Origin of the sequence: Arthrobacter sp. 3Tela_A, from assembly GCF_049311025.1 — a bacterium.
GTDB lineage: Bacteria > Actinomycetota > Actinomycetes > Actinomycetales > Micrococcaceae > Arthrobacter_B.
Genome location: NZ_JAXIOM010000024.1, coordinates 1 through 49,175, shown reverse-complemented (window position 1 = coordinate 49,175; position 49,175 = coordinate 1). Strand labels below are relative to the sequence as shown.

Annotated in this window: 46 protein-coding genes and 1 tRNA gene; 22 read left to right on the top strand and 25 right to left on the bottom strand. The window is 66.6% G+C overall.

Annotated features, from left to right (window positions below):
• Positions 1–53 precede the first annotated feature (53 nt).
• Genes TVC13_RS09085 through TVC13_RS09075 form a run of 3 tightly spaced genes read left to right on the top strand, consistent with a single transcriptional unit; the run spans position 54 to position 2,889 of the window.
• Positions 54–971, top strand: a complete 918-nt coding sequence (locus tag TVC13_RS09085; protein WP_422400893.1) for an ABC transporter permease — start codon at positions 54–56, stop codon at positions 969–971.
• Positions 968–1,771 (top strand): ABC transporter permease, encoded by an 804-nt coding sequence (locus TVC13_RS09080; protein ID WP_422400892.1) that lies wholly within the window; start codon positions 968–970, stop codon positions 1,769–1,771. The genes TVC13_RS09085 and TVC13_RS09080 overlap by 4 nt, the downstream gene beginning before the upstream one ends.
• Positions 1,771–2,889 carry an ABC transporter ATP-binding protein gene (locus TVC13_RS09075; RefSeq protein WP_422400891.1) on the top strand — a complete coding sequence of 373 codons (1,119 nt, stop codon included), beginning with the start codon at positions 1,771–1,773 and terminating at the stop codon, positions 2,887–2,889. Before TVC13_RS09080 ends, TVC13_RS09075 begins: the two co-directional genes overlap by 1 nt.
• Before the next feature lie 93 nt (positions 2,890–2,982).
• Here the strand turns inward: TVC13_RS09075 and TVC13_RS09070 are convergent, their stop codons facing one another.
• Positions 2,983–3,456 carry an Lrp/AsnC family transcriptional regulator gene (locus tag TVC13_RS09070; RefSeq protein ID WP_422400890.1) on the bottom strand — a complete coding sequence of 158 codons (474 nt, stop codon included), beginning with the start codon at positions 3,454–3,456 and terminating at the stop codon, positions 2,983–2,985.
• A 111-nt stretch (positions 3,457–3,567) separates the two neighbouring features.
• Positions 3,568–5,136, bottom strand: coding sequence for a serine hydrolase (locus TVC13_RS09065; protein ID WP_422400889.1), 1,569 nt, complete (start codon positions 5,134–5,136; stop codon positions 3,568–3,570).
• Positions 5,137–5,503: 367 nt separating this feature from the next.
• On the opposite strand from TVC13_RS09065, the gene TVC13_RS09060 reads away from it, so the two are divergent.
• Positions 5,504–7,153 (top strand): sensor histidine kinase, encoded by a 1,650-nt coding sequence (locus tag TVC13_RS09060; protein WP_422400888.1) that lies wholly within the window; start codon positions 5,504–5,506, stop codon positions 7,151–7,153.
• A gap of 67 nt (positions 7,154–7,220) precedes the next feature.
• The gene (locus TVC13_RS09055) at positions 7,221–7,916 is read left to right on the top strand and encodes a response regulator (RefSeq protein ID WP_422400895.1); all 696 of its coding nucleotides are present in this window, start codon (positions 7,221–7,223) and stop codon (positions 7,914–7,916) included.
• A gap of 1,981 nt (positions 7,917–9,897) precedes the next feature.
• Here the strand turns inward: TVC13_RS09055 and TVC13_RS09050 are convergent.
• Both TVC13_RS09050 and TVC13_RS09045 read right to left on the bottom strand, forming a co-directional pair.
• On the bottom strand, positions 9,898–10,542 hold the full coding sequence (locus TVC13_RS09050; RefSeq protein ID WP_422400887.1) for a response regulator: 645 nt from the start codon (positions 10,540–10,542) through the stop codon (positions 9,898–9,900).
• The gene (locus tag TVC13_RS09045; protein ID WP_422400886.1) at positions 10,530–11,801 is read right to left on the bottom strand and encodes a histidine kinase; all 1,272 of its coding nucleotides are present in this window, start codon (positions 11,799–11,801) and stop codon (positions 10,530–10,532) included. The genes TVC13_RS09050 and TVC13_RS09045 overlap by 13 nt, the downstream gene beginning before the upstream one ends.
• 143 nt (positions 11,802–11,944) lie before the next feature.
• Here TVC13_RS09045 and TVC13_RS09040 point away from each other — a divergent pair, with 143 nt between their 5' ends.
• Both TVC13_RS09040 and TVC13_RS09035 read left to right on the top strand, forming a co-directional pair.
• Complete coding sequence (locus TVC13_RS09040) at positions 11,945–12,700, top strand: ABC transporter ATP-binding protein (RefSeq protein WP_422400885.1); 756 nt, start codon at positions 11,945–11,947, stop codon at positions 12,698–12,700.
• Position 12,701: 1 nt separating this feature from the next.
• Positions 12,702–15,170: an FtsX-like permease family protein gene (locus TVC13_RS09035; RefSeq protein WP_422400884.1), complete on the top strand. Its 2,469-nt coding sequence runs from the start codon at positions 12,702–12,704 to the stop codon at positions 15,168–15,170.
• Between the two features lie 68 nt (positions 15,171–15,238).
• Here TVC13_RS09035 and TVC13_RS09030 read toward each other — a convergent pair.
• From TVC13_RS09030 to TVC13_RS09000, 7 genes are all read right to left on the bottom strand, one after another.
• Positions 15,239–15,326, bottom strand: a tRNA-Ser gene (locus TVC13_RS09030).
• A gap of 66 nt (positions 15,327–15,392) precedes the next feature.
• Positions 15,393–16,043, bottom strand: a complete 651-nt coding sequence (locus TVC13_RS09025; RefSeq protein ID WP_422400883.1) for a TMEM175 family protein — start codon at positions 16,041–16,043, stop codon at positions 15,393–15,395.
• Positions 16,044–16,128: 85 nt separating this feature from the next.
• Complete coding sequence (locus tag TVC13_RS09020) at positions 16,129–16,911, bottom strand: cytochrome b/b6 domain-containing protein (protein WP_422400882.1); 783 nt, start codon at positions 16,909–16,911, stop codon at positions 16,129–16,131.
• A 543-nt stretch (positions 16,912–17,454) separates the two neighbouring features.
• Positions 17,455–18,441, bottom strand: coding sequence for an electron transfer flavoprotein subunit alpha/FixB family protein (locus TVC13_RS09015; RefSeq protein ID WP_422400881.1), 987 nt, complete (start codon positions 18,439–18,441; stop codon positions 17,455–17,457).
• Complete coding sequence (locus TVC13_RS09010) at positions 18,441–19,229, bottom strand: electron transfer flavoprotein subunit beta/FixA family protein (protein ID WP_422400880.1); 789 nt, start codon at positions 19,227–19,229, stop codon at positions 18,441–18,443. The genes TVC13_RS09015 and TVC13_RS09010 overlap by 1 nt, the downstream gene beginning before the upstream one ends.
• Positions 19,230–19,274: 45 nt before the next feature.
• Entirely contained in the window at positions 19,275–20,078 is an 804-nt protein-coding gene (locus TVC13_RS09005; RefSeq protein ID WP_422400879.1) for a MaoC/PaaZ C-terminal domain-containing protein, read from the bottom strand.
• The gene (locus TVC13_RS09000; RefSeq protein ID WP_422400878.1) at positions 20,075–20,980 is read right to left on the bottom strand and encodes an SDR family oxidoreductase; all 906 of its coding nucleotides are present in this window, start codon (positions 20,978–20,980) and stop codon (positions 20,075–20,077) included. Before TVC13_RS09000 ends, TVC13_RS09005 begins: the two co-directional genes overlap by 4 nt.
• 94 nt (positions 20,981–21,074) lie before the next feature.
• Between TVC13_RS09000 and TVC13_RS08995 the strand changes: the two genes are divergently transcribed.
• Genes TVC13_RS08995 through TVC13_RS08980 form a run of 4 tightly spaced genes read left to right on the top strand, consistent with a single transcriptional unit; the run spans position 21,075 to position 24,473 of the window.
• On the top strand, positions 21,075–21,833 hold the full coding sequence (locus TVC13_RS08995; RefSeq protein ID WP_422400877.1) for an enoyl-CoA hydratase family protein: 759 nt from the start codon (positions 21,075–21,077) through the stop codon (positions 21,831–21,833).
• Positions 21,830–22,651 (top strand): CoA transferase subunit A, encoded by an 822-nt coding sequence (locus tag TVC13_RS08990; protein WP_422400876.1) that lies wholly within the window; start codon positions 21,830–21,832, stop codon positions 22,649–22,651. Before TVC13_RS08995 ends, TVC13_RS08990 begins: the two co-directional genes overlap by 4 nt.
• On the top strand, positions 22,648–23,400 hold the full coding sequence (locus tag TVC13_RS08985; RefSeq protein WP_422400875.1) for a CoA-transferase subunit beta: 753 nt from the start codon (positions 22,648–22,650) through the stop codon (positions 23,398–23,400). Before TVC13_RS08990 ends, TVC13_RS08985 begins: the two co-directional genes overlap by 4 nt.
• The gene (locus tag TVC13_RS08980; protein ID WP_422400874.1) at positions 23,397–24,473 is read left to right on the top strand and encodes an NAD(P)H-dependent flavin oxidoreductase; all 1,077 of its coding nucleotides are present in this window, start codon (positions 23,397–23,399) and stop codon (positions 24,471–24,473) included. Before TVC13_RS08985 ends, TVC13_RS08980 begins: the two co-directional genes overlap by 4 nt.
• Positions 24,474–24,574: 101 nt before the next feature.
• Here TVC13_RS08980 and TVC13_RS08975 read toward each other — a convergent pair whose 3' ends face one another.
• The 3 genes from TVC13_RS08975 to TVC13_RS08965 are packed head-to-tail and all read right to left on the bottom strand — an operon-like array spanning position 24,575 to position 27,706.
• Complete coding sequence (locus TVC13_RS08975; protein WP_422400873.1) at positions 24,575–25,726, bottom strand: acetyl-CoA C-acetyltransferase; 1,152 nt, start codon at positions 25,724–25,726, stop codon at positions 24,575–24,577.
• A gap of 10 nt (positions 25,727–25,736) precedes the next feature.
• Positions 25,737–26,540 carry an SDR family oxidoreductase gene (locus tag TVC13_RS08970; protein WP_422400872.1) on the bottom strand — a complete coding sequence of 268 codons (804 nt, stop codon included), beginning with the start codon at positions 26,538–26,540 and terminating at the stop codon, positions 25,737–25,739.
• The gene (locus TVC13_RS08965) at positions 26,537–27,706 is read right to left on the bottom strand and encodes an acyl-CoA dehydrogenase family protein (protein ID WP_422400871.1); all 1,170 of its coding nucleotides are present in this window, start codon (positions 27,704–27,706) and stop codon (positions 26,537–26,539) included. Before TVC13_RS08965 ends, TVC13_RS08970 begins: the two co-directional genes overlap by 4 nt.
• A gap of 114 nt (positions 27,707–27,820) precedes the next feature.
• Between TVC13_RS08965 and TVC13_RS08960 the strand changes: the two genes are divergently transcribed.
• From TVC13_RS08960 to TVC13_RS08940, 5 genes are read left to right on the top strand one after another with little or no spacing between them, the layout of a single operon-like run.
• The gene (locus tag TVC13_RS08960) at positions 27,821–28,678 is read left to right on the top strand and encodes an enoyl-CoA hydratase (RefSeq protein WP_422400870.1); all 858 of its coding nucleotides are present in this window, start codon (positions 27,821–27,823) and stop codon (positions 28,676–28,678) included.
• Positions 28,675–29,853, top strand: a complete 1,179-nt coding sequence (locus tag TVC13_RS08955) for an acyl-CoA dehydrogenase family protein (protein ID WP_422400869.1) — start codon at positions 28,675–28,677, stop codon at positions 29,851–29,853. The genes TVC13_RS08960 and TVC13_RS08955 overlap by 4 nt, the downstream gene beginning before the upstream one ends.
• The gene (locus TVC13_RS08950; protein WP_422400868.1) at positions 29,850–30,311 is read left to right on the top strand and encodes an acyl-CoA dehydrogenase family protein; all 462 of its coding nucleotides are present in this window, start codon (positions 29,850–29,852) and stop codon (positions 30,309–30,311) included. The genes TVC13_RS08955 and TVC13_RS08950 overlap by 4 nt, the downstream gene beginning before the upstream one ends.
• A 43-nt stretch (positions 30,312–30,354) precedes the next feature.
• A complete protein-coding gene (locus tag TVC13_RS08945; RefSeq protein WP_422400867.1) occupies positions 30,355–30,819 on the top strand; it encodes an acyl-CoA dehydrogenase family protein in 465 nt (154 codons plus the stop codon).
• Between the two features lie 7 nt (positions 30,820–30,826).
• Positions 30,827–31,936 carry an acyl-CoA dehydrogenase family protein gene (locus TVC13_RS08940; protein WP_422400866.1) on the top strand — a complete coding sequence of 370 codons (1,110 nt, stop codon included), beginning with the start codon at positions 30,827–30,829 and terminating at the stop codon, positions 31,934–31,936.
• 74 nt (positions 31,937–32,010) lie between these two features.
• Here TVC13_RS08940 and TVC13_RS08935 read toward each other — a convergent pair whose 3' ends face one another.
• The gene (locus TVC13_RS08935; protein WP_422400865.1) at positions 32,011–32,757 is read right to left on the bottom strand and encodes an SDR family NAD(P)-dependent oxidoreductase; all 747 of its coding nucleotides are present in this window, start codon (positions 32,755–32,757) and stop codon (positions 32,011–32,013) included.
• Complete coding sequence (locus tag TVC13_RS08930) at positions 32,754–33,482, bottom strand: SDR family NAD(P)-dependent oxidoreductase (protein ID WP_422400864.1); 729 nt, start codon at positions 33,480–33,482, stop codon at positions 32,754–32,756. Before TVC13_RS08930 ends, TVC13_RS08935 begins: the two co-directional genes overlap by 4 nt.
• Before the next feature lie 133 nt (positions 33,483–33,615).
• Here TVC13_RS08930 and TVC13_RS08925 point away from each other — a divergent pair, with 133 nt between their 5' ends.
• The gene (locus TVC13_RS08925; RefSeq protein WP_422400863.1) at positions 33,616–34,482 is read left to right on the top strand and encodes a CoA transferase subunit A; all 867 of its coding nucleotides are present in this window, start codon (positions 33,616–33,618) and stop codon (positions 34,480–34,482) included.
• On the top strand, positions 34,482–35,240 hold the full coding sequence (locus TVC13_RS08920; RefSeq protein ID WP_422400862.1) for a CoA-transferase subunit beta: 759 nt from the start codon (positions 34,482–34,484) through the stop codon (positions 35,238–35,240). The genes TVC13_RS08925 and TVC13_RS08920 overlap by 1 nt, the downstream gene beginning before the upstream one ends.
• Positions 35,241–35,244: 4 nt before the next feature.
• Here the strand turns inward: TVC13_RS08920 and TVC13_RS08915 are convergent, their stop codons facing one another.
• The gene (locus TVC13_RS08915; RefSeq protein WP_422400861.1) at positions 35,245–35,862 is read right to left on the bottom strand and encodes a TetR/AcrR family transcriptional regulator; all 618 of its coding nucleotides are present in this window, start codon (positions 35,860–35,862) and stop codon (positions 35,245–35,247) included.
• Between the two features lie 128 nt (positions 35,863–35,990).
• Between TVC13_RS08915 and TVC13_RS08910 the strand changes: the two genes are divergently transcribed.
• Positions 35,991–37,601 carry an AMP-binding protein gene (locus TVC13_RS08910; protein WP_422400860.1) on the top strand — a complete coding sequence of 537 codons (1,611 nt, stop codon included), beginning with the start codon at positions 35,991–35,993 and terminating at the stop codon, positions 37,599–37,601.
• 111 nt (positions 37,602–37,712) lie between these two features.
• Here the strand turns inward: TVC13_RS08910 and TVC13_RS08905 are convergent, their stop codons facing one another.
• From TVC13_RS08905 to TVC13_RS08880, 6 genes are all read right to left on the bottom strand, one after another.
• On the bottom strand, positions 37,713–38,933 hold the full coding sequence (locus TVC13_RS08905; RefSeq protein WP_422400859.1) for an acetyl-CoA C-acetyltransferase: 1,221 nt from the start codon (positions 38,931–38,933) through the stop codon (positions 37,713–37,715).
• Positions 38,933–39,736, bottom strand: a complete 804-nt coding sequence (locus tag TVC13_RS08900) for an SDR family oxidoreductase (RefSeq protein ID WP_422400858.1) — start codon at positions 39,734–39,736, stop codon at positions 38,933–38,935. Before TVC13_RS08900 ends, TVC13_RS08905 begins: the two co-directional genes overlap by 1 nt.
• Before the next feature lie 175 nt (positions 39,737–39,911).
• Complete coding sequence (locus TVC13_RS08895; RefSeq protein WP_422400857.1) at positions 39,912–40,667, bottom strand: ABC transporter ATP-binding protein; 756 nt, start codon at positions 40,665–40,667, stop codon at positions 39,912–39,914.
• Positions 40,664–42,487, bottom strand: a complete 1,824-nt coding sequence (locus TVC13_RS08890) for an ABC transporter permease subunit (RefSeq protein WP_422400856.1) — start codon at positions 42,485–42,487, stop codon at positions 40,664–40,666. Before TVC13_RS08890 ends, TVC13_RS08895 begins: the two co-directional genes overlap by 4 nt.
• 2 nt (positions 42,488–42,489) lie before the next feature.
• Positions 42,490–43,347, bottom strand: a complete 858-nt coding sequence (locus tag TVC13_RS08885; protein ID WP_422400855.1) for a branched-chain amino acid ABC transporter permease — start codon at positions 43,345–43,347, stop codon at positions 42,490–42,492.
• Between the two features lie 180 nt (positions 43,348–43,527).
• Positions 43,528–44,757 carry an ABC transporter substrate-binding protein gene (locus tag TVC13_RS08880; RefSeq protein WP_422400854.1) on the bottom strand — a complete coding sequence of 410 codons (1,230 nt, stop codon included), beginning with the start codon at positions 44,755–44,757 and terminating at the stop codon, positions 43,528–43,530.
• A 153-nt stretch (positions 44,758–44,910) separates the two neighbouring features.
• On the opposite strand from TVC13_RS08880, the gene TVC13_RS08875 reads away from it, so the two are divergent.
• A complete protein-coding gene (locus TVC13_RS08875) occupies positions 44,911–45,705 on the top strand; it encodes an SDR family oxidoreductase (RefSeq protein WP_422400853.1) in 795 nt (264 codons plus the stop codon).
• Between the two features lie 2 nt (positions 45,706–45,707).
• Here the strand turns inward: TVC13_RS08875 and TVC13_RS08870 are convergent, their stop codons facing one another.
• Positions 45,708–46,451: an SDR family NAD(P)-dependent oxidoreductase gene (locus TVC13_RS08870; protein WP_422400852.1), complete on the bottom strand. Its 744-nt coding sequence runs from the start codon at positions 46,449–46,451 to the stop codon at positions 45,708–45,710.
• Between the two features lie 112 nt (positions 46,452–46,563).
• Between TVC13_RS08870 and TVC13_RS08865 the strand changes: the two genes are divergently transcribed.
• On the top strand, positions 46,564–47,034 hold the full coding sequence (locus TVC13_RS08865) for an acyl-CoA thioesterase (RefSeq protein WP_422400851.1): 471 nt from the start codon (positions 46,564–46,566) through the stop codon (positions 47,032–47,034).
• A gap of 7 nt (positions 47,035–47,041) precedes the next feature.
• Here the strand turns inward: TVC13_RS08865 and TVC13_RS08860 are convergent, their stop codons facing one another.
• Positions 47,042–47,821, bottom strand: coding sequence for an enoyl-CoA hydratase/isomerase family protein (locus TVC13_RS08860; protein WP_422400894.1), 780 nt, complete (start codon positions 47,819–47,821; stop codon positions 47,042–47,044).
• A gap of 76 nt (positions 47,822–47,897) precedes the next feature.
• Here TVC13_RS08860 and TVC13_RS08855 point away from each other — a divergent pair, with 76 nt between their 5' ends.
• Positions 47,898–49,103, top strand: a complete 1,206-nt coding sequence (locus TVC13_RS08855; protein ID WP_422400850.1) for an NADH:flavin oxidoreductase/NADH oxidase — start codon at positions 47,898–47,900, stop codon at positions 49,101–49,103.
• The last annotated feature ends 72 nt before the right edge of the window (positions 49,104–49,175 follow it).

Genomic DNA, 49,175 nt, shown 5'->3' with positions numbered 1-49,175 from the left:
GGACAGCAAGCGCCGAACGCGCCGGCTGTCCCGCCCTTCTCTCAGGGATACTCATGACACAACAGACCACGGAGGCACCCGCACGCAGCGCGGCGGGCGATGCCCCATCACCTACCCGGGCAGGCTCCTGGCGGCTCGAAATGAGCGCGGTCAACGGCTTCCTGCTCTCCTTCCCGCTGATCCTGATGCTGGCACTCTTTGTGGTGTACCCGCTGATCCGGATCTTCATCGAGGCCTCCTCGGACGGGGACACGTTCGGCCGGTACGCTGCCGTCTTCACCAATCCGGTCAGCCGGCGCGCCCTGACCACCACTCTCGTGGACTCCGTGGTGGTCACCCTGGTGGCCACCATCATCTCCCTGACCATCGCCTGGACCATCCACGCCACGAAACGGCGCTGGGTACGCATCCTGCTCTGGACCGTCACGCTCATCCCCATGTGGACCGGCGTGATCATGAAGAACTACGCCATTTTCATCATGCTCTCCAAACAGGGCCCGGTGAACTCCGTCCTGCTGGCACTGGGCATCATCGATGAGCCGCTCTCCCTGCTGTACAACGACACAGCGGTGATCATCGGCATCACGTACTCGCTCATCCCCTACGCCGTTTTCTCCCTCTTCGCCGCCATCTCCACCATCAACCTGCAGACCCTGACCGCAGCCGAAGCCCTCGGCGCCACCCGCACCCGGGCGCTGCTCGGGATCGCCCTGCCGGTGGCCAAGGGCGGCATCCTGGCCTCCATGGCCCTGGTCTTTGTACTCTCGATCGGGTTCTACATCACCCCCGTGATGCTCGGCGGACCGCAGACAGCGTTTATGGCAACCCTGATCAACCAGCAGCTCAACAGCCGCTACGACTTCCAGGGTGCATCCGCCAGCGCAGCCGTGCTGCTGATCGTCGCCGTCCTGGTCCTCGCTGTTGTTGCCGCACTGGTGGGCGCCAAGACCCTGAAACGAGCCATCCGATGAAACCCCTGGACCGGATCCTGGACCGGATCGCCCGGCTAATGGGGCTGGCGCTGATCTGCACTTCAGTGCTGATTCTGCTCTCGCCGATCCTCTTCACCATCCTGCTCTCCTTCGCTAACGATGCCTCCATCAAGTTCCCGCCCGGATCCTGGGGCGTGGACCGGTACATCGAGCTCTTCAACAGCCCCAAATGGCTGGACTCACTCGGTCTGTCCCTGCGGCTCGCCGTCGTCAGCGCACTGATCGCGGTGGCCGTGTCCCTTCCGGCGCTGTGGGCCATTCTGCGCAGCCAGCTGAAGGTCCGTGCCCTGATCGAGCAGCTCTCCGTCGCAAGCCTGCTCATCCCGGTGTCCGCATTCGCCGTCGCCATCTACGGTGTGTTCGCGCAGTTCCGAATGCTGGGCAGCTTCTGGGGCCTCGCTGTCGCACATGCCGTCCTGGCCATTCCATTCGTGATCCTGATCGGTGCAATCGGCCTTCGGGCGCAGCCGAAGGAACTGGAGCTGGTCGCGATCACCCTCGGTGCCAGCAGGGCCCGGGCGTTCACCGGCATCACCCTGCGTCTGGCGTTCCCCAGCCTCATCGCCGGATTCGTCCTGGCGTTCCAGGCCAGCTTCGAGGAGGCCGTGCTGGTGAACTTCCTCGGCGGACCAGGACTGCTCACGCTGCCCAAGCGCATCCTCGATGCCCTGCAATGGGGCAGCGAACCCGTGGTCACGGCCATCGCCTCCATCATCGCGGTGCTGACCTCAGCCCTCGTGGCGGTCTTTCTTTCGATAACCCAAGGAGTGAAGAAGTAATGACGGAAACCATGGCTCCCAGCCGGACAGACGCGCAGGCGCCGGTTCCCGCCGTCGAAATTGAAGGACTCTGCCGCTCCTTCGGCACGGTGAAGGCGCTGGATAACGTCAATCTGACCATCCGCAGGGGTGAGCTGGTGAGCCTGCTGGGTGCCTCAGGCTCCGGGAAGAGCACCCTGCTGCGCCAGATCGCCGGGTTCGACACCCCCACCTCCGGCACCATTCGCCTGGGCGGACGGGACGTAACCCGGCTGAGCCCCGCCCAGCGGGACATCGGCATGGTGTTCCAGAACTATGCGCTCTTCCCGCACCTGTCGGTGCGGAAGAACATCGAGTACGGACTGAAGATGCGCGGCTGGGACGCAGCACGCCGGCAGGCGCGTGCGGCGGAAATGCTGGGGCGGATGCGGCTGGCAGACTTCGGGGATCGTCTGCCTGCCGAGCTCTCCGGCGGCCAGCAGCAGCGCGTGGCAATCGCCCGCTCGCTCGCATTCTCTCCGAGCCTGCTGCTTATGGACGAGCCGCTGGGCGCCCTGGACAAGGCGTTGAAGGAGGACATGCTGGAGGAGATCCGGCGCGTTCACCAGGAGTTCGGCACCACGATCGTCTACGTCACCCATGACCGCGAAGAAGCGCTGGTCCTCTCCGACCGGATCGCGTTGATGGACCAGGCCCAGCTTAAGATCTGTGCTCCGGTGGAGGACCTCTACCTGCGCCCGCCCACGGCGTTCGCGGCGTCCTTCATCTCCGGGTCCTGCGTCCTGGAGCCCTCGGCAGAACTGCAGCTGACTCCGGCCGACGGCGGTGTGGCCGCGACGATCACCGGCAGCCCCACAGTGCTGGCCGGCACCGGAAACACCGGCAGCCTGGAGGGCTTCGGTCTGGCTGTGCGTCCCTCCGGGTTTTCCGTGGACGCAGCCGGTGCCCCTGGCGCGTTTACCGCCGAGGTCATTGAATCGGTTTTCCTGGGTGACCAGGTGCGGATCATCGCACGGCTGCAGGCCTTCGACCTGCGCGTCAAAGCCCTTGTGGACCTCGCGGCCGCCCCGCAGCTGCTGCCCGGGCAGACCATCGGCCTGCGCCCGCGCCCGGACGCGATGAGCGTCGTTTCGCTGTAGCCATACTGACGCGTGTGGCCCGCCGGTTCCCGGGCGGGCCATACGCTTTTAAGGTGTTAGGCGGTGTGGACCGGACGTGCTGCCCAGCGCGGTTCAGGACGGCTCGTCCGCCTGGTCCGGGAGCCCCCAGCCGTAGTTGGTCTTGACCACCTTGAGGATCGACTGGCTCCGCGTCTCCAGCACCCCGTCAATCGGTTCGATACCGGTGAACAGCACATCCCGGAAATGCCGCATGTCGCGGCAGATGACCTCTACCCGCAGCTTGAACCGGCCGTTGTCCACCAATGCCACCCAGACGACGTCGGGCAGCTTGCCCACTTCGGCGGCGACTTCCGCGGCACGCCCGGGCGTGGCGGCTATGTCCACCATGAAGAAATGGGACCTCCCCACCCGGATGGGGTCGGTGACCGCGACAACCTGCATAACGCCGTCTGCCATCAACCGCTGCGCGCGGTGCCGGACCGTACCTTCGCTGAGTTCCAGCTCGGCTGCGATGGACGTATAGGAACGCCTGCCGTCAGCCTTCAGGGCAGTGATGATGTGGCGGTCGATTTTGTCGAGTTTCATGGCTCCGGCACGGTCGAACGGATTTTCTCGAAGTCTAACAGGGCCTCTCTCCGCATATCGCAGGAGCCGCTTGCCAAGCCTTCGAACTGCGTATCCCGTCAAGCAACCGGCCTAGGAGCTCTTCGTCCAGGTGGCCAGGCCGCTGCCGTTGAGGGACTGCAGCACCACTCTCACCGCACTGCCCGTCCGGTCAAAAGCGGCACTCGCGCGTGATCCGTACGGGGCGCTCTCGCTCACGGGCTCATAGGCGTAGGTGTCTCCGTCCCATGGTTCCAGTTCGATCTCCGTCACCCCGTCCGGGCCGAGCCTCGCCGTCAGTCCTCCATTGGTCTCCTCTATGGTCATTTCCCCGAAGTACGGACTGAAGTACGTGCCGGTCAGGCCCTGGGTGTCCTGCGGTTCAGCGGCTCCAGCCGGACGGGCCTTCCCCGCCAGGTCACCGGCCGGCGCCAGCAGGGCAGCGAAGAGACCACCAAGGTCCCCGGTCCAGTCGCGGGTGGGTTCACCAAACTGCACAAGGTCCATGAACTGGGAGGTTACCGACTCGGGCGCACCAACGGGCGCCCCGTTGCCCAGCGCCACGATCCCGAGCCCAAGCTGCGGCACCATAGTGACTGCGGTCCCGGCGCCAAGCACGAACGCACCGGAATGCGAGTTTGCCATCCGCCCGCTCAGCAGCGGGTTCGCGTTGAAACCGTGACCGTAGTGCGAGGGCCGTTCCCCGCCAGTCTGCGGGCTGTTCGTGACGATCTGCGGACTCAACGCCTCGGCCAGCGCATCCGGATCCACAAGCTGGGTGCGGCCGCCCCCGGCCTCCAGAGCTCCGCCGGCCAGTACCACGGACATCCACCGGGAAAGGTCCTCCACGGTGGAGGACACGCCACCCGCCGGTGCCTGTGGATCAGGATCCCGGTCGAAGGCCGCGACGAACTCCCCGTCGATTTTGGCGTGCAGCAGGGCACGGTTGTCCCTGGCCAGGAAGTCAGCATGGCGCGAGGAGGAGGATTCCATGCCGATCGGGCCGTAGACCAACTCGTCCATGAGCGCATCCCACGACTGGCCCCTGGAGCGTGCCACGGCTTCGGCACCGACCGTTAGCCCGTAGTTGGAGTAGTGGTAGCTGGTTCGGAAGGCATCCAGCGGCTGCAGCCGGAGCCGGTCCAGAATCGTCGCCCGGTCGAAGCCAAGATCTTCCAGATCATCCCCGGCACCGGTCGTCAGGCCGGTGCGGTGGCTGAAGGCGTCCCCGACCGTCGCGAGGCCGGTGACTGCGGCGTCGGAATAGGCGAAATCCGGCAGCAGGGTGTGGATAGGCGTATCCCAACTCAGGTCCCCTCCTGCCTGGTGGATGGCTGCTGATACCGCCGTTGCCGCGAGCGGCTTGGAGAGGGATGCCAGCTGGAACACGGTATCCGGCGTGACGGCCTTGTCCGTGCCTGCTTCGCGGACCCCGTACCCTTCAGCGAAAACCGTGTCACCGTTCCGGACCACCGCAACAGACATCCCCGGCACGCCGGTCCGCTCCAGGACCTCCTCCACGATCCCGGGCAGCCGTTCCAGTGCAGCATCAATGCTCTTCTCCGGCATGGCCAGGACGTCCTGGCCGGGGTCTGTTCCGGCCTGTACCCCAGCAGCGGTCCCGGCGGCTGTGCAGCCCGAAAGCGCCAGGGATACCGCCAAGGCGGCAACCAAAGGCGCTCTTCTTCTCGATTGAATGTGCAATCCGTCCTCCGTCTGGGTGGTCCTGTCCCGCCGGGCGGGCTAGCCTCTGGGCAGGCTGAACGCGGGCGGTGCCTGAGTGCCCGTCCCGCGCCGGGTTTCCGTGAGCGCGGGAACGGATCACGCCAAGCTAAGACTTCCACCGGCGCCCGCTGCCTACCTAGAGACCCAGGTCCCCAGTTCCGAGTAGTGCGCCCGTAACATACGCCGGGAAACGGCCCCCGGTGTTTAGCTGGAGCCAACATCGGGGGGGGACGCAATGGGAGCACTAATCCGGCCGCTTCGGGCAGCTGCACGGCGACGGCCGGAGGGACGGACACGGCCGCCGATGCGGCAATCACTCAACCGCGCCCTGCTGGCCATCTTTGTCACCGGCCTGCTCCTGACGGGCCTGCTGCTGGCCCTCGTACCGCCGACTGGACCCGCAGGCCCTGTGCTGCTGATGTTCCCGCTGACAGTCGTCGCATACCTGGTTGCCGGCCTGCTTGCCTGGCATGGCCGCCCAGGCACCCTCATGGGCCCGCTCATCCTCCTCTCCGGCGCTGCGGTGTTCCTCACCGGGCTGGGAAATTCGCAGGTCCTGGCGCTCATCGCCGTCGGGTCCATTGCCGCCTCTCTCCCGCTCGCCACCTTCATTCATCTGCTGCTGGCTTTTCCCACCGGCAGGCTCCCGTCCGCGCCGGCCAGGCTCACGGCCACAGCCGGCTATATGACGGCGCTCGTCCTGCAGGCGCCTGCTGTCCTTTTCTCGGCGGACAGCGGCCTGTCCATCACCGAGGACCCGGCCCTGGTCCAAGCGGGGCAACTGCTGCAGGGCGCGGTGGGCGGCATCGTCCTTCTTGCTACGGCGGCTCTTTTGCTCCTGCGGCTGCGCGCGGCGAGCCCGCCCGAGCACCGTGTGCTGATGCCGCTTTACGCCTACGGCATCTTGGCGATTCTCCTTGTCCTCGGTGCGACCAGGGCCCTGCCATTCCTCTTTGGCTGGGACTCGGTGCTGGTGGGCTCCTTCCAGCTGACCGTCCTGGCCCTGGTACCCATCGCCTTCACGCTGGCCGTCCTGCGCGGCGGAGTGGCGCGAACCGGTGAACTCGAAGAACTGGGGCAGTGGCTGGAGGCTGCATCTGACGACCAGGCAGGCATCGCCGCGGTGCTCTCCCGCACGCTCGGCGATCCCTCGCTGGATGTCTGGTTCTGGGCTCCGGCCGGACAGTTCCTGAACGTAAAAGGGGAACCGGTGGACTCAAAGGCTCATGACCCGCAGCGCGCGCAGGAAACGGTGGAGCTGGACGGACGGCTTATCGGTGCCATCAACTACGACCGCGCCCTTGTTCCGGAGCGCGAGCTGGTCCGCACAGCCAGCCGGGTGGTGGCCATTGCCCTCGACCGGGAACGGCTTACCGCATTGATCCACGCCAACCGCCGGGAACTGCAGCTCTCGCGTGAACGGCTCGTTGAGGTGGCGGACACCGAACGGCGCCGGATAGCCCAGAACCTTCATGACGGGCTGCAGGCCCAGCTGGTACTCCTGGGCCTGGAAGCGCAACAGCTGGCGCATACCGCCGGCCCCGAATGTTCCCTCTCAGGACAGGCAGTCCGGCTCCGGCGCAATATTGACCAGGCAGCCGCGGAACTGCGCGACGTCGTGCACACCGTAATGCCGGCCCCGCTGATCCAGCGCGGGCTCTCCGCGGCCACGGAGGACCTGGTAGACCGAATGCCCATTCCCACCGGGCTGGAGCTCTCCGTCGCTGACGGCGAACTTCCTCCGGCGCTGGAGAGCACCGCTTATTTTGTCATCGCGGAGGCGCTGGCCAACTCGATCAAGCATTCCGACGCCGCGTCGGTGCGGGTTGCCCTGCGGCGCACCCCCGGATCGCTGCTCATCGAGGTGAGCGATGACGGGCGCGGCGGCGCAGCCCCGGGCCCCGGCGCCGGCCTCACCGGCATGGCAGAGCGGCTCGACGTCCTTGGCGGCTAGCTGCGGATCCGCAGCGAGCCGGGAGCTGGAACCAGTATCCGGGCGGAGGTGCCCTGTGCCTGACGCACTGCGCGTCGTTGTTGGCGAGGACGAAGCCCTGCTGCGGCGTGGCCTGGAACTCGTCCTGCAGGAAGCCGGCATGCAGGTGGTCCGCGCCGCCGTGGACGCCGGGGAACTGGAAGCAGCGGTACGGGAGCTGAGGCCGGACATGGTCATCACAGACATTCGAATGCCGCCGGATTTTGCCGATGAGGGTCTGGCTGCGGCCTGCCGTATCCGGGCGGAGTACCCGGGACTGCCCGTTGTGGTGCTCTCCCAGCACGTCCAGCGCCGCTATGCCCTGGAACTCCTCGGGCCCCGCCGCCCCGGGGGGACCCGAGGACAGGGCACGGCAGCGGGCGGGATCGGCTATCTGCTCAAACAGCGCATCGCGGACGTGGACGGCTTCCTCTCAGATCTGCGGAATGTTGCCGGCGGCGGCACGGCCATCGACCCTGAAGTCATCGCCGTCATGGTCGCCCGGGCGCGGATCTCCGACGAAGCTGTCGGTGCCCTCACGCCCCGCCAGCGGGAAGTGCTGGCACTGGTGGCAGAGGGCCGCAGCAACGCGGCGATCGGCGAGCGCCTGTTCATTACCGAAAAGGCCGTTGTACAGCACATTTCCCGCATCTATGACGCCCTGGGGCTGCCTGTTGCTCCCGATGCGCACCGCCGGGTCCTGGCCGTGCTGCAGTATCTGAGCCGGGAAAACCCGGCGCCCTGATCCGGCCACGTTTGGCGACTTGGGTCCCTTCCGCCACGGAAGACAACGTCCGTAACGTCCTCAGTATGACCAGAGAACTATGGAAACACCGCCTGCGGCGTCCCTTGGGGAAGCCGTTCAGTGCGCACCACCGCAAACGCCGCGCTGCCCTCACATCCGCCTCGGGGGCACTGGTGATGGCTGCCGGGCTGCTCCTGGCGCCGTCGGCAGCACAGGCCAGCAGCGACATCACCATGAACGCCACGATCAATGTTGGCGGCGATCTTTCGCTCCATGATGCCTGGAGCACCCAGCTGCCCAACTCCCTCAAAGCTGCAGACGGATCGATCCCCGTCGGCGGGAGCGGCACGTGGTCTGCAACCGGACCCACCAGTGCCAGCGGCGAGTTCGGATACCGAATCTACGAGCACGGTCAAAGAACGGCCTATACGGTGAGCGGAGAAGCCCACTACGTCTGGCCGGACACCCCGTTCGGCGGGGCCTGCAGCATCTTCCGCGATGATCCCGTTACCGGGACTCCCGTCCGCGTTGACCAGGCTGAGGACTCCCCGTACGAATGCACAGTCGAAATCCCAATGTTCGGAGTCACCGCCCTTGAGCCGGTCTTCACCGTGAAGCCCCTCGTCTGGGCAACCGCGCGGGGAGTGGTGGTGCCTGTAGCGGCCAGCGGGCACAGCCTCAGCCTGACCGACGGCGCGCTCGGCTCCAGCAATAAGGAGTTCCTGGTCAACGGCGTCCTGCACAACTCGGGCTCCGCACCCGATGCTGTTGCAGCCGGGTCGAGCACCGGCTTCGCAGCGTTCCTGCGCAATGCAGAGGGCAATGAGCTCAACGGCTGGGCCCGCGGAGACTTCACCTACCGCATCGTTGAAGACGGCGTGGCCACCCCGTTCTGGGTGCAGGGCCACGTCCAGAACACCCGCAGCACGTCCTTTGAACACGACGGCGCCTGCAACATCTTCCAGGGAAATCCGCTTCCCGGACCGGGAGAGGACCCGGGAACGCTGGTGGAGTTCTCCCCGTACACCTGTGACGCCCAGGGCGAGAACCTCGACGGCCGTGGAGACTGGCAGGTGACGTTCAGCCTGCAGGCTACCCCGTACACGCTTGTCTCCGGTGCAGAAGCGACCGAGCTCCTGACCCAGGGCTGCGTGGAAAGCACCAACTGCCTCTTCTTCCCGAAGAGCATGGAGAACATCACCAAAGGCAAGGCGATCAACGTTGGCAGCCAGACCAACGACGGCGAGAAGGGCACGGATAAGCTCGTCTACGAGTACCACGACGACCGTTCGATCTCTAACTCGGTTGCCATCGCGATCGGCTGGAAGGGAAAGTCGAACTTCCTGATCGAAGAGCTCGAGACTTCCCTCAAGATCACCTACAAGTTCAAACTCGAGGACACCACGGGCCACGTGTGGAGCCACGAGCTCGAGGTCCCCCCGCGCACGACGGTAACCGCCTGGCTCACGCCTGCCTATACCCGGGTCACCGGCGACTTCTTCTTTGAAGCCGGCGGAAAGTACTTCCGGGCCGCAGACACCTGGATTGATGTTCCCGACCCCCAAAACCCCGGGCACGTGGAGAAGAAGGTGCAGCCCTACCTTGGTGCGGTGTTGCCCGATCCCGGAACGGGCACTGTCCCACCGGGAACCATTACCCCGGTGCCGGGCGCAGTTCCTGATGCTCTCTCCACCGCCGGTACGGACAAGGCTTCTGCAGGACAGGACTCCGCGAAGGCCGACGTCAAGGCCCAGGGTCACGCCCTGGCGCATACCGGTGCCGAGTCGGGCACGCTGGCGGCCTACGCAGGGCTGGGACTCCTGGTTATCCTCACCGGAACCTACCTGCTGGTGCGGGGGGGGGGGCGGCGGCCCCCCCGACGCCCGCGGGGGCGGCCGCACCTTTCCCCTTATCCACCAAGCCATTCATCCCGTGGCTGCAGAGACTGCCGGCTGGGGCGGGGGGGATTCCCCCGGCCGGGCTACGACCGCAGGTACGCCAGGGTTGCGAGGACGCGGCGGTGGCCGCTGTCCGACGGCGCCAGGCCCAGCTTCGCGAAGATGTTGCCGATGTGTTTGCTGACGGCCGTTTCGGACACCGAGATCGACTGCGCAATCGCGGTGTTCCCCAGCCCTTCGGCCACGAGTCCGAGTACTTCGAACTCTCGCGGGGTCAGGGAGCGGATCGGGTCCTGGTTTCCGCGGCGGCTGAAGAGCTGGGCAATAACCTCGGGATCCATCACGGTTCCGCCGCCTGCCACCCGGCGCAGCGCGTCGACGAAATCCCCGACCTTGCCCACCCGTTCCTTCAGCAGGTAGCCCACCCCTTCGGCGCCCGAACCCAGCAGCCGGCTGGCGTACCTGTCCTCCACATAGGCGGAAAGGACCAGTACCGGGAAGTCCGGTACCCGGGACCGGAGTTCGAGCGCAGCCTTCAGGCCTTCGTTGGTGAAGGTGGGAGGCATGCGAACATCCAGTACGGCGGCGTCGGCGGTTCCCGGCGCGAAAGCAGCCAGCAAGTCATCCGCGTTGTCCCAGGAACCGGCCACCTCGAACCCTTCGCCCTTCAGCAGCAGCTCCAGGCCCGCACGCAGCAGGGCATCATCTTCGGCGATCAGAACGCGCACGGCAGTTCCACTCTCACTTTCGTTGGTCCTCCGGCAGGACTGCTCAGCACCAGCCTGCCGCCGAATGCGGCAGCACGCCGCGCGATGCCGGCCAGCCCGGTGCCCGAGCCCGAGCCCACCGGAGAGACCACAGCTCCGCCTCGCCCGTCGTCAGTCACTTCCACCACCAGCACGTCCTCCCTGGCAGCCGATTCGGTGCGCAGAACCACGTCGATCCGGAAGGCGCCGGAGTGCTTCGCAGCGTTGGTCAGCGCTTCGGCCAGAACAAAATAGGCCGCGGACTCCACCGCTGCCGGAGCCCGCAGCAGGCCGGCGACGTCCAGGCTGCAGGGAATCGGAGAGCGGCTGGTCAGGGCCGAGGCAGCGCCCCCGAGTCCCAGCTCATCCAGCACCGGCGGATAAATGTCATGCACGGCTGCCCGAAGTCCGGCCAGCGCCTCGGTTGCGGCGTCCTGCGCCCGGGTGAGGAACGGAACAGCGGCCGCTGGATCCGTCTCGGCGGCACGCTGCGCCAGTCCGAGCATCATGACCACGCCCACCAGCCGGTTCTGCGCGCCGTCGTGCAGTTCACGTTCGATCCGACGCAGCTCCGCAGCGTGGGCGGCGAGCGCGCTGGCGCGGGCAGCGGAGAGGTCCTGGATGCGGCGGGAGAGTTCGTCGTAGCGGCGCGGAGAGAGGATCGCGAGCGTTCCCTCACTGAGCCGGCGTGCCATCCACGGCAGCAGCAGCCAGGCCGCAGCCCCGTAGACGACGCCGAGCAGCATGCCCAGGAACGCCGCCGGCCAGCTGGTGATGGTGATGGTCATTTCCAGCGGTGTTTCGGCCGGGAACAGCATCCAGAACGGGGAAACCAGCAGGTAGAGCAGCGCACCGACCGGCAGAGCGATGGCCAGGGCGCCGGCCAGCAGGGCAAACGCGGCGTGGAACAGCAGCCAGGACAGGTCCCGCTTGGTTTCCGGTGCCGTCACCAGCGAGGCGAGTTCCCCGAAGGAATACCTCCCGTGCAGGCGGCGGTGGTCAAAGGGAATCACGGCTCCGGCAAACCCGGCGGAGCGTCCCTGCGCCCGGGCTGCCAGCAGATCCAGCGTCCCCAGTACGGTGGGAAGCGCGTACAGGCCAATACCCAGGGAGAGGAACGGCAGCAGCACCAGGCCCGCCACCAGGATTCCCAGTGAGGCCAGCCAGTACACGGCCTCACGCAGCAGGAACACTGCGTCTGCTGCGCGGGCCCGCAGGCCGGCTTGGGTTGGCCATCTCATTTGCTCGATTATGCCGGAGCATCCGGTGCCTGTCGGTATAGCCAGCTACACCATGAACCGGGCTGCTGGCTGTATCGGAACGGATTCTTACGCTGCGTAGCGTCAGAATCCGTTCCCCATCCACCGTTCAAAGGACACCGCCCATGTACTCCGATTCCTCCCAATTCCCCGGCCCGGCAGCCCTGGAGCTGACCGGCGTTTCCAAGAGCTACCGTTCCGGCAGCACCGCCGTCGCGGCCCTCCGTGACGTGTCGCTGGCCGTGCCGGCGGGCACCTTCACCGCTGTGATGGGTCCGTCCGGGTCCGGCAAGAGTACGCTGCTGCAGTCCGCAGCGGGGCTGGACGTGCCCGACGCCGGCCAGGTGCGGCTGGGCGGCACGGAGATATCCCGGCTGCGGGGCAAGGCGCTCACGCGGTTCCGGCGGGACCACGTGGGCTTCGTCTTCCAGTCCTACAACCTGCTGCCGCAGCTCTCGGTGACGGCGAACGTCACCCTGCCGCTGCTGCTGGCCGGACGCGGAACAGACCGGGCCTGGCTGGCGTACGTGCTCGACGCCGTCGGGCTGGACGGGCTGGGCGAGCGGAAACCGCAGGAGTTCTCCGGCGGTCAGCAGCAGCGGGCAGCGATCGCCCGTGCACTGATCACCCGTCCGGACGTGGTCTTCGCCGATGAGCCGACCGGCGCCCTGGATTCCGGCACGGCACGCCAGGTCCTGCAGCTGCTGCGGCACACAGTCTCCGCCCTGAACCAGACCGTGGTGATGGTGACCCACGATCCGGTGGCAGCCAGCTACGCGGACACCGTCGTGTTCCTGGCCGACGGACGCATTGACGGCAGCATGAGCGGCGCCTCGGCCCGCGACGTCACCGACCGCATGGCCTACCTGGGAGGGAACTAACATGCTCAGCCTCGCCAAAGCATCCATCCGGCACCACCGCGGCGGGTTCGCCGGTGTGTTCATCGTCGTGTTCCTGTGCGCTGCACTGATCACCGCCATGGGCGTGCTCATTGAATCCGGGCTGCGCGGCGGTACCGCGCCGCAGCGCCTGCAGGCTGCCGACGTGGTAGTGGGTGCTCCCCAGTCCGTTCCGGTTCCGGAAGACCTGCCGGCCGTCTTCCCCGAACGGGTGCTGCTGCCCGCGGAAACCGTGGAGGACATCGAAGCAGTGCCCGGTGTCCGGAGCGCCGTCGGCAATGTGGAAATCCCGCTGACCACAGCCGAGGGGACCCCGGTTCCGGCCGCAGCCTGGGAGTCCGCAGCGCTGGCGCCGTATAGCCTCACCGCCGGGGACGCCCCGCAGGCAACCAATGAGGTGGCGGTGGATGCGTCCTTCAACGCCGGCCCCGGCTCACACATCATGCTGAGCCACGGCGGCATCCCCGCCGAGTACACCGTGACCGGCACCGTAGCTCCGGCCGAAGGGAACCCCGGCCCGGCAGTCTTCCTCAGCGCCCCCGGCGCAGCGGAGCTCTGGCCACACGGCGGTTCCGTCGCCACGATCGGTATTCTGGCCGAACCCGGTGTCAGCCCGGAGCAGCTGGCCGCGGACATCGAAGCCGGGGTATCCGGCGTCGTCAGCTACACGGGCGACCGGCGCGGTGACGTGGAAAACCTCGGCGGCGCCGGGGCCCGGTCCATGCTGCTGCTCCTGAGCGGGTCGCTGGCCGGAGTCGCCGTGATGACGGCGGTGTTTGTGACTGCCGGAACTCTTTCCCTCTCCATCCTTTCCCGCCGCCGCGAGTTCGCGATGCTGCGGGCCATCGGCGCGGGAGCCAGCCAAACCCTGGGCCTGGTGGTGCGCGAAGTCCTGCTGGTCGCCACCGCCGCCGCCGTGCTGGGGGCTATTCCTGGATTCTGGCTGGCAGGGTTTCTGGGTGGGCAGTTCACCGCCGCCGGCGTGATCCCGGACGGCTTCGAGCTCGCGTTTAGTCCGCTGCCGGCGGCGGGTGCCGTGCTGCTCAGTGTTGCGGCTGCCGTGGGCGCCTCGCTGGTCTCGGCCCGCGGCACGGTCCGTGCCGTTCCGGTGACCGCGCTGCGCGAGTCGGCCACTGAGTCCGGGCGGCTGGGCCGCGGACGGATCATCACAGGACTGTCCCTGCTGGGTGGCGGTTTAGTGGCGGCTCTGCTGCCCGCTGCGGTCCCCGGCAGCGCCGGCCTGGCGGCAGCGGCGTCGAGCATCCTGCTCCTGGTGATCGGTGCGGGTGTCCTGGGTCCCTGGATCGTGACCGGATCACTGAAGCTTATGGCTCCGCTCCTGCGGCGCAGCACATCCGCGTCGCTGGTCCTGGCCGGCGCCGGTGCCGACGCGTTCCCTCGGCGGCTCGCTGCCGGGATCGTTCCGCTGGCCCTGGCCCTGGCGCTTGGTTCCGTACAGTTCTTTATGCCGGCCACCGTTGACTCCGAAGCGCAGCGGCAGTCCCGCGACGGCGTCGTGGCCGGATACCTGGTCAGCGCTCCCGGCGGCATCTCCGCTGAATTGGCGGACACGGTCTCCGCGCTGCCCGGAGTGGAAACCACGACGCCGATGGCGCACTCCGCGCTCCTCGCCGAGATGCGCTTCCTGGGCATGGACGACGGCGTGCAGCCCGTCGGGGTGCAGGGCGTAGGGCCGGAGAATCTGGAGGCAGCACTGGACCTGGGGGTCCGGGAGGGTTCCCTGGACCGGTTGTCCGGCCCCGGCGCCGTAGCGGTAAGCACTGCGCTGGCGCGGGAATCCGGGCTGGCCCCCGGGGACGAGTTCGCGTTCCGCTTCGGCGACGGCACCGAGACTACCGCCGTCGTCGTCGCCACCTACGAACGCGGGCTGGGATTCGGCGACGTGACCATGGACAACGCCGCTCTGCTCCCCCACACCACCAGCGGGTTGAACGGCCAGCTGCTGCTCACCGCTCCGGAGGCGGATCCGGCGGAACTGATGCCGGCGCTCGAGGGCCTGGGCCTAACCGTCCTGGACCGGGAGGAGCTGGACGCAGCCGGTGCGGCAGAGCGCGGTGCGGAGTCCTGGGTGAACATCCTGGCCATGCTGATCCTGCTGGGTTATCTGGCGGTGTCTGTCGGGAATTCGCTGGTGATGTCCACAGCGCGCCGGCGCCCGGAAATGCTGCTGCTGCGCCGGCTTGGCGCCACGGACGCCCAGCTGCGCCGCATGACCGGTGCAGAGTCGGCGCTGATGGTTGCTGCCGCCGTCGTGGTGGGTACTGTCCTGGCACTGCCGCCGCTGATGGGCATAGCCCTGAACGTCTCCGGACAGCCGCTGCCCACGGTCCAGCCGCTGCTGTACCTGGCACTGGCGGGCGGAACTGCCCTGCTGGGGATGGGAGCGGTTGCCGCGGCCACCCGGTTCGCCCTGCGGCCGGAGCGCAGCTGAGGTCTGCCCGCACAAACAGAAACGCCCCGGCCGAAAGACCGGGGCGTTTCTGGTGATGATTTCTCATCTGGCGGAGGATGGGGGATTTGAACCCCCGAGGGCGTTAACCCAACACGCGTTCCAGGCGTGCGCCATAGGCCGCTAGGCGAATCCTCCAGGCTTTGCTCGTCAAGAGCAGATATAAGACTACCGGACATTGGAGCAATTACCGAATCGGCGGCGTTACGGGCCGGCGGCCGCACTGCGCCGTCGGCTCCCGGCCAGCCGCAGTCCCAGATTGATGACCAGGATGGACAGCCAGGAGTACTCCGCCGCGGATGGGCTCACCAATGCAATGGGGATCGAAAGGAGGAAGACGGCCGGTGTGATCGGTGCCCGAACGCGGGCGTATTGGAGCAGGCCGGGATTTACGTCGTCCCGAAAAAGCCCGTGCCGGCGGCAGTAAGACCACATCAGCGTGTTCACCGACCCAATGAGTCCCAGCGCCAGCGCATAAACAACGACGCCGAGACTGGTGTCATCGTGCAGCGCCAGCATGTCCGTGGCGTAGGCGAGCAGCGCCACAAAGAACAGCAGCAGCAGATTCAGGCGCTGCAGCCCTCCGGTGAAACCTTTCAGCAGCCGGAACAGGCGGTGGTGGCTCAGCCAGTACGCGCCGGCCACGGCGAAGGAGAGGGCGTAGGCGAAGAATTCCGGCCGCTGGTCCAGGATGGCCTGGCCCAGCTGGCCGGCTGGAACGTCCGGTGCCTTGATGTCCACGGCCAGCAGCGTCATGGCGATAGCGAACACTGCATCGCTGAAGAACATGGTGCGTTCAATGTCCGGCCCGGAGTCGAGCCGGCGCTCGAGCATGCCGCCGTTGTTCTCCGCCATTTACCCAGTGTGTTCCTCCCGCGGACTCCGGTCAGCAGGCGGAAGCGAAAATGAGGCGGGCCGGCCGCCAGCTGCCGGACTGCAGCTAGCGGCCCACCTTGCCGAACAGCGAAGCGATGGGAGCCAGAACCACCGGGCGTGCAGCGAACCACGCACCGGCAATCACCAGCAGCGACGCGAACATGATCCAGAAACCCGTCCAGTTCACGGCGTCCTGCCCGGCGTACATGTGGTTCAGGTTGCGCAGCGCACCGGTAGAAAACACCAGCGCCACGTGCACCACGATGAAGGCCACGAAATACAGCATGACCGGGAAGTGGATAGCCCGCGCCAGCTCGATGGGATAGGCCCGGTTCAGCCGCGCAGCACGCGCCGGCCACATGGCAGACATGCGGTAACCGGTCAGGGCAGCCAGCGGAGCGGCCACAAAGATGGTGACGAAGTAGGCGAGGACCTGCAGCGAGTTGTAATTCACCCAGCCGTTCTCCGTAGGCCAGTCCAGGGAAAGGTACTGCAGCGCGGCAGAGAGGGCGTTGGGGAACACTTCCCAGCTGGTGGGCACCACCCGCGTCCAGTGGCCGCTGACCGCCAGCAGCACCACAAACACGGCCCCGTTGACCAGCCACAGCACGTCCAGCGACTGATGGAACCAAAGGGTGAGGCTGATCTTCTTCGGGTTCCTGCCCCAGCGCGGAGTCCATTGCGCCGGCGGGCGGCGCTGGGTGCGGACCTGCCAGCCGGATCGGATGATCAGCACCATCAGGAACACGTTGAAGAAGTGCTGCCAGCCAAGCCAGGCGGGAATCCCGACGGGTGCTCCGTGCGGCAGTTCAGTCTCGCCCGGATAGCGGACAAGGAAGTCCTGCACCGGCTCGAGCGTAATGAGCCACCGGGCTCCCAGTACGGCGGCTGCGCAGAGGACCAGCAGCCCCGCTGCGAACAGCCCTGCTTTCTTCAGCGCCGGGCCGGCTCCGGACTGGGCACCTGGGGCGGGCGCGCCCCCCCCCCCCCGGACCGGGGAACGGAGGACGCTGCCCGGGTTGCAGTCGCCGCCGTGGCACCCGCCGCAGCCGTCCGGGCGCCGGGCGCATCCGCGGTAGCCCCGCCAGGCTCTGCTGCAGCGGGAGCTGCCAACGGCGCGGATGAACCGGCGGCTGCCGAGGCCGCAGGCCGCGGCATTCCCTGCCGCCGGCCGGTCGCGGGCCGGTCGGTCGCGGGCCGGGCGGCCGGAGTGCCCGGAGTGGCAGGGCTCGCCGGAGCCTGTTCCGCGGGTGTGCCGGGCGCGGAGGCCGCCGCAGAGCTGGCCGCCGCGCTGCCAGTTGATCCCGCCGCGTTCTCCTCCGGGACTGCCGGGGACGGCGCCGCCGGCGTGCCACCGCTTTCCCGGGGAAGCCCCTTCCTCACCATGGCGCTACCCCCGCTTTGCTTCGATCGCGGACACCAGCTGCGGCACCACCGTAAAGACGTCGCCCACCACACCAAAGTCGGCGATCTCGAAGATGGGAGCATCGGCGTCCTTGTTGACCGCGATGATCGTCTTCGCCGTCTGCATACCGGCCCGGTGCTGGATGGCTCCGGAGATGCCCAGGGCAATGTAGACCTCCGGCGCCACGGTCACACCGGTCTGGCCAACCTGCAGCGACTGCGGCACGTATCCGGCGTCGACGGCGGCACGGGAGGCGCCGACGGCACCGCCGAGGACGTCGGCGAGGCTCTCCACAAGGGCGAAGTTCTCGCCGGATCCGATGCCACGCCCGCCCGAGACCACCACGGACGCACCGCGCAGCTCAGGACGGGCAGAGACGACGGCGGTTTCCTGGCAGTGCAGGACGGCGGCATCCGATGTACCCGAAGCCGGAACTTTTAGGACCTCCACGGACGGATCCTGCGGTTCGGCCCGCAGACTGGAGGAGCCCTGCCGCAGCGTGATGACCAGGGGTCCGGCAGCGGCCGCCGATTCGACGGAGTATGCACCGCCGTAGACCGAGTGGTGCGCCACCACTCCCTCTTCATCCCGGGAGACGCCCACCGCGTCGGCAGCCAGCGCGGCACCGGAGCGGACGGCGAAGCGGGCGGCGGCGTCGCGGCCCTGGATGGAGTTGGCGATCAGCACGGCTTCGGGTGAGAGTGCTGCTGACGCGGCGCTGAGCGCGTCCACTACGGGCAGGACCATGCCGCGGGCGGCGTCGGCGGATTCGGCGATCATCACGTGGGCGGCGCCCAGGCCGGCGAGTTCGGCGCCGAGCCGCTCCGCGCTGCCGGGCGCGGCGATGGCGAGTGCCACCGGCGTGCCGACGGCTGTAGCGGCGCCGATCAGTTCGGCTGCACTGGATCGGAGAACACCCGACGGCGAGACATCAACGAGGACGAGGGCTGGGCTGGCTGGGTATCCGGTCATTATGAGCGTCCTTTAATGAGTTGGTTCCGGGCAAGGAAGTCTGCGATCTGCTGGCCGGCGTCGCCTTCGTCTTCGATGCGGATGCCGGCAGTGCGGGCCGGGCGCTGAGCCACGGAGATGACGATGGAGCGGTTGGCTTCTTCGTCCGGTGCCAGGCCAAGATCGGCCAGGGACCAGGTCTCGAAGGGCTTCTTCTTCGCCGCCATGATGCCTTTGAAGTTCGGGAAGCGCGCATCGGGCAGGGCCTCGGTGATGGAGATGACGGCAGGCAGGGCGGCCTGGACGTCGTAGGTCTCAGCTTCCAGCCTGCGCTGGCCGCTGACCGCGGTTTCGCTGATGTCTACGCTGCTCAGCGAAGTAATGCCTGCGGTCTGCAGCAGTTCGGCGAGCATGGAAGGCAGGACTCCGCCACCGCCGTCGGTGGAGATGTTGCCGGCGATGACCAGATCGAATCCGGTTCGCTTCAGGGCGGCGGACAGGACTTCAGCTGTCAGGGTGGTGTCAGCGCCCAGCAGCGCAGGGTCCGTGATGTGCACGGCCCGGTCCGCGCCCATGGCCAGCCCCTTGCGGAGCGTAGCGGGCAGGGTGCCTTCCGGGCCCGCGGCCAGCAGCACCACCTCGGTGTCCGGATGCTTGTCCCGGTAGGTCAGCGCAACTTCGAGGGCACGTTCGGTAATTTCATCCAGCACCGGTTCGCTTGCGGCGCGGTCCAGCAGACCGGTTTCGAGGTTCAGGTTCCGGTCACCCCAGGTGTCCGGCACCTCTTTCATCAGAACAACTATTTGCATCGTTTCACTCTTTCGTCTCATCAGGTGCGGTGCTGCCCGGGTGGGTTAGCGGAAGACGGCGAGGCCATCGGTGATGACGCTGCGGCCGTCAACGGCGGCGTCGAAACGGCCTTCTGCCCAGGTGCGGACCTTTATTTCGTCCCCGGGAAATACGACGCCGGAGAAGCGGCCTGCGAATTCGGCAAGGTCAGCCGGGTGGGTCCCGGCCAGCCGGGCCAGCGGCAGCGTGGCCGTGGCCAGTGTGGCCAGACCGTGCAGGATGGGGCGCTGCTGGCCGATTCGCTGTGCCGCCGCGGGGTCAATATGGATGTGGTGCCTGTCCCCCAGCAGCCGGTAAAGCGCTGCCTGGTTCGGCATGGTGCGGATGGAGTCCGTGGCGGCGGGGACGCCCTCCGGGACAGGGGGCGCGGACGGTCCGCGGTCGCCGTCGAACCCTCCAAAGCCGGGCGCGAAGATGCTCCACGCGGCGGTGAAGAAATCGCTTTCCACCACCACTTCGAAGACCGCGGCAGAGCCCTTGTCCCAGACCTCGCCCACGCGGGCGCTCATGGTGATCTCCCCGGAGCGGGGCAGCTGGCGCAGGACGCTGAGCTTTTGCGCGCCGTGGACCGCGCGGTTGTCGAAGGCACCCTGTTGCGCCAGCTCATCCGGCGCCCACTGCGCCAGGGTCAGGCCGAAGGAGGGCAGCACCCGCAGCCGATCCTCGAACACCAGGTCAAGGTCCTCAGCGGATGCGCCGACGGCGAGTGCATAGAGGATCGCGTCCGTTTCCGAATAGCCCGCGGTGCGGGTGCCGAGGCTGCGTCCGGCCCACTGGTCTGCACGGAGTGCCGTGCCGGTGCTGCTCATACTCCGTAGACCGGTTCCGGAACGGCGGCCTTGAGCAGCAGCTGTTCGATGGCTTCCCCTGCCTCTGCCGCTTCCCAGCGCCGTCCGGCGTCGTTGGCGGGTCCGTGGTTCCAGCCCTCCTCGATGCAGATCTTGCCGCCTCCGATTTCGATGACCCGGCCGGTCACTGCCGCCGAACCCGGGCTGGCCAGCCAGGCGACCACGGGTGAGACGTTGGCCGGGTCCATGGCGTCGAAGCCGGACTCGGGTGCTGCCATGGCTTCGGCGAAGGCGCCTTCAGTCATGCGGGTCCGGGCGGAGGGCGCGATCGCGTTAACCCGCACGCCGTAACGGGCCAGTTCGTGGGCGGCCACCAGGGTGAGTCCGGCGATGCCGGCTTTGGCGGCGGAGTAGCTGGCCTGCCCCACGCTGCCCTGCAGCCCGGCGCCGGAGGAGGTGTTGATGACCCGGGCATCGGGCTGCCGTCCGGCCTTGGCTTCGGCACGCCAGTACTCGCTGGCGTGGCGCAGTGGAGCGAAGTGCCCCTTCAGGTGCACCCGGATCACGGCGTCCCATTCCTCCTCGGAGGTGTTGACCAGCATCCGGTCGCGGACAAACCCCGCGTTGTTGACCAGGATGTCCAGACGGCCGAACGTCTCCACGGCCTGTGCCACCATGGCGGCGGCCTGCTCGAAGTTGGCGACGTCCGCTCCGTTCGCCACTGCTTCTCCGCCTTCGGAGCGGATCAGCTCCACGACGTCGTGCGCCGGCCCGGAGGCCTCCACCACACCGTTGAGGCTGGTTCCAAGGTCATTGACCACAACCTTCGCCCCCTGCCGCGCCAGCTCCAGGGCGTGCTCGCGGCCCAGGCCACGGCCTGCGCCCGTCACTATGGCGACTCGTCCTGCACAGATGCCCGTCATGTCTGTTCTCTCCTTCGAGTTCAGTGCTCCGCTTTGCTATACCAAGCAAATGCTAGGGCTATCGTAGCAAGCAAACGTTAGGTAGGGTACTGCTATGGGAATTAAATCGAAGATGCACCAGGACGGCGTACGGGTTGTCACCATGGACTATCCCCCAGTCAACGCCCTGCCCGTGGCGGGCTGGTTTGGAATCAGCGACGCATTGAAAAAAGCCGGCTCTGATGCTGACACCCGTGTGGTGGTTCTGCGGGCGGAGGGGCGGGGGTTCAACGCCGGCGTCGACATCAAGGAAATGCAGGCCACCTCCGGCCACACAGCCATCCTGGGAGCCAACCGCGGCTGCTATGAAGCCTTCAAGTCAATTTACGAATGCCCCGTTCCCGTGATTGCCGCGGTCAACGGTTTCTGCCTCGGCGGCGGCGTGGGTCTGGCCGGCAGCGCGGACACCATCGTTGCCTCAGACGATGCCTACTTCGGTGTCCCCGAAGTGGACCGCGGTGCCCTGGGCGCGGCAACCCATCTGTCCCGGCTGGTTCCCGCGCACCTGCTGCGCACCCTGTACTACACCAGCCGCACCATCACAGCGCAGCGGCTGGCGGAACTGGGCAGCGTGGCCGAGGTGGTTCCCGCAGAGGCACTGGATGAGACAGCCTTCGCCTACGCCGCCGAGATCGCATCCAAGGACACTCGGGTCATCCGCGCCGCGAAGGAAGCCCTGAACGGAATCGATCCGGTGGACGTAGTGAAGAGCTACCGCTTTGAGCAGGGCTTCACCTTTGAACTCAACCTGGCCGGCGTCGCTGATGACCTGCGCGATGACTTCGTAGCCAGCGGGACCTCCAGCGCGTCATGACTGAAAAGCTCTGCAGGCTTGAGGCGGTCGCCGGGCAGTTCCGCGACGGCATGACCGTCGGAATCGGCGGCTGGGGATCCCGCCGCAAGCCGATGGCGCTGGTCCGGGAACTGATCCGCTCGGGCGTCCGGGACCTGACGGTCGTCAGTTTCGGCGGGCCCGACGTCGGCATGCTGTGCGCCGCCGGAGCGGTGCGGAAAGTGGTCTTCGGCTTTGTGACCCTGGACAGCATCGCCGTCGAACCGCACTTCGCGGCAGCCCGGCAGGCAGGGCGCATCGAGGTGGTTGAACTCGACGAAGCCATGCTGGTCTCCGGGCTCCGCGCCGCCGGACGGCGCCTGCCCTTTGAGGTGACGCGGTCCGGGCTGGGCGCGGACACGCTGACCGCCAACCCGCAGATCCGGACCATCACCTCGCCCTATGACGACGGCGAAGTCCTGGTGGCCATGCCCGCCGTCGAACTGGACGTGGCGCTGCTGCACCTGAACCGCGCCGATGCCCTCGGCAACGGCCAGTGCCTGGGACCCGACCCGTATTTCGATGATCTTTTCGCCCGGGCCGCGGCCCACACCATCCTCAGCGCGGAGGAGGTCAGCTCCACCAGCGAGCTGACCCGGGACGCCCATCCGGCCACGCTGCTGCTGAACCGCACCATGGTCAACCAGGTGGTCAGGGCACCGGGCGGTGCCCACTTCACCTCCTGTGAACCGGACTACGGGCGGGACGAAGCGCTCCAGCGGGAGTACGCGCAGGCCGCGGCATCACCGTCGGCCTGGGAGGCCTTCCACAGCGGATTTCTTGCGGAGGCGGCACGGTGAGCGGCGCGACCCGGGCCGAAATCGCCGTCGCCGCGTGCAGCGACCTGTTCCGCGGACAGCGGGACATCCTGGCCAGCCCGGCCGGCGCCATTCCCACCATCGGTGCCCGGTTGGCGGCGCTGACCCACGCGCCGGACCTGATGCTCAGCGACGGGGAATCCATGATTTACGCCGGCGTTCCGCCGCTGGGCGAACCGGGTGAACGCGGGGGCTATCTGCCCTACCGTGAGCTCTTCGAACTCATCGCCGCCGGCAAGCGCCATGTGGTGATGGGGGCAGCCCAGCTGGACCGGCAGGGCAACCAGAACCTTTCCGTGATCGGTGCGCATTCGCAGCCGAAACGCCAGCTGCTGGGTACCCGCGCCGCGGCCACCAACACTGTCAGCCACCGGACCAGCTACTGGATCGCCCGGCACAGTCCGCGCACCCTGGTGGAGCAGGTGGACTTTGTCACCGGCGTCGGCGCCGCGCGCGCCCGTGCGGCCGGACCATCCGCCGTCAGGTTCCACGACGTCCACCGGGTGGTCACCAACCTCGGTGTCTTTGATTTCAGCGGACCAGGGGCCTCCATGGCCGTGGTTTCAATCCATCCCGGCACCAGCCTCGCGGAGGTGCAGGAAGCCACCGGCTTTCCGCTGCACGTACCTGGCACGGTTGCGGCCACCCGCCTTCCGGACAGCACTGAGCTGCGGCTCATCCGTGACGTCCTTGACCCCTCCAAGCGCAGAGAAGACGAGGTACCGGCATGAGCACCCTGAACCGTATTTCCACCCCGCTGACTGAACTCACCGGCGTCGAACATCCGATTGTCCAGACCGGCATGGGCTGGGTGGCCGGACCGCGCCTGGTCACGGCCACGGCGGAGGCCGGAGCCCTGGGTATCCTGGCGTCCGCAACCATGAGCCTGCGCGAGCTGGAAGACGCCATCACTGAGGTGAAGAGCCGCACGGACAAGCCTTTCGGCGTCAACCTGCGCGCCGACGCGGCCGATGCCGAGCAGCGCGTCAACCTCCTGACGAAGTACGAGGTGAAGGTCGCCTCGTTTGCGCTGGCCCCGAAGCCGGAGCTGATCAGCAGGCTCAAAGAGCACGGAGCGGTGGTGATCCCCTCCATCGGTTCGGTGCGGCATGCTGAAAAGGTCGCTGCCTGGGGTGCTGACGCCGTGCTCATCCAGGGCGGGGAGGGCGGCGGACACACCGGCGCCATTCCGACGTCGCTGCTGCTGCCCACGGTGGCCGCGGCGGTGGACATTCCGGTCATCGCAGCCGGCGGCTTCTTTGACGGCCGCGGCCTGGCGGCTGCGCTGGCCTACGGTGCCGTCGGAATCGGCATGGGCACCCGTTTCCTGCTGACCAGCGACAGCGCCGTTCCGGAGGAAATCAAGCGGCGCTACCTGGAGTTCGGGCTGGACGGAACAGTGGTGACGGCGAAGGCCGACGGCATGCCGCACCGGCTGCTGCGAACCGAATTCGTCCAGGGCCTGGAGGGTGCCGGCAAGCTGGCGCAGCTGCTGCCCACCCTCCGCCGCACGGTGCAGTTCAAGAACATGGCCGGGCAGTCCTGGCTGGAACTGGCCCGTGACGGACTGGCGATGAAGCGCAGCTCGGGACGATCCTGGAACCAGATGATGCTGGCAGCCAACACGCCGATGCTGCTCAAGGCCGGCCTGGTCGACGGCGATACTGAGGCCGGGATGCTGGCCTCCGGTCAGGTGGTGGGGGTCATCGACGAGCTGCCCAGCTGCCGGGAACTCGTGGACCGGATAGTGGATGAGGCGGTGGTGCAGCTGAAGGCGGCCGCGGCCACCGTCCGTTCTGCCTAAACCCGACCCCGCTTAGACCCAGCGCACGGTTTCCCAGTCCTCCCAAGCACCCAGCACCAGCAAAAAGGGCCCCCCCCCCCCTTCCGGTACCCGGCTTTCGCCTAGAGCCGTTCGATGATGGTGACGTTTGCCTGCCCGCCGCCTTCGCACATGACCTGCAGGCCGTAGCGTCCCTGCGTGCGCTCGAGTTCGTTCAGCAGCGTAGCCATGATGCGTGTGCCGGTGGCGCCGATCGGGTGGCCGAGGGCGATCCCGCCGCCGTTGACGTTGACCTTCGCCAGGTCGATGCCCAGTTCCTGGGCCCAGGCGAGGACCACTGAGGCAAAGGCCTCGTTGCACTCGAACAGGTCGATGTCATCCACGCTCATTCCGGCCCGGTCCAGGGCGTAGGCCGTGGCGCGGATGGGCCCTGTGAGCATCCACACCGGATCGTCGGCGCGGACGGAGATGTGGTGGATGCGCGCCCGCGGAGTGAGGCCGTGGGCTGCGACGGCGGTTTCCGAGGCGATCAGCAACGCGCTGGCGGCGTCGGAAATCTGTGAGGCGACGGCTGCCGTGATCCGCCCGCCTTCGGTGAGCGGGGCCAGGCCGGCCATCTTCTCCAGCGAGGTGTCCCGCCGCGGTCCTTCATCCTGGCTAAGGCCTGCCACGGGAACAATTTCGTTCTCAAAGCGTCCTTCGTCCATGGCCCGCAGCGCACGCCGGTGGCTCTGCAGCGCGAACTCTTCCATCTGTTCCCGCTGGATTGCCCACTTCTCGGCGATCATTTCGGCGGAACGGAACTGGGAGACTTCCTGGTTGCCGTAGCGGGCCACCCACCCCGGGGACTCGGCAAACGGCGTCGTAAAACCGTACTGGCTGCCCTGCACCATGGCCGCGGAGATGGGGATGGCAGACATGTTCTGCACTCCCCCGGCGACAATCAGGTCAGCGGTGCCGGACATTACACCTTGGGCGGCGAAGTGCACGGCCTGCTGGCTGGAACCGCACTGCCGGTCGATGGTGACGCCGGGAACATGGTCCGGCAGTCCGGCCACCAGCCAGGCGGTGCGGGCAATGTCCCCGGCCTGGGATCCGAGAGTGTCGGTGCAGCCGAAAATCACGTCGTCCACGGCCCCGGGGTCCACTCCGGTGCGTTCCATCAGGGCGGAAATAACGTGGCCGCCGAGGTCCGCAGAGTGGATGCCGGCCAGCGAGCCGCGGCGCCGTCCTCCCGGAGTGCGGACGGCGTCGATGATGTATGCGGTAGTCATGGGCGTGTCCTTAGGCTTGCTGGCTGCTGACGGAGACGACTTCGCCCGTCATGTAGGAGGAGTACCCGCTGGCGAGGAACACCATGACGTTGGCGATCTCCCAGGGTTCGGCGGCCCGGCCAAAGGCTTCCCGCGAGGTCAGCTGCTCCAGCAGCTCCTCGGAAGTGACTTTCGCCAGGAAGGGATGCATGGCCAGGCTCGGCGAGACCGCGTTGACGCGGATCCCGTGGGATGCCAGGTCCAGTGCCGCGGAGCGGGTCAGGGCCATCACGCCTGCCTTGGCGGCGGCGTAGTGCGCCTGGCCTTCCTGGGCGCGCCAGCCAATGACGGAGGCGTTGTTGATGATGGTGCCGCGGGCCTGGTTCTTCACCATGCGGCGCCCGGCAGCCCGCACACTGCGGAAGGTGCCGGTCAGCGTGACGTCCAGGACCTTGTCCCACTGTTCATCGGTCATCTCCAGGATGGAGGCAGTTCCACCGAGGCCGGCGTTGTTGATCATGACGTCAACACCCCCGGCGTCCTCGGCGAGGTCCAGCAGGGCTTCGACCTGTTCGTCAACGGTGACATCGCAGACAGCCCAGCGGACTCGTTCTGCTCCGAATTCAGCGCCCAGCTCGGCGGCGGCGCTTTCCAGCCGCCCGGCATGGGTATCTCCCAGGGCCACCAGGGCCGCGCCTTCTTCCAGGCAGCGGCGGGCGGCGGCGGCACCGATGCCGGCGCCGGCGGCGGCAGTGACAACTACCCTCCTGCCGGCCAGCAGGCCGTGGGCGGGGACGTAATCGGGGACAGGCTGTGCAGTGCGCTCGGGGTTCATGCCCGGGCCTCCTTTGGCAGGCCGAGCACACGCTCGGCAATAACGTTTCGCTGGATTTCGTCCGAACCGCCGTAGAGCGTGTCCGCGCGGCTGAACAGGAACAGGGTCTGCAGGGCATCAAGGTTGTACGGTTCGGCGGCGACGGTGAGGGCATTGGCACCGGCAACCTCCATGGCGAGCTCACCGAGCGAACGGTGCCAGGGAGCCCAGAGAAGCTTGGTGATGGACGCTTCAATGCCCTGTTCGCCGCTGAGCGTGCGCAGCCCGTGGAGACGGAGCATGTCCAGGCCCATGTGCGCTGAGACCAGGCGGTCCTGGATCAGGGGGTCATCGATGGCTCCGTTGCTGCGGGCCAGTTCGACGACGGCGTCCAGCTCCCGCTGGAAGGCGATCTGCTGGGCGAGGGTGGAGACACCGCGCTCGAATCCGAGGGTGCCCATGGCAACGGACCAGCCTGCGCCGGGCTCACCGACCACCAGGGATTCCTCGGTGACGGCGCCGTCGAAGAAGACTTCATTGAATTCGGAAGTGCCCGTCAGCTGCAGGATCGGCCGGACTTCTACACCGTCCTGGTCCATGGGCACCAGAAGGTATGAAAGGCCCTGGTGCTTGCGCTCACCGCTGCCGGTCCGGGCGATCACAAAGCACCAGTCGGCGTGGTGGGCGAGGGAGGTCCAGACCTTCTGCCCGTCGATCACCCAGTGACCGCCTTCCAGCCTGGCCTTGGTGGCCACGTTGGCGAGGTCCGAACCGGCGCCCGGCTCCGAGTAGCCCTGGCACCACAGTTCCTCCACGGCCACGATTCGCGGCAGGAAACGGGCCTGCTGCTCCGGGGTCCCGAAGGCGATGAGGGTGGGGCCAATGAGCTCCTCGCCGAAGTGGTTCACGCGCGCCGGGGCATCAGCACGGGCGTACTCCTCATGGAAAATCACCTGCTGCAGCAGGCTCAGTCCCCGGCCACCGTGCTCCACGGGCCAGCCGACACAGCTCCAGCCGTGCGCGGCCAGGTGCCGGTTCCATTCCAGGCGTTCCTCGAAAGCCTCATGCTCCCGTCCGGATCCGCCCATTCCGCGCAGGTGGGCAAACCGGCCGGAGAGGTTGGACTCCAGCCAGTCCCTGACCTCCCGGCGGAACTCCTCATCTTCTGCTGCATAGTTCAGATCCACGAAACACCTTTCGTTGCCCACCGCCACTGTTCACAAAGTCGAGCATCGCCTATGCTAGCAAAACAAGCACTTGTTTGGTAGACATGTTTTCAGGAAGTCCAGGGAGGAACCACGATGCAGAACGACGACGCCGGCGAGGTTGTGACGTACGAAGTGCGCGGGACCGTCGCAGTCGTGCGGCTCAACCGCCCGGAGTACCGCAACGCCCAGAATTCGAAGGTCACCTATGCGCTGGACGCAGCGTTCACCCGCGCGGTGAATGACGACGCCGTCAAGGTGATCGTGCTGGCCGGCAACGGAAAGCACTTCTCCGCCGGGCACGACATCGGATCCCCGGAGCGGGACATCGACCAGAGCTTCGACCGCAAGGCCGTGATCTGGTGGGACCATGTGGGCGCCGAGGGAGTGGATTCCCGCTTCGCCCGGGAGTCCGAGGTGTACCTGGGCATGTGCCGGCGCTGGCGGGACATCCCGAAGCCGGTCATCGCCATGGTGCAGGGCGCCTGCATAGCCGGCGGACTGATGCTCGCCTGGTCCTGCGACTTCATTGTTGCCTCCGACGACGCGTTCTTCTCCGATCCCGTGGTCCGCATGGGCATTCCCGGGGTGGAGTACTTCGCCCACCCCTGGGTGATGAACCCGCGGGCCGCCAAGGAGTTCCTGTTCACCGGCGACCGGTTCCCGGCCACCCGTGCCCGGGACCTGGGCATGGTGAACCAAGTGGTGCCGGCCGCAGAACTTGAAAGCACCGTCATGGCCATGGCCGAACGAATCTCCGCCATGCCCCGCCTGGGGCTGGCACTGGCCAAAAAGGCCGTCAACCAGGCCGAGGACCTGCAGGGGCTCCGCTCCGGCATGGACTCAGTCTTCGGGCTGCACCACGCAGCCCATGCCCACAACGCAGAGGTCGGCGCAGATTCGCTGGCCGGAATGGGAGTCAAGAGTATGCGCAGCGCGGCGGTCACGCCATGAACCTGGACCTGACAGAAGAACAGCTGGCCTTCGCGGCCGAGGCACGCGCTTGGCTGGCCGAACATGTGCCGGCCACCCCGCTGCCCTCCATGGACACAGCGGAGGGCTTCGCCGCCCACCGCGAATGGGAGGCCGAGCTGGCCCGCGGCGGCTGGTCGGTGGTTTCCTGGCCGGAGGAATTCGGCGGCCGCGGAGCCGGTCTCATCGAATGGGTCCTGTTCGAGGAAGAGTATTACCGCGCCGGCGCACCCACGCGGGTGGCGCAGAACGGCATCTCGCTCCTGGCCCCGATCCTCTTTGAGCACGGCACCGATGACCAGCGGAACCGCTACCTGCGGGACATGACTGACGGTTCGCTGATCTGGGCGCAGGCCTGGTCCGAGCCGGGCGCAGGCAGCGACCTTGCAGCGATCCGCAGCACCGCGAAGCGGGACGAGGAACGCGGCGGCTGGCTGCTGAGCGGACAGAAGACCTGGAGCTCCCGGGCTGTCTGGGCAGACCGGGGCTTTGGCCTGTTCCGCACCGATCCAGCCGCCCAGCGCCACCGCGGCCTCACCTACTTCCTGTTCCCGATGGACGCCCCCGGGCTGAGCATCCGGCCCATCACCCAGCTGGACGGCTCAACAGGCTTCGCGGAGCTGTTCTTCGACGATGTTTTTGTCCCCGACAGCGACGTCCTGGGCGCACCCGGAGACGGCTGGCGGGTGGCCATGAGCACCGCGGGCAACGAACGCGGGCTCTCCCTGCGCTCCCCGGGCCGCTTCTGCGCAGCAGCTGACCGCCTGATCGACCTGTGGAAATCCCGTCCGGAACCGGACCTCTTCACCCAGGACGCCGTCGTCGACGCCTGGATCAAGTCCGAGGCCTACCGCCTCTACACCTGGGGCACGGTGAGCACCATGCAGCAGGGCGGGGACATCGGCGCCGAGGGCAGCGTGAACAAGGTGTTCTGGTCCGAACTGGACATCGCGATCCAGGAAACCGGTCTCACCCTGCTGGGCGCTGAAGCTGAGCTGCGCGGCACCGGAGCGGAGGCGGACGGGCGCTGGGTGGAGGACTACCTCTTCGCCGTCGCCGGTCCGATCTATGCGGGTACCAACGAAATCCAGCGAAACATCATCGCAGAACGCCTGCTCGGTCTCCCCCGCGGCGGCGACGGCAGGAGGACCTCATGAAATTCGTGCTCAGTGAAGAACAGCGCTCCCTTGCCGAGGCCCTCGATGAAATCATCGAAAGCTCCGGCGGCACCAAGATTGCCCGCACCTGGGCGGACGGAGACACGGCCCTGGGCCAGGTGCTCTGGGGCCAGCTCGCCGAGCTGGGGCTGTTCGGGCTCTGCGTCCCGGAGGACGACGGCGGCATGGGCGGCACTCCCGTGGACCTCGCGGTGGCATTCGAACGCCTTGGCTACCATGCAGCTCCCGGCCCGTACATTGAATCCGCGGCCCTGCTGCCGGACCTCGTGGACGCCGGCGTGCTCGGCGGCATCCTGGACGGATCCGCCATCGCTACGGCTGCGGTTCCCGGCCTGGCACCCTACGCACTGGACGCCGTCTCCTCCACACACAGCTTTCTTCTCACCCCCGATTCCCTGACCCCGGCCGTGCCGGGCCACGGCCCTGGGCTCCATTGACCGGACCCGGTCGCTGAGCCCGCTTAGTGCCGACGGCGAACCGGTGGCCTTGGACCCGGCAGCCGCCGCCACCGCGCTGGACCGAGCGGCCCTGGCCTGTGCCGCTATGCTTCTGGGTGCCGGGGAACGACTGCTGGAGGAATCCGTTTCCTACGCGAAGATCCGCGAACAGTTCGGCCGCCCCGTCGGTGAATACCAAGGACTGAAGCACCAGCTTGCCAACGTCCGCGTGGCCCTGACGTTCGCCCGGCCCCTGCTCTACGGCGCGGCACTGGACCTCGGCGGACCGGACGGACCCCGCAGCGTATCCGCGGCCAAGGTCGCCGTTTCCGACGCCGCGGACCTGGCAGCGCGCACCGCACTCCAGGTGCACGGCGCCATCGGCTATACGGAGGAACATGACCTGGGCCTCTGGTTCACCAAGGTGCGGGCCCTTATCGGCGCCTGGGGCACACCCCGGCACCACCGTTCCCGTCTGGCTTCCCTGCTTCTGACCACCGGCAACTGAGGACATCATGGACTTTTCCCTGACTGACGAGCAGAACGAACTCGTAAAGACCCTCCGTGCCCTGCTCGCCCGCCACGCTACCCCGGCGGCCGGGCGCACGGCCGCCGCAGAAGGCTATGACAGCAAGCTGTGGCAGGTCCTGGCCGAAGAAGTCGGCGTCGCGTCGCTGGCCATCCCCGAGGAATACGGGGGCGCCGGCTTCACCTGGTTCGAAACCGGACTGGTGCTGGAGGCGCTTGGCTACCACCTGGCACCCAGCCCGCTGCTTTCCTCTGCCGTCCTGGCCGCCGCAGCCGTTCTGCATGCCGGCGACGAGGCGGACCGCGAGCGCCTGCTTCCCGGCATCGCCGAAGGCAGCACCCTCGCCACCCTGGCGTGGGCTGATGGCTTGGGCAAATGGAACACAGCAGGATCCGGGATCGCGGCGACCGGTCCGGACGGACAGTGGACGCTTAGCGGCACGGCCGCGCTGGTGCTGGACGGCGGTACCGCGGACACCATCCTTGCTGTCGCAGCCACACCGGAAGGCATCGGCATCTTCGAAGTGCTGGATCCCGCCGGAGTGGACCGCACCGAAGTGCCGGCGGTTGATCCCACCCTGCGTTTTGCCACTCTGGCGTTCCGGGATGTCCCGGCGCGGCCGCTGGCACTGGACGCATCCGCTGCCCTGGAAAAGGTCCGCGACATTGCCCTGATGGCAGTGAGCTGCCTGCAGGTGGGAACCGCCCAGCGCGGACTGGACATGACCGTGGAGTACGCCGGGCAGCGGGTGCAGTTCGGCCGCCCGATCGGGTCATTCCAGGCCCTGAAGCACCGCATGGCGGACATGCTGCTGAAAGTTGAAACCTCGCGCACCACGGCCTGGGCGGCCGCCTGGTCCGCAGGGACCGATGCACCGGACCTGCCAGAACGAGCCGCAGCAGCCAAGGCATGGTGCTCAGAGGCACTCGATTACGTGGCCTCCGAAACCGTCCAGCTGCACGGCGGTATTGCCATCACCTGGGAACATGACGCCCAGCTGGTGTTCAAGCGGGCCCACGCCACCAGCCAGCTCTTCGGCCCGGCACGTGAGCACCGCCGCCGTCTGGGCCGTTCGCTGGGTTTCGTTCCGGCCTAGCCCGGATACACGGTCCACCTCATGTGTCTGGCCCGGGGCCCCGTCCCGGGCCAGACACCGTTCCCGGCAGGCCATCACGCCGTGGCGCCGCCGTCGACAATGAAATCCTGCCCGGTGCAGTAGCTGGCCGCATCGCTGGCCAGGAAGGCCACCATGGCTGATATTTCCTCCGGTTGTCCGGCCCGCGGAATTGGATTCCCGGCAATAAAACCGGTGCCGGCGCGCGTCTGCTCACTGATCATCGGCGTATCGACGGCACCGGGGCAGATGGTGTTGACCCGGATCCCGTATTCCGCGAGCTCCCGTGCCGCGGAACGGCCGGCTCCGCGGAGACCCCATTTGGAGGACGAGTAGGCCACCCGCTCCGGATAGCCGGAGACGCCTGCCGTGGAGGAAATGTTGATGATCGCTCCGCCCGTGCCGCGCATCGCTGTCAGGACAGCCTGCATCCCAAGGATGGGGCCAATGAGGTTAATGTCGATGACCCTCCGAAGCGTCTCGTCACCGGTATCCTCCAGCCGTGCCACGGGCGCCCAGCCTGCGTTGTTCACCAGGACGTCCAGCGCTCCGAACTCCTTCAACGCCGTCGAGACAACCAGCGCCCAGTCCGCCGCGGAGGTGACGTCGTGCCCAAGCCCCACGGCCTCATCGCCCAGGGAGTCGGCGAGGACGGCTGCACCTGCGGCGTCAATGTCTGTTAGGACAAGCCGGGCACCAAGCCGGTGCAGCAGTGCAGCGTGGGCGCGGCCCTGCCCGCCGGCGGCACCGGTGAGCAGCACTACCTTGCCGGCGAGGTCGACGAGCGGGGCCGCGGCACTCATTCGCCGACAGCAGTCCAGCCGCCGTCCACGGCCAGGCACTGGCCGGTAACGAAGGCTGCGTCCAGCAGCAGGAAGAGGATGGCATCCGCGATTTCCTCCGGAGCCGCGAACCGGCCCATCGGCGTCCTCTTTTCCACGGCGGCGGTATCGTACTGGCCGCTGTCGATGACGGCCTGGACCATGGGCGTCAGTGTATTGCCGGGGGCTACGGCGTTGACCCGGATGCCCAGGGACGCCCACTCCACGGCGAGGTTCTGGGTCAGCTGGCGCACAGCGGCTTTGGCCACCCCGTAGTCCGCCTGCTTCTCCCAGCCGCCGAAGGCCGTGGCAGAGGAAACCGTAACGATCGACGCCGGCCTTCCCTCCAGCCGCCGGACAACTTCGCGGCTGACGGCGAGCGCACCCAGTACGTGGATCTGGAACACCTTGGCCGCGTGCTCGAGGTCGGCTTCCAGAGCGGGCACGAACATGCCCCGGTTTCCATGGCAGAGGACCAGTCCTGTCACCACACCGCGAGCTGCTTCGGCCTCCGCCACGGCGGCCCGGACAGCGCCTTCATTCGAGGCATCCACCTCAATGAAGCCGACGTCGGGCCGCAGAAGCTCCGGTGCGGGCGGCTGCAGGTCGAAGATCGTCACCTGCTGCCCGCGGACATGGAGCGCCTCAACAACGGCGGCCCCGATGCCGCTGGCTCCCCCGGTAACGATTACGTGATTACGGCTCAAATTACGACTCCTTTGTCTTGTCCCGTCCAGCGCCCGTCCGCTCCGGAAACCCGGGATTCGAGCCATGCTAGCCTAACGCCCTAACAAGCGCTAGGTTTAGAACAGACCCGGGAACAGAGCAAAGGAGCACCGGATGCCCAACAAGAGGATTGGACTCACAGACGCCATCGCGTCCATCGAGTCGGGAATGACCATTGGTATTGGAGGATGGGGGTCCCGGCGCAAGCCGATGGCCGCCGTCCGCGAACTGCTGCGCAGCGACGTCACCGACCTCACCGTCGTCGCCTTCGGAGGCCCCGACGTCGGACTGCTGGTGGCCGCCGGAAAAGTGAAGAAGCTGGTCTACGGCTTCGTCTCGCTGGACAGCATCCCGCTGGATCCGCTGTTCACTGCCGCCCGGGAGCGCGGAGAACTGGAGATCAGCGAGTACGACGAAGGCATGTTCGTCACCGGGCTCCGCGCCGCAGCCGCCCGCCTGTCCTTCCTGCCTACCATTGCCGGCCTGGGCTCAGACGTCCTGGCAGCGAACCCGCACCTGAAGACCGTCGCCTCGCCGTACTCCGAGGATGAATACGTGGCCGTTCCGGCCATCCCGCTCGATGTGGCGCTGATCCACGCCAACCGTGCAGACAGCGGCGGCAACGCCCAGTTCCTGGGCCCGGACCCGTACTTTGATGACCTCTTCGCCATGGCTGCCAAGCGCACCTTCGTGAGCACTGAGCGGATCGTTGAAACCCGGGACCTGCTGAACCAGGGCTCGTTCCACACCCTGATGCTCAGCCGCATGTACGTCACCGGCGTCATCGAAACCCCGGGCGGCGCACACTTCACTACGTGCGAGCCGGATTACGGACGGGACGAACCCTTCCAGAAGCACTACGCCGCCTCCGCCAAGGACCCCGAAACCTGGCGGGCCTTCACCACTGAATTCCTCGACGGCGATGAGGACGGCTACCTCAAGGCCGTGGACCGCTTCCACGCAGCACAGGAGGCCAAATAATGGCAACGGACATTACCCGCGCAGAGGTCTGCGTAGCGGCCTGCTCGGACACGTACCGGGAATCGGGTGAAATCCTCGCCCACGCGGTAGGTACCATCCCCACCATCGGAGCGCGGCTGGCCAAGCTCACGCACTCCCCTGACCTGATTCTCAGCGACGGCGAAGCCTTCCTGATGAGCGAGCCTCCGCCCCTGGGCAAGACGGCGTCAGGCGGCGGAGTGATCGAAGGCTGGGCTCCGTTCCGGCGCATCTTCGACATCGCGGCCTCGGGCCGGCGCCAGAGCATGATGGGTGCCAGCCAGATTGACCGGTTCGGCAACCAGAACATTTCGCTGATCGGCGACTGGAACAAGCCCAGCCGGCAGCTGATCGGCGTCCGCGGGGCACCAGGCAACACCGCGAACCACCGCGTGGACTACTGGGTCTCCCGCCACAGCACCCGACTGTTCGTGGAGTCCGTGGACATGGTGTCCGGCGTCGGCAATGACCGTGCGCGGGCAGCCGGACCGTCGCTGCGCCACCACCACCTGGGTGTCATTGTCACGAACCTGGCCGTACTGGGCTACGGCGACGACGGCGCAGTCAAGGTACTCTCCATCCACCCGGGCGTGGACCCCCAGACCGTAGCCGAGAACACCGGCTTCGCCCTGGACACCGCAGGCGCACCGGAAACCCGGCTCCCCACGGACGAGGAACTCCGCCTCATCCGCGAGGTCCTGGACCCGCGCGGGGCCAGGACCCGCGAAGTCCAGGATTGACCGGTCAGTCCTGCAGGAGTCCGGAGTGAATCAGTTCGAGGAAATGGCGGCCGGCACTTTCAGCCGAGTGCCGGCCGCCGGGGCGGAACCAGCGAACCGTCGACCATACGGCGTCGCGAATAAAGCGGTAGGTCATGGCCGAGTCCAGGTCCGCCCGGAAGACGCCCTCCCGCTGCCCCTCCTGGATCACGCTCTGCCAGATGCCTTCAATCTTCGCGCCTTCCTGGGCCACGAATTCGAAGCCGGGAAGCTTGGCCAGGAACGCGGCCTCGTTCTGGTAGATCCCCACCGCGTGGGGCTGCTGTTCGATCGTCAGGAACGCGGTGCGGACCAGCTCGTCGAACATGTGCAGCGGACCGCCGCCCTTGGCTGCGATCTCTTCCGACCGCTCCCGCAGGCCAACCATAAAGGTACGCAGGACCTCGTCAAGGATCTTCTCCTTGGAGGAAAAGTGGTGGTAGAGGCTCCCGGACAGGATTCCCGCCTCGTCGGCAATGTCCCGGACCGTCGTCGCGGAATACCCCCGGGATGCGATCAGGCCGGCCGCGATGGCCAGCAGCTGTTCACGGCGCTCAGAGCCCTGCTCACTGGGGGCACGGTCCGTTTTCTTGCTCGCAGCCATCAATTCTCCTCTGGTTTGTTCACCCAAGCGTATGCTCAATTATTCCGTACTTGCTCCGGCCGCAGGTTTAGCCGCGCCATCGCGCCGGCCTGCTCCGCCCCGGCATGCCCTGAAAGGACCTACCACTGATGCAATCGCCCCAGACCCTTCCCCAGCTGCTCAGCCAGATGGCGAAGCTCGGCGGGCATCCCGCTGTAGTTACCGCAGGCACGGCAGTCTCTTACCGTGAACTCTGCGAGCGCGTGTCCGAAGTGGCCCGGTCCTACCTGGCCCAGGGTGTCCGCGCGGGCGACAGGGTTGCCCTGTGGTCTCCGAACCGGCTGGAGTTCATCCTGGCCATGCTCGGGGCACAGTCCATCGGCGCCGCCGTCGTGCCTTTGAATACGCGCTTCACCGGACATGAGGCCGCCGTGATCCTGCAGCGTTCGGGGGCGTCCGTCCTGGTAGTTGCGGGCGGCTTCCTGGGCCGGAATCCCCTGCAGTCGCTGCGCACTGCTGCCGCCGATGCCGAGCCCACCGATTCGCCGGTGCCCGGGCTGCCCGCGCTGCGGCTGCTGGTGGACCTGGACAGTACAGCCGACGACGGCGGCGTGATGGCCTGGCCGTCGCTGCTCGCTTCCGGGCGGGATGTCAGCGAAGCCGCCTTCGCCTCCGCTGCTGCCGCAGTTTCCCCGGATGACGTCTGCGACATCATTTACACCTCGGGAACCACCGGGCTGCCAAAGGGCGTGATGAGCGCCCACCGGCAGACGCTCGGCGCCGCCCTGGCCTGGGCTTCAGGTGCCGGGCTGCTCGCCGAAGACCGCTACGCGATCGTCAACCCCTTCTTCCACGGCTTTGGCTACAAAGCCGGAATGATCGCGTCACTGGTGGCCGGTGCCACCATTTACCCCGTTGAAACCTTCGACGCCACCGGGCTGCTGGGCCTGATTCAGTCCGAACGCATTACGGTGCTTCCCGGGGTTCCCACGGTCTTCACCTCATTGCTCAACCATCCCGGCCTGGCGGACTACGACACTTCCTCGCTGCGCTTCGCGATTGCCGGCGCGGCCACCGCCCCCGAAACCCTCTTCCGGGACATGGTGGACGTCCTCGGCTTCCAGCGGGTGGCCCAGGCCTACGGGCTGACCGAGTGTGTGGTGGCAACCATGTCCCGGCCGGGAGAAGACCTGGAACACGCGAAACAAACCACCGGACCAGCCGTGGACGGGGTGGAGATCCGGGTAGTGGATGCATCCGGCCAGGACGTGCCGGTGGGTGAGGACGGGGAAGTTCTGCTGCGCGGCGAGAACGTGATGCTGGGTTATTTCGAGGATCCGGAAGCCACCGCCAACGCGATCGATCCGGACGGCTGGTTCCACACCGGGGACATGGGCCGGCTGGACGAGCACGGCTGCCTGAAGATCACAGACCGACTCAAGGACATGTACATTGTGGGCGGATTCAACGTGTACCCGGCGGAAATCGAAAACGTGCTTCGCCAGCACCCGGCGGTGAACGAGTCCGCGGTGATCGGCATCCCGGACGAGAGGATGGGGTCAGTGGGGCGGGCCTACGTTGCCTTGCTGCACGATGCCGATCCCATTCCTTCCGCCGAGGATCTGCAGGAGTTCTGCAAGGCCCGGCTGGCGAACTACAAACTTCCGCGGGAGTTCGTCATCGTGGAGGATTTCCCGCGCAACGGGACCGGGAAGGTACTGAAGAACGAGCTGCGCACGGTGGGTGCGCTGGCCCGCTGACAGCCCGCCAGCGCATAAAGGAGGCCGGGCCGGAAAGCTTTCCGCTCTCCGGCCCGGCCTTTCTCTCCTGCCTGTTCCCGGCCCGCGCTGCGCCGGTTCGCCTGCGAGCCGCTAGCTCAGGCGCTCCAGCACCATGGCCATGCCCTGGCCGCCGGCCACGCACATGGTCTCCACGGCGAACTGCTCGTCCCGCTCCTGCAGGGCGTGGATCGCCGTCGTCGTCATCCGGGCACCGGTCATGCCGAAGGGGTGGCCCAGCGCGATCGCTCCGCCGTTCACGTTGACCTTCTCCGGGTCGATGCCAATGTCATCGATGGAGGGAAGCACCTGCGCTGCGAAGGCTTCGTTGAGCTCCATGATGTCCATGTCGGAGATGGACATGCGGGCGTTGGCCAGTGCGTTCTTTACCGCGTTGACGGGGCCCAGGCCCATCAGCTCGGGAGTCATAGCCGAGACACCAGTGGAGACGATGCGTGCCAGCGGGGTGAGTCCCAGCTCGGCGGCACGCCGGTCGCTCATGACTACCAGTGCGGCAGCGCCGTCATTCAGCGGGCAGCAGTTCGCTGCTGTGACGGTTCCGTGCTCGCGGAAAACCGGCTGCAGCGACGCAAGTTTTTCCAGTTTTACGCCGGCGCGCGGGCCGTCATCGGTGGAGACGACGGTGCCGTCGGGCAGCATGACCGGGGTGATGTCCGTCTTCCAGAAACCCCGTGCGGCTGCTTCCTCCGCCCGGTTCTGGCTCCGCACTGCCCACTCGTCCTGGGCGGCGCGGGAAACACCGCGCAGCTGGGCGACGTTCTCCGCGGTGTCTCCCATGGAGATGTAGATGTCCGGCAGGGCGCCGGTTTCGCGCGGATCACTCCAGCGTGCGTCCGGATTGGCTGCAAGCTTGAGGGTCCGCTCCATGGCGTCAAAGTAGGCGGGGTTCTTGGTGTCCGGCATGCCGTCTGCCTTGCCGAGGCCAAAGCGGGAGACAGCCTCCACGCCGGCGGAAATGAACACGTCGCCCTCTCCCGCGCGGATCGCATGCATGGCCATCCTTGTGGTCTGCAGGGAAGACGAGCAGTAGCGGTGCACTGTTACTCCAGGAACAGAGTCCAGGCCCAGCTGCATCGCCACGATGCGGCCCAGGTTGTAGCCCTGCTCGCCGGCTGGCTGGCCGCAGCCCATCATCAGGTCATCGACGGTTCCGGCATCCAGTTCCGGAACGGCCTCAAGGGCTGCACGGACCATCTGCGCAGCGAGGTCGTCAGCGCGCATTTCCCGCAGCGAACCCTTCTGCGCGCGGCCGATGGGTGAACGGACTGCGGAAACGATTACAGCCTCAGGCATCAGAGAGCTCCTTTGATTCTGTTGGGTTTGAGAAAGTCTGCGTTGGGGGTGTGCGCCAGGAACGCGGGCCATTCCCCGCCGCCGTCGACGTCGAGGACAGCCCCGGTGATGTGGCTGGCCAGTCCGGAGGCGAGCAGAACGCAGGCCGAACCGATCTCGGCCGGAACGGCCAGCTGGCCACGCGGGATGGTCGCTGCCACCCGGGCGTAACTCTCCTCATCGCCGTAGTGGTCGGCGGCCGCTTCGGTGGCAACCAGCCCGCAGCTGACCGCGTTGACGCGGATATGTGGTGCCCATTCAACGGCGAGGCTGCCGGTCAGGGACTCCAGTGCCGCCTTTGCCGCACCGTAAACAGCTGTTCCGGGGCTGGGGCGCCGGGCGCTGATGGAGGTGACATTGATGATGGATCCGCCGTCTTCCTGGGCCATCATCACGGGGTGGACTGCCCTGGCAACGTGCGCAGCAGAGAGGAAGTTCAGTTCCGTGACCGCGCGCTGGTAGCGCGCCGAGCCGGCCTCAAACGGCCCGAACGGGGACCCGCCGGCATTGTTCACGGCGACGTCGATCCGGCCGCGGCGTTCGACGACCCCGGCAACCCATCCGCGCACCTGCTCATCGTCGCGTACGTCCAGCTCCGTGAACCCCACGGAGGGCGGGAGAACTCCCGTGCCCGGCTGCGTCCGGCCGCAGGTCTCCACGGCTGCACCGGCGGCCAGGAAGGATTCAACGACGCCGGCGCCCACACCGCGGGCACCCCCGGTGATAAGCACCACCCGTCCTGTGAGGTCAATAGTGATCGGCATCGGCTTCCTGTTCCCCGGTTCAACTGATTTGAATAGCCACGCTACCAAACAAACGCTAGGTTTGTCGCGTGTGGTCTTAGGTTGCGTCCATGCGCGTTCTTTAAGCCCGGAAGGAGCCGGAAACCCTTGAGGTTCCGGCTCCTTCCGTGAGCCCGCGGCACGGTTCGGCGTAGGGTCAGGAGCTCACCACTGTGCCGCCGTCGGGCGTCCTTGTCCCGAAGTAGGCCCGCTTGAGCTCCTCGAGATCCATCTCTCCGGCAGGTCCGGCAAGGACGTTGCGGCCCATGTCCACGACTACGACGTCGTCAGCGATCGCCAGGGATGCCTCGACCGCCTGCTCAACCAGGATGATCCCGATGCCCGTTTCCTTTAGCTCGGCCACCCGCTGCATGACTTCCTTCACCACCACCGGGGCCAGTCCGCCTGATGGTTCATCCAGCAGCAGCAGCCTGGGCCTGGCCATCAGCGCCGATCCGATGGCCAGCATCTGCTGCTGGCCGCCGGACATGCTTCCGGCCGGGAGGGACCGCTTCGCCTTGAGGATCGGGAACAGCCCGTAGATCCGGTCTATGTCCTCGTGCAGGGCAGAGCGGCGAACGTTTCGGACCCTGCCGCCCAGGAGCAGATTCTCCTCGACGGTCTGGGCGTGCAGGACGCGTTTGCCCTCCTGCACGTAGGACATTCCCATCCGGACACGTTCGGCAACCGTGGCTTTGTCGATTTGTTCACCGTCAAATTCGATCCGCCCGCCCGTGAGTTTGTTCAAGCCGGATATGGCTCGGAGCGTAGTGGTTTTGCCCGCCCCGTTCCTGCCCAGCAGCACGGTCAGGCGCCCGGGACTCACTTCGAAGGAAACGTCCCAGACCACGCGCAGGTCTCCGTAGCCGGCTGCCAGCCCGTCCACCTTGAGCAGGGGTTTCGCTGCACTCATCGCTGCACCTCGGGTTCCATTGTGGATTCGTCATCCGCTTCGACGCCCAGGTATTCATTGAGCACCCGCGGGTTCGATTCGATTTCAGCGGGAGTGCCGCTTGCCATAACCTCTCCGTGCGCCAGGGCAACGATCCGGTCGGCGAGCGCCAGGACAAGCTGGAAGTTGTGCTCCACGAGCACAACTGTTCCTCCCGAGGCCGTGACCCGGCGGACCACGGCGGAGAGCAGCTCCACCTCGTGTTCATCCAGCCCGGAAGCAACTTCATCGAGCAGGAGAACTCCCGGCCGGGAGATGAGGCAGCGTGCCACCTCGAGCATCCGCCGCATTCCCAGGGGCAAGGAGGTGGCCTCTGTGTCGCGGTAGTCGCTCAGCCCCACCATTTCCAGGACGCGGCCGGCTTCAATTTCGTCTTCCCTGCGGACCTTCCGGAAACTGGGCAGCTGCAGGACGGCAGCGGGAATCGATGCCCGGTTTGAGGTGTAGCGTCCGGCCACCACGGCCTCGTAGACCGAAATGCCTTCCGGAATGTTCGGAGTCTGGAAGGTGCGGGCCACACCGGCCCGGGAAACAGTGTCCGGTCCGGCGGATTCGAGCCGGCGCTCATCAAGTGAGATGGAGCCGGAGTCGGTCTTGTAGAACCCGCTGATCATGTTCAGCAGCGTGGTTTTGCCCGATCCGTTGGGGCCGATCACGGCCGTAACCCTGCCGGGTTCGGCTACCAGGGACACTCCGTCCAGGGCCCTGTTTCCGCCAAAGGTCTTGGAGACTGCGTCCACAACGAGGCGTTTGCCTGCAAATGCCATCTCCCCGGTTCCTGCCGGAACCTCCCTGGAAGGCAGCGGATAACCGGCCTTTGCTGCCCGGGCGTCCAGGCGGGAAACCAGCGAGCGCAGGAGCCCGGCGATTCCCCCGTTAAGGAAAACGCCGCCGATGATGAGGAAGATTCCGGTGAAGACCAGTGAATACTGCTGGAATTCACGCGAACTGTTCGTGGCGAACTGAAGGATCGCCGCACCGATAAGTGCGCCGTAGACGCTGGCTGAGCCGCCGAGGATCGAGGCAGCGAGCACCGTGGTGGCGAAGGTGAAGGCGAAGGCTTCCGGCGACACGTAAAGGTCCACGTTGGCGAAGAGGCTGCCGGCCAGACCAGCCGGCACGGCCCCAAGCGCGTAGGCCAGCAGTTTCATCCTGAAGACCGAGATGCCCAGCGATGCGGCGAGCACGGGGCTTCGCTTGAGCACTCTGAAGGCCACTCCGTGCCGCGAGACGATGATGTTGCGTACGACGGCGAACCACAGGATCGCCACGACCGCGACCACAACGAAGAGGGTATCGTCGCTGACTCGCTGTCCGAACAGCGTCGGAGACGAGATGCCGCTGAGTCCGTTGCGCCCGCCCGTGAAGTCCTTGAAGATCGCGATGACATCAGGCAGAAGCAAAACCAGGAAGAACGAGGTCATGGCCAGCGACCAGCCCCCCAGCCGCAGGCCCGGAATACCCGTGAGCAGGCCAACCACCAGGGCTGCCAGCGCGCCGGCGCCGAGCTGTACGAGGATTTCGGTCTGGCCGGACTTGGCGATAAGCCCAGCGGTGTAGGCGCCGGCTGCATACATCGCCGCCTGTCCCAGGGCCAGTTCGCCGGCGTAGCCGAGGCTGAGGTTCAGGCCGCTGACCACCAGCGCAAGGATGAGCGTGAGCTGCACCTGCCGCTGCATCGAATAGGGGATGCCAAGGAAGGGAAGCAGCACAATGAGTACCCCCAGCAGCAGGGGGAAGACCCAGGCAGGCAGTGTGCGTAGTCGGATCCACAGAGCCATGGTCAGACCGTCCTCTCTTTGGCTCGGACAAACAGGCCGGACGGCCGCAGCAGCAGAATGGTGATCAGGAGCGCGAATACCGCCAGAAGGGCGTATTCGCCACCCAGGTAACGGGCGGCCAGGGCTTCAGTGAGCCCCACAATGATTCCCCCAACGGCAGCACCCGGCATGGAGCCGAAGCCGCCGATCGCCAGGACCACAAATCCCTTCAGCGCCAGCGCCGCACCAAGCGTGGCAACGGCAAACGTCTTCGGACCCACAAAGACTCCCAGGAGTCCGGCAAGGGCTCCGGCGAACACGAAGGTCATCAGCGCCAATCGGCGTACGTTGACGCCGCGCAGCTGGGCAGCCTCGTTGTCCTCGGACATACCTCGCAGCGCGAGGCCGGTCAGGGACATGCGCCCGTAGACGGCGAACCCTCCCACCAGTACGGCCACGACGGCCACCAATGCGATTTCCACGGGATAGACGCGGCCGCCAAAGAAGTCGATGGCGTTATCGCCGGCTAGGAAGGGGACCTTGAGCGGCTCGCCTCCCCAGAGCAGCTGAGCCGTCCCATCCAGCAGGACCGCTGCGCCGAGTGTGGTGACGAGGATGTTGTGATGGTCGCGCACCGGCCGGATAGCCAGGACAAACTCCAGGTACGCGATGCCTGCCACGACGATCATGCCGATAAGCCCGGCGATAACCGGATGCAGCCCGAATACGACGGCGCCGGTGTAGACGATGAAGGCACCGAACATCATGAGCTGGGCCTGGGCGAAGTTGAAGGTCTTGGATGAAATGAAAACGATGTTGTAGCCGATGGCCACCAGCGCATATACCGCGCCGAGGGACAGTCCGCCGAGCAGTACGGTCACTGGCCTGGGGCCTTTCGAGAGGTGCAGGCGAAGTCCCGCGCGGTGGATGGAGGGTCAAAAAGCATGGACTGGGGGCTCATGGTTCTTCCTCTGCCGAAAACGTCCCTGGAAACGGGACTTGGACTAGCTACGGGTACAGCGGGTTCCCCGGGCGGGGGTGACCCGCCCGGGAAGGAAAAATCAGTCCTCGAGGTGGAACTGGCCATCCTTGATTGCCGTCGGGGGAATGAAACGAAATTCGGTTCCCGGGAACACGGCCGCATGCCGGGTGTCGCTGAAGACGTATTCGGTGAGCATCGCGGTGGGCACATTGCGCGTCACTTCGGGGTCTTCGATGGCGGCGGCAATAGCGTCCACATCATCGGTGCCGCCGGCTGACTCGACCGCGGCCTTGAGCAGGATGACGGCGTCGTAGTTAGTGGCCAGGATAAGCGTGGCCTTGATTTCCCCGATGGAGAGCATCGCTTCCACGGAGCGGTTGGTCTCCTCGGCCGCCGGATCATGAACGGTGCTGTGGAAGACCTGCATTACGAGGTTCTTTACCTGGTCGGTTCCCAGAACGCCCGACGGCGGAGGGGTGTTTACCAGCGCAGTGGCGGCTACCGACGTATTGCCCACGATCGGAATGTCCCAGCCGATCTTCTCAAGACCCTGCAGGATGTAGCCCAGAGGCGCTCCATAGGCGTCAAGCACCAGGGCATCCGGCTTCTTGGCGCGCAGCGCTTCCAGCTGGGGAGTCATGTCCAGTGAAGCGACGTCATACTCTTCGTTGCCTAGGATCTTGACCCCTGCATCTTCCAGACTCTCTGTGGCGGCTGCCCCAAAGGTCTCGCCATAAGAGCTGCTGCCGTGCAGCACTGCCGCAGATCCGAATCCCTGCTCTTCGAAGTACGTGCTCACGCCGCCCGCCACGTCCAGCGGCCCGACGGCGATGTCGAAGTTGTAGGGGAACTGTCCCGGATCGAAGGACGTCTGTGTTGGCCCAATGTTGAAGGAAATGATCCCCGCCCGGGAAATGATCGGCAGCGTAGCCTCAGCAACCGTGGACGGACCGGAATTGAGCACGGCGTCCGGGGGTGTATCTGAGTTGATGGCCTCGCGCACCAGCGTTACCGCGACCGTCGGGTCAGCCTGGTCATCTACGATCTTGATCTCCACGTCGCGGCCGAGGATCCCGCCCTCTTCGTTAATGACGTCGACCGCGGCCTCCGCAGAGAGCACCGATGTTGAGGCATTAATCCCCAGCACTCCCTCGGCACTGAGTGCTCCAAGCACAAGGATGCGGTACGGATCATCCTCGCTTCCGCCGGCATCCGCAGCGCTGGAACAGCCCGAGAGCATCAATGCAGCTGCCGCCGCACCTGCTGCAATTTTCATTCCGCGCCAGGCGCCGAAGTTCCTCTGATTCATGACGTTTCTTCTCCTTTGAAGACCATGCCAACCGGGACAAAACTGGTCGTTGATCCTTCACAACCAAGCGCCCGTTAGGTTAGGACGCTAACACAACGGTTTTGCCTTATCAATCGCTTGTTTGGTAGACGAACGCCTTGTAATGTGCGGCGAATGACACTCACTCGTTCCGCTCATCTGCATGCCCGGCCCGAGCAGCTCTTCGCTTCCCGCCAAGGGGCCGCGCTGGTTATCGGGGGGTCGGGCGGCATTGGTGCTGCAATCTGCCGGAATTTCGCTGCACAGGGATCCAGGCTCGCACTCACCTACCACCGCAGCCGGCCTGAGGGCCTTCTGGCCGAAATGGACGGTACGGCAACTGCACACGCGCTCAATGTGACGGATTCTGACGCCGTCGCAAGCCTGATCGAGACACTGCTGGAGACCCACGGCGCCATCCACACCCTGGTTCATGCAGCAGGACCGCACGTCCCGATGATTCATCTCTCCCGTGTCACACCGGCGCAGTTCGCCCAACAGGTTTACGAGGACCTGACCGGGTTCTTTACGGTGGTCTCCCATGTGCTGCCCGCCCTCCGGGCTTCGGGTGGATCCATAGTGGCGGTCACCACTGCGGCGACTACGCGCTACCCGGTCCGCGACGGCCTGTCAGCTGCCCCCAAGGGCGGTGTGGAATCCCTCGCCATGGCCCTGGCTGCCGAGGAAGGACGATTCGGCGTCAGAGTCAACTGCGTAGGGCCGGGAATGCTGACCGACGGCATGTCCGCCCGGCTGGTTGCGTCGAAGGACCTCGACGAACGAGCACTCGAGGTGGCCAGGGCCAATATCCCGCTTCGCAGATTCGGTTCCGCGTCGGACGTGGCTGAGGCCGTTGCATTCCTGGCATCAGACCGCGCCGGGTTCATTTCAGGCCAGAAGCTCGACATTGACGGCGGCTACGGCGTCTAGGCCTACTGCGTCACCGTCCATCCGCCGTCCACCGGCAGGAAAACGCCGTTGATGTAGGACGCAAGCGGTGAAAGCAGGAACAGGACGGCATTCGCAATGTCATCCGGGCTGGCCATCCGCCGGAGCGGGATCCGCTCCAGGACCGCCTGCCCGCGGGCGCTCTCGGCAAAACCCTGCAGCCGGGGCGTGTCCGTCATTCCGGGAGCGACGCCGTTGGAGCGGAACTCTGCAGCCCGGTGCGCTGCGAGATGCCGGACATAGCCCATGAGCCCGGCCTTGGACGCCGAGTACCAGTCCACCTCGGTACCCACCAGGTTTCCGGCAACGGAGGATGTGACCACCATGGCTGCCCCTTTAGGAAGCCCACTGCCGGCCCACGCCTCCGTCAGCGTGCGCACACTGCCTACGCTGATGCGCAGTGCCTCCTCGAACCCCAGCGGCGCCCCGGCAGACGGGCCGGCATTGTTGTGCAGGTAACGCACCGGCCCCAGCTCTGCGATAGCTGACTCGATCCCCTGCGCGACGACGTCGGGCGCGGAAACATCACCGAGCACTGTGTGCACTTCGCCCCCCGAAACACGGATCTGCCTGGCGGTTTCATCAAGCCCTGCCTCATTCAGGTCCCACGCGCTGACCTGCAGGCCCTGCGCGGATGCCAGGAGTGCCGCAGAACGGCCGATGCCGCTGCCTGCACCGGTGATCAGAATTACTTCCCCCGGACGGAACCCGAAATTTGGTTCTGACATGAACCCCTCGCTTCTATCACCAAGCAAATGTTTGTGTACGGTGTCAGCATAGCGCGGTGCCTTTCGGTGCCGGTTCCGACACCGGAAAACTACGACGACGAGGTATCCGCCAATGGCTTCTTCCGCACCTTTGGGACACTCAGGCGAGCAGCAGCCACCGGTCCACCAGCACACGCAGCGGCTGTCCTATGCGGATACAGACCCGGCCGGCATCCTTTATTACGCGGCTTGGTTCCCGCGGATGGAGGCGCTGCAGACTGAATGGCTGTTCCTGAACGGACTCCGGCAAGACACCCTGCTGGAACGGTTCGGCTGGTGGACGGTCTCCCGGGCAACACACTGTGACTATCTCGCCGCCGCAAGACTGTTTGAGGAGATCACCATCGAGCTCCGCATTGGGGAGATCGGCACGTCCTCAGTCCGGTTCGACTTTGAAATGTGGCGCCGGGAAGATGACGTCCAGGTTGCCAGGGCATCCAACTGGCTCGTCACCGTATCCCCGGACCAACGCCCCATCCGTATACCCGAGCCACTGCGCCAATGCCTTGAAAGCAGGGACGGCGTCTCCGGGACGGGCAGCTAGGAAGAAGCTAAACCACCCCGCCGCCGGAACGCACCGCGCGGAAATCGACTGGTTTGCGGGCCAAAAAACCTTCCCGGGCCAGGGCATACTCCGCACTCGCGAGCAGATCGGCCTGAACCGCCAGCTCGCGCTGGACAGCCCCCGCAAGAGCTTGGCGGTCGGCTGCGCGCAGGAGTTCCTTCGTCTGGACCGCGGCCTCTCTGGGTGCCGAACATATCCGGTCCAGCAGTTCAACAACCCTGGCATCCAGATCATCATCCGGCACAACTTCGCCGACCAGCCCCCATTCCGCAGCGAGCGCAGCGGGAATCCGCTCCCCGGCAAAAGCCATTCGGGCTGCACGGGCACGCCCGGCTCCGGCGACGACCGAATGGGTGGCACCGCCGTCGGGCACCAGGCCAAGGGGCAGGAAGGGCAGAAGGAAGAACGCCGATTCGGCGGCCAGCACCAGATCACAGGCCAGGGCAATGGATGCGCCGACACCGGCCGCGGGGCCGTTGACGGCCGCGAGCACCGGCGGCGGAACTGCTGCTATGAGCTCCACCAGCTCGCCTGCAGCGTCGACGGTCTGAGCGGTCACCTCTGTACCCAGGTCCGCACCCGTGCAGAAGGCCCTGCCCACACCCGTGATCACCACGGCACTGGATTCCCGGGCCGCCTCGAGCTCTCTTGCCAGCATACGGATGCAGGCGGTCGAAAGCGCGTTCAGCCGCTGGGGGCCGTCGATGCGCAGGTATGTAACCTCCTCACGGACCTCCACACTGATGCCAGTCTCCGCTCGTTCCACTGCCAAGCCCTCATTTCCCATCTTGATTCTGCTGTTTATGCACCGTACCAAACTATTGCTTGGTACGGTGGGGTGCATGATGGATGAACAAACGCCTGTCGATGCACCCGCACTCTTCACTCCGCTGACCGTCCGAGGCATTACCCTCAGGGACCGCGCCGGGGTATCCCCCATGTGCATGTACAGCGCAGCTGACGGCTTCGCCAACGACTTTCATCTGGCTCACCTTGGGCGCTTCGCCCTGGGTGGCGCCGGGCTGGTGCTCGTGGAGGCGACCGCCGTAGAGCCCCGAGGCCGCATCAGCCACCACGACCTCGGGCTCTGGGACGACTCCCAGACCGCCGGGCTGGCCAGGATCGCCGAATTCCTGACGGCTCATGGCGCTGTTCCCGCTGTCCAGCTGGCACACGCAGGCCGCAGGGCATCAGTGCGGGAGCCCTGGCACGCAGGAGCTCCTCTGGATGACTCTGATGCTGCGGACGGGCTGGGGCCCTGGCCCGTCGTCGGGCCTTCCCCGATTCCTGCGGGCTCGGGCTGGCAGGAACCCAAGGAACTGGACGCCGCAGAAATCCGCGAGTCCGTCCAGGCCTGGGCTGCCGCTGCCAAACGGGCTGTTCAGGCCGGATTCAGCCTGATCGAGCTGCACGGGGCACACGGCTACCTGCTGCATTCCTTCCTCTCACCGGTCTCGAACCAGCGCACTGACGAGTACGGCGGAGACGCCGAGAAGCGCATGCGGTACCCGCTGGAAGTGATCCGCGCCGTGCGTGCCGCCATTCCCGACGACGTGATCCTGTCCTACCGCGTGTCAGCGGTCGACGGCGTGGTTGAGGGCGGAACACCGTTCGACGCCGTCGTTGAGTTTGCCCGCCGGGCCGGGGACGCCGGTGTCGACATCATCGACACCTCCTCCGGCGGCATCAGTGCAGACCGGTCGGTGGACACCCGGGTGCGCCGCGGCTTCGCCTTCCACGCCGACTTTGCCCGTGAGCTGCGGCAGCGGACCGGCATGCTGGTGGCCTGCGTGGGATTCGTCGTCGATCCGGAGCAGGCAACGCGGCTGATCGAGGAAGGCTCCGCGGACATCGTGCTGCTCGGCCGGGAGATGCTGGACAACCCCAATTGGGTACAGCATGCCCGGCGGCAACTCGGTGCGGATGAAGCACAGCACTGGGACCAGCGGTTTGGCAGTGCGCTGACGCCGCGCCTGCACACCCTGGAACGGCTCGACGCCGCCGGGGAAACTCCGCTCTCACGTTTCGAACAGTCCCCGGTCAGGTAGGGAAGATTTGATGGAGACCGGTTTGCGGGCGGGAACGCCCCGCCACCCGGTGCCGGGGGTTGGGCACCCCGG

What these genes read in the sequence shown, in the direction of transcription:
- TVC13_RS09085 (WP_422400893.1), top strand. Translation starts at nt 54, where the DNA reads ATGACACAACAGACCACGGAGGCACCCGCACGCAGCGCGGCGGGCGAT.
- TVC13_RS09080 (WP_422400892.1), top strand. Translation starts at nt 968, where the DNA reads ATGAAACCCCTGGACCGGATCCTGGACCGGATCGCCCGGCTAATGGGG.
- TVC13_RS09075 (WP_422400891.1), top strand. Translation starts at nt 1,771, where the DNA reads ATGACGGAAACCATGGCTCCCAGCCGGACAGACGCGCAGGCGCCGGTT.
- TVC13_RS09070 (WP_422400890.1), bottom strand. Translation starts at nt 3,456, where the DNA reads ATGAAACTCGACAAAATCGACCGCCACATCATCACTGCCCTGAAGGCT.
- TVC13_RS09060 (WP_422400888.1), top strand. Translation starts at nt 5,504, where the DNA reads ATGCGGCAATCACTCAACCGCGCCCTGCTGGCCATCTTTGTCACCGGC.
- TVC13_RS09045 (WP_422400886.1), bottom strand. Translation starts at nt 11,801, where the DNA reads ATGAGATGGCCAACCCAAGCCGGCCTGCGGGCCCGCGCAGCAGACGCA.
- TVC13_RS09040 (WP_422400885.1), top strand. Translation starts at nt 11,945, where the DNA reads ATGTACTCCGATTCCTCCCAATTCCCCGGCCCGGCAGCCCTGGAGCTG.
- TVC13_RS09035 (WP_422400884.1), top strand. Translation starts at nt 12,702, where the DNA reads ATGCTCAGCCTCGCCAAAGCATCCATCCGGCACCACCGCGGCGGGTTC.
- TVC13_RS09025 (WP_422400883.1), bottom strand. Translation starts at nt 16,043, where the DNA reads ATGGCGGAGAACAACGGCGGCATGCTCGAGCGCCGGCTCGACTCCGGG.
- TVC13_RS09015 (WP_422400881.1), bottom strand. Translation starts at nt 18,441, where the DNA reads ATGACCGGATACCCAGCCAGCCCAGCCCTCGTCCTCGTTGATGTCTCG.
- TVC13_RS09010 (WP_422400880.1), bottom strand. Translation starts at nt 19,229, where the DNA reads ATGCAAATAGTTGTTCTGATGAAAGAGGTGCCGGACACCTGGGGTGAC.
- TVC13_RS09005 (WP_422400879.1), bottom strand. Translation starts at nt 20,078, where the DNA reads ATGAGCAGCACCGGCACGGCACTCCGTGCAGACCAGTGGGCCGGACGC.
- TVC13_RS09000 (WP_422400878.1), bottom strand. Translation starts at nt 20,980, where the DNA reads ATGACGGGCATCTGTGCAGGACGAGTCGCCATAGTGACGGGCGCAGGC.
- TVC13_RS08995 (WP_422400877.1), top strand. Translation starts at nt 21,075, where the DNA reads ATGGGAATTAAATCGAAGATGCACCAGGACGGCGTACGGGTTGTCACC.
- TVC13_RS08990 (WP_422400876.1), top strand. Translation starts at nt 21,830, where the DNA reads ATGACTGAAAAGCTCTGCAGGCTTGAGGCGGTCGCCGGGCAGTTCCGC.
- TVC13_RS08980 (WP_422400874.1), top strand. Translation starts at nt 23,397, where the DNA reads ATGAGCACCCTGAACCGTATTTCCACCCCGCTGACTGAACTCACCGGC.
- TVC13_RS08975 (WP_422400873.1), bottom strand. Translation starts at nt 25,726, where the DNA reads ATGACTACCGCATACATCATCGACGCCGTCCGCACTCCGGGAGGACGG.
- TVC13_RS08970 (WP_422400872.1), bottom strand. Translation starts at nt 26,540, where the DNA reads ATGAACCCCGAGCGCACTGCACAGCCTGTCCCCGATTACGTCCCCGCC.
- TVC13_RS08960 (WP_422400870.1), top strand. Translation starts at nt 27,821, where the DNA reads ATGCAGAACGACGACGCCGGCGAGGTTGTGACGTACGAAGTGCGCGGG.
- TVC13_RS08955 (WP_422400869.1), top strand. Translation starts at nt 28,675, where the DNA reads ATGAACCTGGACCTGACAGAAGAACAGCTGGCCTTCGCGGCCGAGGCA.
- TVC13_RS08950 (WP_422400868.1), top strand. Translation starts at nt 29,850, where the DNA reads ATGAAATTCGTGCTCAGTGAAGAACAGCGCTCCCTTGCCGAGGCCCTC.
- TVC13_RS08940 (WP_422400866.1), top strand. Translation starts at nt 30,827, where the DNA reads ATGGACTTTTCCCTGACTGACGAGCAGAACGAACTCGTAAAGACCCTC.
- TVC13_RS08935 (WP_422400865.1), bottom strand. Translation starts at nt 32,757, where the DNA reads ATGAGTGCCGCGGCCCCGCTCGTCGACCTCGCCGGCAAGGTAGTGCTG.
- TVC13_RS08925 (WP_422400863.1), top strand. Translation starts at nt 33,616, where the DNA reads ATGCCCAACAAGAGGATTGGACTCACAGACGCCATCGCGTCCATCGAG.
- TVC13_RS08920 (WP_422400862.1), top strand. Translation starts at nt 34,482, where the DNA reads ATGGCAACGGACATTACCCGCGCAGAGGTCTGCGTAGCGGCCTGCTCG.
- TVC13_RS08915 (WP_422400861.1), bottom strand. Translation starts at nt 35,862, where the DNA reads ATGGCTGCGAGCAAGAAAACGGACCGTGCCCCCAGTGAGCAGGGCTCT.
- TVC13_RS08910 (WP_422400860.1), top strand. Translation starts at nt 35,991, where the DNA reads ATGCAATCGCCCCAGACCCTTCCCCAGCTGCTCAGCCAGATGGCGAAG.
- TVC13_RS08905 (WP_422400859.1), bottom strand. Translation starts at nt 38,933, where the DNA reads ATGCCTGAGGCTGTAATCGTTTCCGCAGTCCGTTCACCCATCGGCCGC.
- TVC13_RS08900 (WP_422400858.1), bottom strand. Translation starts at nt 39,736, where the DNA reads ATGCCGATCACTATTGACCTCACAGGACGGGTGGTGCTTATCACCGGG.
- TVC13_RS08895 (WP_422400857.1), bottom strand. Translation starts at nt 40,667, where the DNA reads ATGAGTGCAGCGAAACCCCTGCTCAAGGTGGACGGGCTGGCAGCCGGC.
- TVC13_RS08890 (WP_422400856.1), bottom strand. Translation starts at nt 42,487, where the DNA reads ATGGCTCTGTGGATCCGACTACGCACACTGCCTGCCTGGGTCTTCCCC.
- TVC13_RS08880 (WP_422400854.1), bottom strand. Translation starts at nt 44,757, where the DNA reads ATGAATCAGAGGAACTTCGGCGCCTGGCGCGGAATGAAAATTGCAGCA.
- TVC13_RS08875 (WP_422400853.1), top strand. Translation starts at nt 44,911, where the DNA reads ATGACACTCACTCGTTCCGCTCATCTGCATGCCCGGCCCGAGCAGCTC.
- TVC13_RS08870 (WP_422400852.1), bottom strand. Translation starts at nt 46,451, where the DNA reads ATGTCAGAACCAAATTTCGGGTTCCGTCCGGGGGAAGTAATTCTGATC.
- TVC13_RS08865 (WP_422400851.1), top strand. Translation starts at nt 46,564, where the DNA reads ATGGCTTCTTCCGCACCTTTGGGACACTCAGGCGAGCAGCAGCCACCG.
- TVC13_RS08855 (WP_422400850.1), top strand. Translation starts at nt 47,898, where the DNA reads ATGATGGATGAACAAACGCCTGTCGATGCACCCGCACTCTTCACTCCG.